Genomic DNA, 57,671 nt, shown 5'->3' on the forward strand with positions numbered 1-57,671 from the left:
CATCGCTCGAAAGCCCCGCGGGTGATTCGACTGACCATTCCCAAGCGCTGGCTGGCAGCGCAGCTTTCCATGTCTCCCGAGACCTTGTCGCGTCTGCTGGCCAAGCTCCGCGACAGTGGCGCCATCAATATCGATCAGCAGCGGCTCACCGTGCTGGATGAGCAGAAGCTGCGCGAATTCATGATGACCGACGGCTGAGCTCATCTTATCGACCGGACTGCCGTTGCTACTCCCTGGAGGCCGAAATGTCCCGATCCGCGAGCAACCCCCGCACCCTGATCTACTCCTGCTCCGGCTGCTCCGACGTGGCCCAATTGGCCAACGATGTGGCGCTGCGCCTGGACCACGCTGGCGTGGCCGAGATGTCCTGTATCGCCGGTGTCGGTGGCGGGGTGCCAGGCCTTACGCGCATCGCACGCTCCGGGCGGCCCATCGTCGCCATCGACGGCTGCCAGATGCACTGTGCCAGCCACTGCCTGGCCAATGCCGGCGTCACTCCGACCGAGCATGTCAAGCTATACGAGCGCGGACTACGCAAGCGGCGTGGCCAGCGCTACGCGGAGGAAACCGTGGCCGAAGTGGCGTCCGAAGTAGGGGAGTTAATTGCCCGCTTGCCGATGGGTACTGAGGTCCGCGAATGAATAAGCTCGTCGACGGCTTCGGCCGCACTATCCGCTACCTGCGACTCTCGGTCACTGATCGTTGCGACTTCCGCTGCGTCTACTGCATGGCCGAGGAGATGACCTTCCTGCCGCGTGCCCAGACACTGACCCTGGAAGAGATGACCACTCTGTGCGGTGCCTTCATCGATCTGGGCGTGGAGAAGATCCGCCTCACCGGCGGCGAGCCGCTGGTCAGGCGTGGTATCGAGACCCTGGTGTCCAAGGTTGGCGCGATGGAGGGGCTTGCCGACTTCGCCATGACCACCAACGGTGCCGGCCTGAGCAGGTACGCGCATGCCCTGCGCGAAGGGGGGCTAAAGCGCCTCAATATCAGCCTGGACACCCTCGATCCGAACCGCTTTCGCGCGCTCACCCGCAGCGGTGACCTGATGAAGGTCATTGACGGCATTCGTGCCGCCCGTGAGGCCGGCTTCGAACGCCTCAAGCTCAACGCGGTGATCCTCAAGGGGCGTAACGACGACGAGATCCTCGACCTGGTCGAATTCGCGCGCCAGGAACGAGTCGACATCAGTTTCATCGAGGAGATGCCCTTGGGCGAGGCCATCGGCCATGATCGCGCCGCGACCTTCTGCTCGAGCGATACGGTGCGTGGCATCATCGAGTCGCGCCATACCCTGGTGCCTACCACCGAGACCACCCTCGGCCCTTCACGCTACTTTCGCATGGCCGATAGCGACTCGCGGGTCGGTTTTATCTCGCCGCACAGCCACAACTTCTGCGACGCCTGCAACCGGGTTCGGGTCACCGCCGAGGGGCGCCTGCTGCTCTGCCTCGGCAACGAGCATTCGGTGGACCTGCGCGCCGTGCTGCGCCGCCATCCCGGCGATGGCGAGCGCCTCAAGGAGACCATCGTCGCCGCCATGGCGAAGAAGCCCGAGCGTCACCACTTCACCACCGATGGTGACGTTCAGGTAGTACGCTTCATGAGCATGACGGGGGGATAGCCGATCTGCTGCTTTCAGGAGACGAGAGCGCCTGAAGGCCGGCGGGCTAAAAGCCGGAAGCAAAAAAGCCGATACCCTTTCGAGTATCGGCTTTTTCGAAGATGGTAGCGGGGACCGGATTTGAACCGATGACCTTCGGGTTATGAGGCTGATGAGAGGGTGTGGTGTTACCGTGTGTCAATTGCCGTAATTTGTCTCAAGTGCCCGTATTCATAGGGGTCTAGATGGTTTTGGTAGGTGGCTATAGGGGCGATTGGGATCAATTTCGAGTCACAGTTTCTGTCACAAAAATTAAGTTGAAATTACTGGCAAAAATGACTGTAAGGCTGCAAAGGGCGATGTGCTACGGCCCATCTGCCAGTCTATTTGTGTGTTTGGCCACCTTGGCCTTGGTGAGCTGAGTGTCGGCCAACTTCGCGGCTTCCTCGCGTACATCTGTGGCCGGCATGATCGGGCGGCATCCTCCCGTGCGATCTCGGGATCTGACAGGGGGCCGCTCCCGGTTCAGGCTGTGCTCTACTTCATCGATTAGCGACCGGAAGCCCGCACCGAGGTCATCCAGTTCGTGGATCGGCTCCACCAGATACTTGATTGAGCGAGCCAACCGATCGAGTTTCCACACCACCAGGGTGTCGCCGTCGCGCGGGGTACGCAGGCAAGCCCGCAGCTTGGGGCACTCTCGTATAGGGCGACAATTACTCTGGCCGGCGGGCGAGAACTATTGTGGCATGTTGCCCTAAGCTGACCGCTTTTCCCGATCCACCTGGGAGCCGCTACGGCGGTCACCAGCCAACAGATCCTGCGCTATATGCCCCAACGTCAACAAGGCCACACCCAGGAGGCTGCCGCCACCACGGCACTGGCGAACCCGACCCTATCACTTCGCCGATATGTTGAAGACCACGATCGTCCCCCCACCTTGCCACCGCACGAGCCTGCGGATACTTACCCAGCAGCGCCGAGTTAAGGGTTGGCTAGCTGCGCGCGGCCCGGACCAGGAGGTGATGTTCGCACAAACCCATGGTCCCGAGCTGCGAGCCATCTCAGACTTCACCGAACTCAAGGGGATCGTCACTAGCGTGGCAGTGGAGCCGCTTGATCACTGCCTATACCACCTCTGCCTGGCCAAGAGCGGCTTGGGTGATGTACGGGTGGTGCTCGGGGGTGAGAGCCTCGTATTCTGCGCCATCGTGACCGACCATTTCGAGCCAGTGTGATCGCCAATTCCGATGCATGACGACGACCCACAGTAACCCGAGCCGCGGCCATGAAAACGCCAGTGTCGGGTCGCCGCATGGCCACTTAAAGCGGCGCCTGCAGCAGCGGCTGGCGCTGTTCGGCTTCGAGGACTTCGTCGCCCTCGGCTACTACCATGCGTTCTTCGACAAGGTAGCCAACGCGATCAACTGCCGTTAAGTGGCCCGCATCACAGTGCCCACCTGAGGGACCCGTTGGAGACCCGCGCTTGGGCCCAGAGCTGGCACCTGCCACAAACTCTGGCCGCCCTGTGCTAGCGCGAACTGTCCGAGCGTGGGAGACGCCGGCTGGCCTGTCGCCTCAAGAAGGCCCGGTTTCCGGTGGTCAAACGCTGGTGACCTTTGAGTTCGGGGCGATCGCGGCCGAGCAGCGACGGCAGCTGAGCGTCCTGGCCGGCGACACGCAGTGGGTCTACCAGGCCCGCAACCTGCTGCTTTTCGGGCCCCCGGCGTTGGAAGGGCCACATGGCGGCCGGGCTTGGCAATTCAATGGTCGACCAGGGCTACCGGGTGCGTTACGACACTGCCACGGGCCTGGTCCAGGAGCTCCAGGCCGGCAAGCAGGGCCTCCGCCTGCGCGACGCACTCATCAAGCTCAACAAGTACACCGTGCTCGCGACCGATGACATCGGCTAACTACAACTCAGCGAGGCCGAGGCGTCGCATACTCCCGCTTGGTATCGGTGACACGCTCCTCGAAGACCTGCTCACAGCCGGCCTACTCAAGGGCGTCACGCTACTGCTGAGGGTTCTGATCCTGATGCTGACTCGGGTATAGCCGATGATCATGTAAGGTCTTCTTGCTGTGTATTGAGATAGTCAGATGGCGGTTGAACATCAGAGAGCACGTCCGCGGCCGCGGTCAGGCCGGCGATCGTGAAACCAGTCGAGCCAGTCAACTTCGTACGCTACCGGTCCCGTCTCACCATCAACGACAGGCACGGCTGCGCCACGTAGATAGCGCATGAAGTCATCCTGAAACCGTGCCGGGATGTCTCGAATCCGCACATACGGGGTTCCTGTTGATGTGTGGTGCACGTTGACGGTCGGCACACCTGCTTCGCGCGGCGCTTGATGCAGCGTGCGTCGACCATCACCCAACGTCTTTTGCATTTCCCAAAGCTCATGCGCAATAGCGAGCATGGCACGAGACGCCATAGGGTCCGCAGCTTCCAGCCGCAAGCCGTGCTCTTGCAGCAAAGAGGCATGATCATTGAGATCATCAACCAGGATCTGGATGTCATGGTCGGAGAAGACAACCATTAGATACTCCGAAGTTATGGGCTATTGAGCGTTATGAGAATTCGCCGCATTCGATTTTCCCCAATGCCTCGCGTATCGACTGCCGCCCTCTAGACGTGCCGACCAGATCCACGGGCCGCGAGCCAGATAACGCCGGCACCTCGCAGTGCAGCCACTCGCGAGCGATGTCGGCGTCCTCGAACACGTTGACGACGTAATCCAGCACAGCTTCAGCATCGAGCACCTCAGCGACGGGATGGCCACGCTCGGTCACTTGCTTGATCGCTTCGACCTTGAATTCTTCGGTGTATCGTTGGCGGCTCATGGGACCTCCTGGGTGCCTTCAGTATAAGACATGGAGCTGACTACGAAGCCCGGGGCGATTCAGCTCCGTGGAATCCATAGAAACTGCACCGTGGAATCCATAGAAAAGCAGCCTCTACACTTCTCGCCCCACCGACGGCGCGTCCTGCCAGGATCGCAGCTCTTCCAGCTCGGGCGCGTCAGGATCGCACTCTGCCAGCAACTGCTCGAGCTTGGGATGTTTCGCGGCCTTGGCCAACCCTTCGCGCTCGAGGGAAGCATTCAGCGTTACCCGGCTGACTCCGAAGTGCTTGGCCACCTCGGTCTTGGTGATCTCAGGGTCGGCCAGCATCGCCGCCGCCTTGCGCACGTCTGCGGCCGACATGACCGGGCGGCGCCCCCCCTTGCGACCGCGAGCTCTGGCTGATGCCAGGCCGGCCAGGGTCCGTTCCCGGATCAGGCTGTGCTCGAACTCCGCCAGGGCGCCGAAGATGTGGAACACCAGCTTGCCGCCGGCGCTGGTGGTGTCGATCGCCTCGGTCAGGGACCGGAAGCCCACACCGCGCTCGTTGAGCTCGTGGATCAACTCCACCAGGTCCTTGAGCGAGCGAGCCAGCCGATCGAGCTTCCACACCACCAGGGTGTCGCCGTCACGCAGGGTCCGCAGGCAGGCCTGCAGCTCGGGGCGCTCTCGCTTGGTGCCAGTGACACGCTCCTCGAAAATCTGCTCGCAGCCAGCCGCCTCGAGGGCATCACGCTGCAGCTGGGGGGTCTGGTCCTGGGTACTGACGCGGGCATAGCCGATGATCATGCGCTACCTCCCGGCGTGGTCATGTCATCCTCAAGGTCCAACACCTCCCAGTCCTCGATGCCCACCGGCTCGAACGGCTCCTGGTACCCCTGCACCGAGCCCTTCAGCCGATCGTGCGGGCTGTCGGGGATAACCCGCTCGGTACCAAGCCTCAGCTCTCCGTCTTCTCGTGTCATCGTGCCACCCCATAAGAAAGTAAACCCCCGTTTATTTTACATCATGGCCATGAATTATACTCGGAGCAATAATTGACCATAATTTCCTCTCGTCCCCACCGAGACACCAGAGGCTGAGCCACATGCGGACCGTGCCGATCGACACCCTCGAGGAGGGTCAGATAGTGCGCCTACCGGCTGACATGGCTTGTGAAGGTGTGGAGAAGTTGGCCATTTCTCGGGAGGGAGACGTGGTCACCCTGCGTCCTGTGCGCCCTCCTGGAAGACCTACCTGGAGCTGCCGAAGGCAGAGGATGAGTATCTTAAAGAGCGCCCCGTCGTCATAACGGTCTATGATGGGCGACATGGCTAGCTCGAACACTCCCAGTCCTATTCCGCTGATCACATTCCTCGATATTGAGGCATCAGGCCTTCAGCGGCCAGACAGCTACCCCATCGAGGTTGGCTGGGCTGATACGCTGGGCAACAGTGATGCTTTTCTGGTTTGCCCGATCGATACCTGGTCTCACTGGGACGGACATGCCGCAGCCGTGCATGGCATCCCGCGTTCCCAATTGCTCGAAGAAGGCATTACTGTGGTTGATGCCGCCTGTCGGCTGAATAGCATGCTGGGCGTCGAGAAAGTATTCTGCGATGCATTGGCTTTTGACGGCTTCTGGCTCAAGCGGCTCTTCGAGGCCGCAGAAGTGGAGCCGTCGTTCCAGTTGGCTGATGTTTATCAGCTGTACGGTGAGCTAGGTGCTCAACGGGCAGAGCAGATGATAGGTGTTCTGCGGAATACACAAGCCCAGCACCGGGCACGGGAAGATGCCGAGCGGTACGCGGCGGCATATTGTGCGGTGGTCACTGGACATCAGCCGGCCATGTAAACAAATCATCCGTTTTGGGAGGGCTAATGGCGGACTGTCTGATACCGAACGACTGGCCTGAGTTGCGCTTTATCTGTTGGTCCCGTCGCTGCGATGTGCCGATTGAAGAATGGGAAGCTTGGGCTATCTATCGGCGCAACTGGCGCTATGTGTATCAGGACCAGCTGACACTGGAAGAAACGGCTCTTATTGAACGGCTTAAGAAGAAATACGGCGACTGGTAGTCGCTCACAAAACCCTCGTTTACTTTACATCATGGCGTCACAATAGTAACCGCGGCAAGGTTGGGTATGGGCTGCCGGTCGTACCGATACTCTGTGCTGTTATCTGCGGTCACTGAAAGCCGGCTGGTAGGGATGAAAACAATGGATGTGGGAGCAGAGTGATAGCTATGACGAACAAAAACAAGGCTACCACGGGGCTACAGGTGGCCGTGACGATCCTGGAGAAGTGGGGTGCCACCGTTGAGCAGGGTACAGCCATCCTGCACGTCTCTCCCGACACTTAGGCTTATGCTAAGCAACGAGATCCCGAATGGCAGATCAGTCTCGATGACGATCAGCTTGGACGCATCAGCTACGTGCTGAACATACATGCGGCGCTAAGAATACTCTTTGAAAACTCCGATAACCTGTATGGCTTCATGGGTATGACCAATTACAACGAAGGCTTCAATGGCCGGTCACCGCTAGAAGTCATCGCCTGCGGCAGCATTGGCACACTGCGCGCGACGTGGCTGCGCGTGAATATGGAGCGCCCTGTGATCGTGGGTGATGAAGGCAGGTTCAATCTTTGACTGCCCTCGCAATACTGGTGAGCTGACGACAGATCGGGCCAGGTGACGCTGACAGAGCCTCGCAGCGGCAACCTGCTAGCGCCCCCTTGATACCGCAGATCAATCGCTAATTGCTTGAATTTATGGGATTATAGCTGGAACAATAATTCACCATAATGGATCAAGTGGAGATTTCATGCTCAAGCCTGCCTATCAGGTCCAACACCAGCTTAGGGTCTGCCTGCATGTCATCGATGGGTCGCTTCCCCCCAAGCCCTCTTGTTTCTTTGTGTAACCTGCGATCCGCCACTGTTCGATCACCCTCGAGCAAGTCGATAGCCCCCGCCAGACTGCAATTGCGATATCTCCTCCTGGTTCGTCAGTACTCAGCATCGCCCAATCCTCCTCTTGCGCAGTTGGCTCCGGTGGAGCCTCGTGCTTGATGACGCTCCCTTGTAGCCGTTAATGCGGCGTAACGCGTCGAGTCGTCATTGCAACCTCCTGCGAAAAACGTTGGTTTTCTTTACATGGTGATCCAAGCAGTAGTCTCTGCCAAGGATTGTCCCCTCCCACACAGACCCACAGTGGTAGCATGTCAGCAACGTGAACATGCAGGGAGCTAGAAGATGAACGCCAACGACGAGGAGCTGCGCCGACTGGAAGCATTGGTATCTCAGTACGACGAACACCAAGCACTACGCGGCGAGCTAGTCTTCGGTGCCATCAATGACGATGGACGCCTCGATGTCGCCACGCCGTTCTTCGAAGACGCGGACTATGAAGCGCTCAAGGCTAGCGGCCTGCGTGACGCGCTGATCGGCCTGTTGGATGACATGATGGTTGAGCGCTCGGCCCACGGCGCCGAGCAGGCCCATGACGGCATCCTGCGTATGGGGAGCGGTAAGGTAGTGCTGGAGTGGCTGCCTGAAGGCGCTTCTCGCGATGCGGCCGATGCGCGCCGGGATGACTGGGACCTGATCCCATGGCTGATCGAGCGGTTGGGCCTTGTGCAGTACGAGGCTATCAAGCGGAAGAAGGCCCAAGCCGCTGAGAAGCACGAAGGTGATACGTCGCAATGGAAGCGCGAGATTTGGCTGAGCCCCGACAAGAACAGGGCCATCAAGACGGCTCTGGCTGAAGAAGGTCAGCGCCTTGGGTTTCAGGTGCTACCGGCTGGTAGCCGAGGAGAATGGCTCTACGACCTGGTGTGGCGTCGCCTGGATGCCAACCGAAACCTTGTCGGAATGCCGTTGGCGGTAGAGATCGAGATGTCCGACAACCGTCTCTGGGGCATCCGCTACGACTTCAACAAGCTCCTCCAGGCTCAGGCTGACCACAAGCTGATGGTATTCCAGGTACAGACCCAGGAAGAGGTCGAGACTGTCTTCGAGCGTCTGAAAGAGTCCATTTATGTATACCCGCATGGGTCGCCTTGCCGATACCTCCTATGCGGATGGAGCACACAGCAGAATGCCTTCCACTTTGAGGAGCGCAGTGTTCAGTTAACACCAGCACAAAATTAAACGCACGTTTTCTTTACATAGAAATATTTACTGAATATCTTGACATTAAATCGCCCCTCATGGGTCTCCTGGAGGGGCGGTCAGCATGCGTAAAGAAAACGACCCTTTTATTATGGCAGCTAACGGCCAGAAGAAGACCTTAAGAATAAACTGATATATCTAATTGAACACAGCGACCTGCGGGCCTGTTTTCACAGGTCCTATGGAATGATGGGTTATAGCCTTAATGAGATCATTACCCTTAACTAGCCATACGATATGGGTGTACGGTGGCCACTCACTACTCTCTTCTTGGGAGAGCAGGAGCTGGACGCGTTGGAGCAGGCTCTATGGACGACAGGCACAGACAAGAGCTGATTCATTACAGCGATAGAGGTAGTTAATGCCAGTCGATCACCTTCATCGAGCTCTTGTCAGATGAGGACATCAAAGCCTAGGCTGGGTGAGTGACGAGTCTTACGACAACGCCTTGGACGCAACGATCATCAGCCTATCAAAGGACTAAGTTATCCATCATTTCAGGTCATGACAAGGATCGGACGCAGTTGAATATGCCACCTTAGAATGGGTTGACTGGTTCAATAAACGTAATCTTATGGAACCGATTGAAAACATTCCCCCATCTGGGCGAGACATGACGAAAGAAATGGCGTACAATCAACAACAGTAGAAGTCCGGAGGGGGTGCTTGACTCATAAAATGGTATCCGGAATATCTTGAGCGGTTCAACACACCATATTTTTCGCCTATGATCTCGACTTTTTACCTTCCGCGCAGACTCTCGAGTAATGACAATACATACACTGAAGCAGAGCTGCTAGCCGCTTCGGATTATGTTGTTGTCCTGGCCGAACCTGGTGGCGGGAAAACTGAACTCATGGGGAGCCTTGCTCAAAAGTTGGGTACAACAGCCGTTACAGCGAGCAAATTCGGATATGTGGGAGCAAATGCTGAAAATAGTCCTCTAGTGATTGACGCGTTCGATGAGTTAGCAAAAGTTGACGCCTCCGGAATTTATAAACTTCTGGGCCAAGCTAAAGTGGCCAACCCAACCCACGTCTACTTGTCGAGCCGGTCCAGTGAGTGGGATAGCGCTGCTACAAACGCATTCAACGACTTTCTCGGACGTGCACCTCTGGTGGTTAGACTATGCGAGTTTGATAAGGCAGAACAGCGGGCCATCTTTGATCATCATGTGCAAGGAGAGGACTTCGCAGCGTTCCAGGCCGAAGTCGCGCGATTTGATTTAGAAAGGCTTCTCCCAAACCCTCAGTTTCTGAAACTTTTCACTGATGCTTATATCGAGAGCGAAAGACGCTTCAAAGACAAACATTCAATTTTCACACAAGCGGTCGAGCGTCTGGCGAAAGAGACAAATCCCAAATTAGCTAAAAGCAATCCGACACTTTCGACCACTCAAAAAGTTGACCTATCGTCCGAAGTTTTCGCCAAGCTCTTATTGTCGGGTGCTGAAGGCGTCGGCGTGAGCGAAGCCTCTGAAGACCGGATGTATCCTTTGCTGGCATCGCTGTTTAGTGGCGGCACAGCGGTTGATGGTATCCTAGCAACTCGACTTTTCAAACCCGGTGATAGTGCGGACCAACATCGCCCGGTTCACAAGATCGTCGCCGAATACTGCGCAGCGGGCTATCTCACAAAGCGAATAGCTGACCCAGCGGACCCTCTGACGCTACCCAAGTGTCTATCTGTCATCGCCCCGAACTCGACAGTGCGAGATGAACTCCGGGGGCTGCTTGGTTGGATGGCATCTCTAGGCAACAAGCCTATCGAGAAAGCCGCAATCGAACTGGACCCTTACGCAGTGCTTGCGAACGGCGACCCTTCCCAGCTTGAACATTCCTCAAAGCGCCTGCTTGTAAACCGTCTGAAGGAAATTGAGGATAAAGACCCCTACTTCCGAAGGGGGGATTTCTGGCGTAGATTCAGTGTTGCAGGCTTCTTCACTCAAGACGTCGTGGATGAGATCAAACCTCTCCTCGCAAACGCCAATGATGGACACTTACGGGATTTGATCCTAGAACTCTTGGCAGGGTCGCCAGCAATCGAGCAGTTGAGAGATGAGTTGCGCCAACTGACTTTGAATCCGGACGAAAGCGAGAGTACTCGCTTGTTAGCGTATAGGTGTCTGCTCGATATAGCGGGCCATGACCATCACGGGGACTTAAAAGTTCTGATCTCTGAGGCCAGCCATACTTCGCTCAAGGTTGCTGCCGATGCCATCGAAGCGCTAGGCCCAGAAACATTTGAGCGGGCATATCTTGCAGACTTTTTCCAGGTCTGTTCAAACCTCTATCCCGGCCACGAGGAACGCCGTGAGCATATAATAGGTGCGCGTTACTTTGTGAAGCTTTTCATCGCCGGTCTAGACTTGGCGACTATCGAGTGGCTCTTAGATGAACTGACCAAAGATCTAGCCTGCAGATGCGGCAAGAGGCCTTACGAGTGTGATTGCCGAAACGGTATCAGCAAGATCGTCGGGGCAATGCTGGATCGGTACTTCGAATTGGCAACTCCTCCCTTTAATCCACAATTCGTTTGGCAATGGGTCCGAAACCTAAACTTCCATGAGCGCAATAACGCAGACCAAAGCAAGGCGGTCCAAGTTCTTCAAGAAGACGACGACCTGCGCCAAGGAATTATCGCTCATGTATTCGGGAAGCTGACTGACCGTAACAAGATTTTTGAGACTAAGATAAAAAATTTCGACTGGCACTCTCATTCCGGCCTTTCTTTTCAGACTGATGACTACAAATTCATAGTCGACCTTGCGTTCGAGACTGACAATCCGAACTTATGGGCGAGTTTTATAGCTACTCATAAGCTTCATCGAAACAAGGAAAAACTCGGCCCTGACAGTTTGCGGCGGCATATGCGTGTGCAAGCATCCGAGAAACCGTCATTCATGCGAGAGTGGGTAAAGTCCAACAGGGCTGCAGCACAATTCGGGCGAGAAAACCGAATGTCGCGTTTAAGACATACCCGCAGGATGAATCGCCGCCGCAGGCAACAAGAAGAAATCCACGCAACAAACATCAAGTATGTCCAAGAAAACCGGGGCCTTGTCGAAGGGGGACGCCATTGGAAATGCTTAGTTCGCTTCGCAGAATTAGTGCTCAATAATCCAGACAATATCGAGCGCGAGTTTGGTGATATCAACCTTGTTCGAAATGCCCTCAGAAACTGTCTGGACTTCATTGATGAATACGTCCCCGATCTAAAGCGGCTTGCTGAACTCCAGTGTGCATCACAGGGTCTACACTCCGAAACGATCCTTTATGCAGCTTGCTTAGTTATCATGAGTATCAAAGGAAACCTAGAAGGCGTTGACCTCCGCCTTCTCAGAGCACTGCGAACCAACATCCACATGGGATACAGTGCAGTTTCCGCAGAAGCTCGTGATGCATTGAAGGCCGAAGTCGACCGTCTTATTTTTCCCGATATCGCGAGTGCAGAGAATTTTCTCCGGCAATACGTTGAGCCACAACTGGCACAGTCGGGCTGTATTTATCCTGAGGTTTGGTTACTGCGCGGCGAAGAGGTCTTCAGCGCTTCGCGCGCCGTGCTATCGATTGAATGGCTTAGGAGTTTTCGTGGGTTGGCTCTTGGGCCACTAGATACGCTTTTCGAGATTGCTGCTCAGTATGGTAATCGTGATGACTTGAAAGGAATAATCGCGGAGTATTGCGAAGAGTTCATGTCCGACTGGCCCAACCCTACTGACAGCGAAGACATCGAACAAAAGCGCGCATTCTGGTTCGTACGCGCGTGGTACTTTCTGGACGACGCACCTGAAACATACTGGCACTGGCTCAAAACCGATAAAGACACAGTGCTTCTACTTCACGAGCGGTCTGGGCGGATGAACCTTAGCGATCACCCCTATTGGCCCAAGCTCACATCAAGAGAGGTAGAAGCAATTTTGGACGCCTTTTTCGACAAATGGCCGAAGGTGGACTTGCCGAGCCACTGGGGGACGGAAAGCCCAAGGGAAGAGAATGCATACCGCTTCTTGACCGAAGTAATTTGGTTAATCAACTCAGATGATCCTGATGTTGCGGTTCCTGTCCTCGACCGGCTTCTTGCTAATCCGCGTTTCTCAGACCTTCACACGGACTTGAAGAGCATACATGCTAGTCAAGTTAGGAATAAAGCACTGAGGAATTTCGAGCCGCCGACGCCTCAGGAAATCGTAAACCGGCTTGACCGCGATGCAGTGGTCACTGTGGAAGGTCTGCGTCAACTCGTGATCCAAGAGCTTCAAGACTTTCAGAAAGCCATAGATGGTGGAGAGTTCAACTCCGCAGATAGCTTTTATGAGAAAGGGGAACGGCTAGGTGAAGTACGGTCTACTGAGATTATTGCTGAGCGCCTCAATCTGAGGCTTGAGCCCCAAGGCATCTCAGTGACGCCGGAACATCAGCTAAAGAGCGCAAAGCGGAGTGACTTCACGGCGACCAAGATGATTGGCGGCAAAAGGCGACTGCTTGTTATAGAAGTCAAAGGGCAGTGGCATGACGATCTATACACAGCCGCTTCCGCTCAGCTGCATGAACGCTACTCCATCCACCCAGACGCCGAGCAACAAGGCATTTTCCTCGCAATCTGGTTTGGCAGAGATGAAAAAGTTACGGGGCGTAAAAAACACGGTATCGGAAGCGCTCAGGAACTAAAAAGCAACATCGAAAAAAAGTTACCGCCAGAACTCACAGGGCTAATAGATGTGTTCGTTCTGGATGTGTCCAAGCCCCAATAGAACGCTTTATCTCGAGTGGTATAGCTACCCAGCGAGCCTCTTCGCCCACGCTGCTTGGATCACAGACAACTGTTTGCCACGGAGCTGGGCTTGAGCGATGGAGATTGCCCGCTCTATAGCCCGCCTGTCCGACTCCCGGCTCTGAATAGAGCGTGGACAACCTCTTTAGCACCCACACCAGAAATGCCTGTGCAAAACGAGCGGCGACACAATAGTAGGAACAAAAAGTCGAGCCAGATGTTTGCGCAGGGTCCAAGCTGTGTGAAAACTTTCGGGGAGTTCCATGGCGGTCAAATATTGATCAAAGATCGTGCTCTCTCACTAACTCTGGAGCAGTTGCATGGCGGAAACCTTTTCAGATTTCGCGTACGATCACCATCTTCAGTAAAGGGCACACGAGTTTTCACACAGCTTGTGTCGTCAACTGCCCCAGCCATTTCATCAACATAAACTAAAGTTCCCCATCCGGCCAGAAGCGGACAGTCGCACAGCGCTTATACACTTCTTGGAATAGGACCTCAGCTTAGGAACAACAGTGAGTAAATTATTGGCCTGATTCTCTTGTTAGCGCCCCCTTGGCTCCGAGCGCTGCAATAAGGCCTCTAAATGCTTCGACTGCACGCCTATGGAAGGCTGTATTGTAGTCGTTCTCATACTCTCTTCCTGGTAAACGAAAAAAATGCATCCGGTTTCTTGCTTCCCATAGCCAATCGAGTTCCTCTTGTAAGCACTCTTCTATAATGCCATTCTCTTTTAAGTACGCCGTCCTTCCTTTGTATCCTTTACCACAAACACCATGGAGGTAATTTTTAGTTAAACTTTCACAGAGGGAACCTAAAAGAAATGCGTAAAGTTTAGTAAGCATTTGTTGAGGGATACCCCAAAGGTCCGTCCGTAAATTTAACCATAAAACGGCATCAGAAAGAATTAGAGTATATGCTAGATTGCTCTTAAGGGCCGAGTCTTTAACGAAGGATATACGTCCTCTCTGCATATCAGCAGGCCGAATAAAACCACGGGGGAAGCGAACTTTAGCATTAGGCACTTCGGCTCGCGCCCTATTTCGTACAGCACAGTAGTTATGTATTTCTTGTAAAAGCTCGCTAGCCTTATCTACTGCTGCCCGCAGATCCTCATCGCTTTTTATAGGCATATTTCACTCACCTTTTTGCAACATAAACTTATTAATAACAGAATAACCTAATATCAAGTTCAGCGAATTCCTGATGTAGGGCATCGTCACTTTTCGGCCAGAAGCTGACATTGAGATATTCCTGATGTATAACGCTCTCATTTGCGGCTGTTTTGAAGCGCAGCGGAAAACACTCCGACAACATGCGCTTGCTAGGCATTTCCCATCGTTTCTTTAAACTTTTCCTCCATATCACCCAATAGTTTCTTTTCATTTTCAAAGAACCACTCCAGAGTCATGAACTCCAAGCCAAGCCTACCTGAAAAATGCTCAGAAACGATCGCTTTGAATGATTCATCACAACCAGTGAGCGGCCTGCTGAAGATAAATGCCTCATTCTCGAATTCAGAGATTTCTAGTTCATAACCAATATCAGAGGCCATCTCTTTGAGTACAATACTGCTGATCATAACCACAACGTAAACCTCTCCAGCGATGAACCTATAAAGATTGACAGGATCTTTAATCGATAACACAAAGGGATAATAATTATCCCATCGCTGCTCAGTTTTCGCTTGATTGAGCATATACACAATAGGGGCCTCAATGCCTTCGAATACTTCATCGAAGTCCTTTTCATACTCAGTATTTAGCGCAATATAATGCAGCCCTTCTTCAGGGCTTAACTTTGCGTATGGTCGGTCTTTAGACAGGTCAAGGGCATGATTAAAAGCCTCTCCATGATGACGCTCTTCACCATGCAGCTCAACACGCTGCATACCCTCAACCCCACCAACATTCCCAACATCCTCATCAAGGTACTTTTGTAACTTCCTTATGGACTCTAGCTGACGCTCAACTCTCTTATTTTTATTCTCGCTGCTTTTTACTTCAATGACTACGGGGTCGGAAGCCCCAAGAAGGCATAAGTCACCATGTCGTATTACATTTGTGAGGTCGCATAAAATGGCTGGAACATTATTCTTGATCGCATCCATGAGGAGACTCAACTCTTGTTCAAGGCCATCTTTCCCATGGATATTTCCCGATTTCTGTTTTATTTCAGCCGAATCGGCTTCGTATAGAAACCTTTTAAGATTCCACTTACTTATAAACTTAAAGACCAAACCATCCCCGAAACACCGCCAAAGATAGAGAAGGTACTTATTGCCGGCTACAGACTCCTTTCTTCTCTTTATCAATCCCTTTAAGGCTTTAGACTCCCTTTTTCCTAACCTTTTATTTCTTAAATCACGCCTTAAAGTCACAAGTTCATCTTTTCTTCTATTTAACCTATTTTCATCCCTAACAATCTGTTTAATCAAATAGGATTGAAACTCCAGTAGAGGCTGAAGATCTGAAGACTCAGGGTCTATGTTATCTAGCTTGTTTTTTATTGTTAGAATGCGTCTTCTGTAGTATTTGATAAGTATTAAATCTGAGTCCATTATGATTGCCTAACAGTTGTATTATGTAGCATGCTTGATATTCCACTTGAACGAACGCGCACTCAATAATGTTATGATGTGCGCTCACCAGCCTCCTATCTTCTTGATATTCCAAGGAATTAAGTATAGCTAGGCAGAATAGAACCGATCATCTTGCATGCCACATATCCCCAATGAACGTGCTCGCTCCCTTATTCCGGAATGTCGCCTTTGGGTCGAAAGCTGACCTGGCGGTGACATCACAAATTGAATACCAAGAGAATAATGCCTTGTGCTGATACTCGCGGCCATGATGAAGCCCCAGTTAGCTTAATATTCTAATGTTTAATGAGCTTAGCACCTTTGTGTCAGCTGTGCCCGCGTGGCACCTGCAGGAACCGTGAGCCCTTGGCAAGGCCAGCTGCATGCCCGATACTGTATGTGAATACAGTATTAGCGAGACCTACATGGCGCATAACACATTGATCCCGGCACATCGCGAGCCGCCGTCGCTGCCGCTACCCTTTCCGCTGCCGCTGACCCGCGCAGGCCTGTCGGGCTTCCCCAGCCCGGCTCAGGACTACGAGGGCCGCACCCTGGACCTCAATGAGCGGCTGGTGAAGCGGTCGGCCTCGACCTTTTTCATGACAGTGACTGGCGACAGCATGGAGGCGCTGGGCATCCAGGAGGGGGACCTACTGGTAGTGGACAGCTCAATAGATCCACGGCCCGGTCATATCCTTGTGGCCACGGTAGAGGGGGAGCTGGTGGTCAAGCGCTATGAGCTTCTGGGTAACCGGCCTTACTTCACCTCCGGTAATCCCCGCTACCGTCCCATCCCCGCCGCTGACCTGGAGTGCCAGGCATGGGGCGTGGTCCGTGCGGTGATCCACGAGTACCCCGTGTAGCTAGGGAGCCTTCGAGTGATCGGACTGATCGACTGCAACAATTTTTACGTGAGCTGCGAGCGGGCGTTCCGGCCGGATCTCGACGGTGTGCCGGTCGGTGTCCTTTCCAATAACGATGGCTGTGTGATTGCCCGTTCCAACGAGCTCAAGGCCCTGGGCGTGGAGATGGGCACGCCCGCCTTTGAGTTGAAGCAGCTACTGCGTCAGCGCCGCATCGTGCTGCTGTCATCCAACTACGAGCTCTATGGCGACATGTCGTCACGGGTGCAGCGGGTGCTGGAGGAGTTCTCGGCCGGAGTGGAGCCTTATTCCATCGATGAGATGTTTGTGCGCTTCGATGGTTTTGCCCCGGAGCAGATGCATGTCCATGCCCAGGAGCTTTTCACCAAGGTGCGTCGCTTCACGCATATTCCGGTCAGCGTGGGGATCGCACCGACGCGCACCCTGGCCAAGTTGGCCAATCGGATGGCTAAAAAGCTGCCCCTCTACGGCGGCGTCTGCGTGATGAGGCCGGGTACCGAAGAGTGTGAGGCGTTGCTGAAGCAGGTTGCCCTTGGCGACGTATGGGGCGTGGGGAGACGGCTGGTCGAACGGCTCGCACTGCTCGGCATGCGCAGCGCCTGGGATCTAGCTCAGGCGGATGCCAAGCAGATTCGTCGGCGCTTCTCGGTGACCCTGGAGCGCACCTGCCTGGAACTGAAGGGCATCCCCTGCATCGAGATGAACGACCCAGGCCAGTCCCGACAGCGAATCATGACCTCGCGCTCGTTCGGGCGCCTGACCGATAACCGCCAGCAGATTCATCAGGCCATTCGTCAATTCGCCCAGCGCAGTGCCGAGAAGCTGCGCTCGCAGGAAAGTCTGACGCGCGCCGTATACGTCTTCCTGAAGACCAATCGGCACCGGCCTGACCTACCGCAGTACTCGCCGAGTGCCATCGTCGAGCTGCCAGCACCCAGCGATGACAGCCGCGCCATCCTGCATGCGGCGAGCCAGGCCCTCGACGCCATCTACAGGCCTCGCTATCGCTTCATGAAAGCGGGCGTGATGCTCGTCGACCTGATCGATGCCAACCGTGAGCAGCTCTCCCTGCTGGATACCCCCCAGAGCCAGGCTGCAAGTGCGCGTAGTGAGCAGTTGATGTCCGCGCTCGATCATCTGAACCAGAGGATGGGCAAAGGCACCGTCACCTTCGGACGAGCAGAGGCCGGTGCTGCCTGGCATCTGCGTTGCGCCAACCGCACGCCACGCTGGACCACGCGATGGGATGAGCTGCCAGTCGTTCGACCAGGACGCTAGCGTCGGCAATCGCCTACATACATTGCCGAATTATCGTACATCTACGCAGTGACCCAGGCCCTAAGCTCTTGATAGACGAGGGAGGGCAACATGCGACACTGTGCGTTCACGCTATGCGGCACCGAGGTTGAGCTGAGCATGGCACGCGACCCGGCTAACCACGAGTGGCTCGCCATCACGCGCTGGCACCCAGAGGAATTCCCGCAGCCACTCATTTACATCATGCCGCCCCAGGCAGCGGGCACAGATGAAGAAATCGCGTGGGAGGCAGCCAAGGACTGGGCTAGCCGGAACCTTTCACGTGATTGGATAGCCGTCGTCAGCACCGAGCAGGACCTCCAGCGGCTGGCCGCCGCACACAGTCAGATGTTGCATTGAGAGGCTGCGGGTAAGCTGGGCCCTGCGCTACCCCGCGGGCTCGATGAGCTCGGCGTCGTCATTGGTCGGGCGGTTGACGCGAGGGCTGACCGGCCAGTGCGTGATCAACTGCGCATCCAAGTGGCGCACCACATTGCGGATGGTCTCGCGATCCGTCAGGTGCGGGTCGAGCCACGGCTCGAAGCTCTCGGCATCCAGAGCCAACGGCATACGTGAGTGAACCTCCCCGGCGACTCCGCGTGCAGACTCGGTGATGATGGCACACCCCGGCGTGCCATCGGCCCGCTTGGCCCAGATCCCCGCCAGCCAGAGCGGCTCGCGATCCACACGGCACAGAAAATGCGGCTGCTTCTTGCCATCAATTGGAATCCATTCAAACCAGCCATCAACGGGCACCAGGCAGCGATGATGGGCGAAGGCGCCCTTGAAATAGTGGGAGGTGGCGACTTTCTCGACCGTCGCATTGATCGGCTGCGGCGCCTTCTCGCCGGCCCAGTGGGGGCGATAGCCCCACCACAGCGCATCCATCGCCAACGGCGCTTCGTCCTCGGCACGGCGCACTGCCGTGATGAAGGTGCCCGGTGGGACGTTGTAGCGCGGTGCCAGCGTCTCTGCGGGCTCGGCTAGCGGCAGCTTCAGCGAAGCGGACAGCCTGGGGTAATCACTGTAGAGAGCGAAGCGTCCACACATGGCGTACCTCGTAAGCCTGACAATTGACCCGCTGACGCAGCAACGTTCATCGACGGTCCCCGCCATTCACTGGCCTCGATAGAGACTGGAGGTAATGGCGTGGTCCGTGCGGCATACGAGGCTGGCCGTCTAGCCATGCGCAACCTCGGCGATCTCTTGCTGTGCTGCTGCAAGTACGCGGTCTGGTTGGCTCGCCACTAGATCTTGGGGACGCTTGCCGCCGAGATGGCTATTGACGGAAGAGAACCAGTACGCCAGCCCCCAACCATCCTTGCGATCCCCGAACAACTCAAGGATTGGGCGCATTCCCTTCACCGGACGGTAGCCCTTGGCGGTATCCAGCGCGTAAGCCGGGTACAACACCACGTTGCCGCGGGTGATAGTGAAGATTCGGTGATCGCGCGTCCATTTGCTGGCCTGCACGCTGGGATTGCTTGATGTCAGTCCTGCGAGCTCACCAATCTCTTGTGCTGTGAGCCAGCGGGTACTCTCCAGGGCAGCTTTTCTGGCGTTTCTTATCATTTTCGCTTGCAGGGGGTCGGTGTTGTCGAGCGGCATCATCTCAGCGTAGGCCTCGATCATTTTGTTTAGGCTCCCGCGAGGCCGCTGCACGGTACAAGGTCAGCAAGACGGCTCTCTACGCCGCCTTGAAGGCCAGCCGGCCTGATACCCCAAGCACAGTACCACCAACGCCTAACACTTCGTGTGAGCGCCTTCTGGAATGCCACCAACTACCGAGAATTCCTCAGTAGTTGCCGGTCACTCGCAGGCCATGGGGCTCATTTGACCTCCCGGGGCCTTCAGTATAAAGCCTGGAGGTGTCATCAACACACGGTGCGGTTCGCATCCGAGTTTAAGAGGCATCCACTAAAGCTGCTGAGTGGCGTTATAGAATCCATAGAAAATGCACCGTGGAATCCATAGAAAAGCAGCCTCTATACTTCTCGCCCCACATCCGGCGCGTCCTGCCAGGATCGCAGCTCTTCCAGCTCGGGCGCGTCAGGATTGCACTCTGCTAGCAACTGCTCGAGCTTTGGGTGGTTCGCGGCCTTGGCCAACCCTTCGCGCTCGAGGGAAGCATTCAGCGTCACCCGGCTGACCCCGAAGTGCTTGGCCACCTCGGTCTTGGTGATCTCAGGGTCGGCCAACATCGCCGCCGACTTGCGCACGTCTGCGACCGACATGACCGGGCGGCGACCTCCCTTGCGACCGCGGGCTCTGGCTGATGCCAGGCCGGCCAGGGTCCGTTCCCGGATCAGGCTGTGCTCAAACTCCGCCAGGGCGCCGAAGATGTGGAACACCAGCTTGCCGTCGGCGCTGGTGGTGTCGATCGCCTCGGTCAGGGACCGGAAGCCCACACCGCGCTCGTTGAGCTCGTGGATCAACTCCACCAGATCCTTGAGCGAGCGAGCCAGCCGATCAAGCTTCCACACCACCAGGGTGTCGCCGTCGCGTAGGGTGCGCAGGCAGGCCTGCAGCTCGGGACGCTCTCGCTTGGTGCCAGTGACACGCTCCTCGAAAATCTGCTCGCAGTCAGCCGCCTCGAGGGCATCACACTGCAGTTGGGGGCTCTGGTCTTGAGTACTGACGCGGGCATAGCCGATGATCATGCGCCACCTCCTGGCGTGGTCATGTCATCCTCAAGGTCCAACACCTCCCAGTCCTCGATGCCCAGCGGCTCGAACGGCTCCTGGTACCCCTGCACTGAGCCCTTCAGCCGCTCGTGCGGGCTGTCGGGGATAGCCCGCTCGGTACCAAGCCTCAGCTCTCCGTCTTCTCGTGTCATCGTGCCACCCTATAAGAAAATAAACCCTCGTTTACTTTACATCATGGCGTCACAATAGTGACCGTGGCAAGGTTGGGTATGGGCTGCCGGTCGTACCGATACTCTGTGCTGTTATCTGCGGTCACTGGAAGCCGGCTGGCAGGGATGAAAACAATGGATGTGGGAGCAGAGTGATAGCTATGACGAACAAGGACAAGGCTACCACGGGGCTACAGGTGGCCGTGACGATCCTGGAGAAGTGGGGTGCCACCGTTGAGCAGGGTACAGCCATCCTGCGCGTCTCTCCCGACACTTACGCTTATGCTAAGCAACGAGATCCCGAATGGCAGATCAGTCTCGATGACGATCAGCTTGGACGTATCAGCTACGTGCTGAACATTCATGCGGCGCTAAGAATACTCTTTGAAAACTCCGATAACCTGTATGGCTTCATGGGTATGACCAATTACAACGAAGGCTTCAATGGCCGGTCACCGCTGGAAGTCATCGCCTGCGGCAGCATTAGCACACTGCGCGAGACGTGGCTGCGCGTGAATATGGAGCGCCCTGTGGTCGTGGGTGATGAAGGCAGGTTCAATTTTTGACTGCCCTTGCAATACTGGTGAGCTGACGACAGATCAGGCCAGGTGACGCTGACAGAGCCTCGTAGCAGCAACCTGTTAGCGACCCTTGATACCGCAGATTAATCGCTAATTGCTTGAATTTATGGAATTATGGCTGGAAAAATAATTCACCATAATGGATCAAGTGGAGAATCCATGCTCTAGCCTGCCTATCCGGTCCAACGCCAGCTTAAGGTTCACCTGCATGACATCGATGGGGCGCTTCCCCCCAAGCCCTCTGCCTCTTTGTGTAACCAGTGGTACGGGTCCCGTGAACACACCTTTCGTTGAGCCCTGACTTCGATGACGGTAGGTGTCCACTGAATCGTCCCGGGTTTCGTAGACACCTCCAAGCCTTATATGGACTTCCCCCGGTGCAGTAGACACTCCTGGTCTAGGGCCATCAGAAGTGACACAACTGTGATCGTCAGGTATAGAGCGACAATCAAGATGAGAGTCACGCGACAATCAAGATGAGAAAGCCGAGGCTTTGTGTCGTCGAGGTCGTAAGGGCCTAGCCCGAACGACCTCGACGAGCGAAGGACGGCGGAATCCCCAAGGGGATCCCACCGGGTGATCGCGGCTAACTCGGCTTAGAGTGGTCTTCTCGCCAAAGAGGATCACCCCGTGCCGGGACGACATATCACCGATCACCAAGTGAGGCTTTACATGACTTTTCGCCGTAGTGATAGTCCCACCGCCGCCGCTGCCAAGGCCGCGTTCAGCACCGCCACTGCCTACCGCCTCGAGAATGACCCGCGGCTGCCGTCGCAAACGGCGGCACCACGCACCCGACGCAGACCAGATCCGCTGGCCGGCCTCTTCGAGGAGGAGGTGGTTCCCCTACTGGAGGCGGCCCCCGGGCTTCGCCCGATTGCCGTGTTCGAGGAGTTGCGACGCCGCCATCCTGAACTCAAGGAGGGCATCCGCCGGACCCTGGAGCGCCGGGTGCGTGCCTGGCGGGCGGTACATGGGCCGGAGCAGGAGGTCATCTTCCGCCAGACCCACGAACCTGGGCGCCTGGGGCCTGTCCGACTTCACCGACATGGCCGACCTGCAGGTCACTGTGGCCGAGGGGGCATTGGATCATCGGCTGTACCACTTCCGGATGGTGTACGGCGGCTTCCAGCACGCCCATGTGGTGCTGGGCGGCGAGAGCTTCGTTGCGCTGGCGGAGGGGCTGCAGAACGCCTTGTGGGCACTCGGCGGCGCCCCGCGCGAACACCGCACCGACAGCCTGTCAGCGGCCTTCCGCAATCTCGAGCAGGCGGCACAGGATGACCTCACCCAGCGCTACGAGGCGCTGTGCCAGGACTACGGCATGACAGCGACCCGCAACAACACCGGCGTGGCCCACGAGAACGGCAGTATCGATAGTGCCCATGGCCACCTCAAGCGCGCGATCCACGATGCCTTGCTGCTGCGCGGCTCACGCCACTTCGATGACCTGACCGCCTACCGGGCCTTCATCGATGAACTGGTCAGTCGGCGCAACGCTCGCCATCAGCCCCGCATCGACGACGAGCGGGCGATGCTGCAGCCGCTGCCCCGGCAGCGTAGCCAGGACTACGAGGAGATCCGGGTGCGGGTGACGTCCTCCGGCGGCTTCACGCTGCGCAAGGTGTTCTACTCGGTGCCTTCCCGACTGATTGGCCATCAGCTGCGGGTGCGCCTTTATGACGACCGCCTGGAGGTGTTCATCGGCGGCAGCGTGCTGATGACCCTGCCCCGCGGGCGCGCCCAGCGCGGCGGTCGGCATGGCCATGTGGTCAACTACCATCACGTCATTCATGCCCTGCGGCTCAAACCGATGGCGTTGTTGAACCTGGTCTACCGCGACCAGCTGTTTCCGCGCGAGGCGTATCGACGCACGTTCGACGCCTCGCTTGCCGGCGGGGAGGCCCGCTTGGCCTGCCGCTGCATGGTCGGCCTGCTGGCGTTGGCCCACGAGCGGGGCTGTAAGGCGGCACTCGCGCAGCATCTGGAGACGCTGCTCGAGGCCGGCAAGTTGCCGCACCTCGACACGCTGCGTGAGCGCTTCGGTCCTGCCCAAAGCGAGTTGCTCCACGTCGAGGTGCAACTGGGATCGTTGGTGGATTATAACGTGCTGATGGATCGTCCAGCGGCGGGAGGTGTGGCATGAGTGCATCCTCAATGACCGACGCCGCGCGGTTCACCCTGATGCTCAACGACCTGCGCCTGCCCACCATCAAGGCCGTGTGGTCGCGCTTCGCCGACCAAGCCGATCAGGAGGGCTGGGCGGCGGCGAGGCTGCTAGCGACGCTGGCCGAACACTAACTCGCCGAACGTGCTCGGCGCCGGCTCGAGCGCCACTTGACGGATGCCCGGCTGCCGCCGGGCAAGACGCTCGACAGCTTCGACTTCACGGCGGTACCGATGGTCTCTCAGGCCCAGGTGATGGCCTTGACCAGCGGTGATCGCTGGCTCGATGAAGGCGCCAACCTGATCCTGTTCGGGCCTCCCGGCGGGGGCAAGAGCCATTTGGCGGCGGCCATCGGCCTGGAGCTGGTGGAAGCGGGCTACCGGGTGCTCTAAACACGCACCACCGACCTGGTACAGCGGCTCCAGGTGGCCCGTCGGGAGCTCACCCTCTAGGCCGCCATCGCCAAGCTCGACAAGTATCACCTGCTGATCCTCGACGACATCGCCTACGTCACCAAGGACCAGGCCGAGACCAGTGTCTTGTTCGAGCTGATCAGCGCACGTTATGAGCAGCGCTCGCTACTGATCACCGCCAACCAGCCGTTCGGCGAGTGGGGCAAGATCTTCACCGATCCCGCCATGACGTTGGCCGCCGTCGACCGCCTGGTTCACCTCGCCACTCTCTTCAAGCTCAACGTCGACAGTTATCGTCGACGCACGGCGATGGACAACAAGCGCTCACTTGGGCGACCGGCGACGCGCGCGACACTCAAGACGAGTCACGCCGTGTCGCCCAGCGACACAGACATGAATGACGCAACGTGTGCACTAAGCAAGGAGGGGTAGCAGCGAAGGGGCCGCGACATCCCGCTTCTCATCCTGATTGTCGCTGGCTTTTTTATCCAGATTGACGCGCTACAGCTGATGGCCGTTTGGCGCCGACATCCCATAGATAAAGTGCTAATGCACTCGGATCAGGGTACGCAGTTTGGAGTGACGATTGGCATCGTTTCTGCCTTGCCCACAACCTCGACCCCAGTATGATTCGACGGGGTAACTGTTGGGATAACGCCGTGGCTGAATCTTTCATCAGCAGCCTGAAGAAAGAGCGGATCCGGAAACGGATCTGCAAAACCCGTGACCTCGCCAGGGCCGATGTGTTCGACTACATCGAAGTGTTTTACAACCGGATCCGACGTCATACCCAGTTGGGTGGCGTCAGTCCAGAGGCCTTTGAAATGGCCTCCGTTTGAGGCTGAGGGGTGTCACGAGTGTTGGGCGAAGTCCAAACATGGAAAGATCAGGTGCAGGACAAACACAAGGTAAATATGCTTACAGCTAATGCGGATGAGACCCTAACATTAGGCTCTTGGTAAATGAATAATTCAATTAAGAAATAATAAAATCAAGCTTATTTTTAGGGAGGCATTATTAATGCTCGGCATAAAGAGTTTTCCTTTATATAATATTTACGAAGGCGCTAGCACTATCCATATATCTTTTTTAATATCTCCCCGTAATGTTCTTTCCATTTCATGTGCGAATATACTAAATTATTGCAATTTACATTATGAACATTGTCGACATTCTTGACTACGAGGGGGCTAATACCGATCGGATTACTCAGCCCTGCATTGGTTGTTCTATAAAGGTAGGCCAAAACACTATCTTCACTGCTATAACAATTATATAAATCTCCATCTACTGCTTGCAGTGCTTCCCACCACCCTTTTTGGTCATTTTTTCCAACTGCTCCCCCGAGCAAGATAACATCATTTATGTACTTTTTTTTCTTAGTGCTTAGCGCTTCCAAGGTATAGTAGATTACTCGGCAACCTAAGGAATGACCTACTAGGTTATATTTCTGTCCTTCAGTCCGAGATATTGCTTCTGCCACCTGCACTCCAGTTTGAGCGGCTCGCATCATTGCAGAATGCCATGGATTTGCAGCCAAATCTCGAATCATTAGCATCCATGCCATAGGTGAAAGTTTGGAGGCTGAAGCTTTGCCGCCAGACGACGCAATGCGAATAAGCATTTCCCTGGCACTTCTCTTACCGACACCGTATGCAAATGCTTTACCCAATTTAATATTAGTTTTTGACGCCCAGTTTACACCGTAAATTTTATGATTAGAATCATAATTTAATTGTCTGATGATCCAATCATGAAAATTCAGTTCATTTTCTTGAGTGAACCCATTAATGAAAATTGTACGATTATCAGTTTCGTTATCAAGAAGCTTTCTTATCTTAAAGCTCTTGTCATCAGCATAGTACTGGTTAGCTAGCACACCACCCATCACCCCTCCAAGGGCAAGACCTGATGCACTAATAATGGTAGTCCCCGCTGCAACAGAGCCACCAATTGCTGCCAATGATGCGGAAGTAAGTGAGGCCCCATACAAACCAGAAATAGCTGTTCCTTTGGCTGTTGCTCCTAGTAACCCCATCTTTCCTAGTGAAGCAGCTATCGGTGCTGCACCTGTTCCACCTGATAGAGCGACTCCTGCAACACCAGCCACACCTGCTACACCAAAACCAGCATATTTTCCATACCTTGACAAATTTTTTACGTCCCGCTTAAATATATCATCGTAATCGCTGACCTCTCCAATTTTCATTTTTAAGCGCTCAAAGCTCGCAATTGTTCCATCGTGCTCTGCGCAAAGTTCATTGTTCCAAGTTTGCGTGAATTTTCCCTGCCCCCAGATTTCCATTTGTTCTAACACTTCATCTTTTGGCCTTCCCTTAGTCATGTTTTTGCAGTACCGGCACTCCAATGTATGATTTTCACATTTTGAACATACATACAAATTTCGACTTAGTCGGCTTGCTTCTTTTAGTGTGTGGTGTGATTTTTCAAAACACCATGAGCAGTATGAGTTTTTTATACTCATTATATCTTCCCTGTGCCTAACTTCGACTTATTAAAGTCTCCGTATGATTCGATTTTATACGACCCAGATGGTTAGCTTATAACTAAACCGCACTGGATATTATTTCCCAAGTATCATTATAAGTTTTTTGTAACATTTTCTTGGATGTCCATTTTCAGTCTTCTGCACCCTTCCCTTGATCGAAAGCACTGGCCGCCATGTGAGCAGCCACGCTACCGCCGAGGGAACCTGACGTGAGCTGACGTCTCCCTTGCGCGGAGGCCTGAAGTGACGCCGATTTGAGGCATCAGGCGTATTCATACTTTCACACTACAGACTAATCAATCTTTTTTCGACTTGCGAATGTCGGTCTTGATGCGAGTCAAAGAAGTGCTGTACCGATCAAGGGCTGAGGGGGCTAAAGCCGGTGCATATCCGGCCCCACGTCATGATGAGCCTGTCTGTACTGGCTCAGGCGAAGGCCAGATCGGCGGCAGGCATTGCCTCGTTTTAATCGAACGTCCTGTGCTGAGGTGCCCGATTTGCCCTAGCGATCGTCAATCATGGTCAATCGACACGACGGCGCTCTTTGTGGTGAGCCCCTAAGCCAGTTCGCGGGGTTACAAATAGATCGCCTTTCATTTCAACGATGCCGATGACGAGGGCCTGGAAACCTTGCTAGATCACCATCTGACAAGCCCACACCGCTGCGCCATGTCATTCATTTCCCGCCAGACCCAGCCACGGACAATCAGGCCTTATGACATATTTGAATCGTCCCGGTTTTCGTAGACACCACCAGGTCTTACATGGACTTCCCCCGGTGCAATAGACACTTCTAGTCTATGGCCATCAGAAGTGACCCACCTGTGATCGTCAGCTGAGCGACTTCTGCTTCAGCCGGTAGCTGGCTTCGATGGCCTTCTGCCCGATACCGAAGCTCAGGTGGGTCTGCCCACCTCCGGAGAGCCGATAGACACCAGATTCTCGCGTTAGCCGAAGAAGGCGAAGTCCAGCAGGTCGTTGATCTGGCACTTGACGATGGCGGTCTGGTTTCGATAACGGACCCTCCAACTGCTTGTCGTGCGGGAACCCAGTCTGGCGCCGGTATAGGTCGATGCGCTTCACCTCGCGGATCGAGCGCTTGTGCTCGACCAGCGTGTCAGCGAAGCCCTGACAAAAGACCTCGTTGGCCTAGATCTGAGCCAGCAGTACGGTGAGACCGCCGTCGATGTATCCCAAGAACAGGCTGAGACAGCGCCCTGCAGTCAGCTAAATTTGTCCCCTGGGGCAGCTACTGATGGCCGCTAAAGCGGCCATGCTGAGCGGCATTTTCGCGAGCGGTGATCTGGGGCCGGCGGAGCCTCATCGTCGCGATCTCGGCTCCGAGCCTGGACAGTGCGTATTCCGGCGAACGGGACCGGTCATTCCGGCGATTGTGACCGATCTGCTCACTGCTCTCGCGCCGCCTCAGGCTCTGTAAGCTGACCTGTCACGATGTGGCTATTGCGGCTGCGTGCGGCAAGGGATTGATGGCTCTTAAATTCGGGCTTGTCGCGCTCAAGGTTTACACGGCACAGCCGATACCCTACATGGATGGTTAAGGTAACCTGCAAGGAGTTCCATGCCAGATATTCCCCTGTCAAAGATCAAGTCACCATCCGGTGCCCTTGGGGAAATTGAGCGCACAAGCATCGCGCTGGCAAACCAGTCGGCGCTTTCTTCATGGTTGGATCCGGAGCTTGTCAGTGTACTGCTGTGCTCTCACCCGGTGTCAGTGAAAAAGGTGTCTCGTCACTATGAGGTAGTGAGTGGTTTTAGGGCATTTCATGCCGCCAGAGAGCTTCTGGACAGTGATGAAAGCATCGTGGTAGGGGTGATGGAATCCGAAGAGCCTGATCTAGTGAAATGGGCGCTTTTCGAACTGATTACGCATAGCCTGTTACATCTCCCGGCCTCACCAGAGGCGAGAGAAATTGTTTACAGGCAGCTAAAAAAACTTGTCTCCGCGCTTAGAAATAAGCATGGGGTCAAGGTGACAAAAGATTTATCTGCCAAAAGTTTGAAAACCATGATGGGATTGGAAGAGGTGCGTATCACGCGCGCTAGAAAGCGAAAGTCTGAACTCCAAAGAATGCTGGAGCGTTCGTAGTATGGCCAAAGACTATGATCTGGAGCTGTTGTCAGAACTCTCTGGCGTGGCACCATTAAAGATTAAAAGTCTGTTGGGGCTATTGATGGCGCCTGACGATAATCCACAGCTTCTCCTGGTCTTGACAAACCTCCGGTGTGCACTAAAAGCCGTTGAGAGATTTCCTAGTGTTCGTGAAGATCTGGAAGGGCGAGATATTAATGAGGGAGAGGGAAGCCTGTTTGGATATCTGGATGTTATTTCCAGGTTGGCCGATGCCCTTTCTGTCGTCGAGACGCCTAAATGCCCTGATGCATGGCTTGAGAGCTCAGGTAATCCACGTGGCATTATCAATGCACACCCAGAATGGGCCATGTTGATCTTTCCACATGATGCAAAATGCCACGAAGCGCTATCTTTCTGGCAGCATGCTGGTGTTGTTATTGCATGCTCATTTCTTCAAAGAGCTCGTCATCGGGAGCGTATTGGCTCTGAGATCACTGCGGCTTGCCGTGACATACGTTCGATCGCTAATGGCAAATATTCCCATGAGCTTCTAAATGAGATTAATGAAAATGATACGCTTGATACTTATCATCTCAATTATCTGATCAAGGACGACGAGATTGTCAAGCAACTCTCGGGTGTTGAGCTGCTAGTGCGTAAGGTGCTTCGCCACAAAGGGAAGACGAGAGAGGGGGGAGGGAGTGGCGGTAGCAAGGGAAAAGTAGTTGAGATAAAGCTTGTAGAAGCCGATGATGGTGATGAAGAAAATGAGGGGCCAGAGCAGTCAGTTCAGCTATTGGAGTCGATAGATGACGAGCATACCCAGAGTCGACAGCGTGCAGTAGGTTTACACCCAAAGGAAGACCAGGCGTTACGAGCCGTATCTTTTTCGGAAAGTAAGTCATCACCCACGTTGGGTTTTGATCCTTATGATCTAGTCAGGCGCCAAGAGCTTCAAGTCAAGCACATAAGCTCGACCAACCAGCGACTTCCCTATCGTTATTCGAGTCTTAGTCGTATTGAGTTAGCAGTGGCCGCCAGAGAGGCTGTGCACCTTTTCTCCGGGCATGGGCGGTTTGAAGAGCGTGATGATATTGGCGTCTATGCAGGTTTGCTATTGATGCTGATGATATGGCTGGGTCGCCCTGTTGATCAAATTCTGGAAATGAGAGTTTATCCTGATATCGATGCTCTCCCCGAAAGTAAAAAGAATGTGATTGCCTTTCTTGCGAAGGAGCAAGCATTCGTTTTACCAATTCCGTCTCCAGAGTCGCGCAACAGTCTTCAAGAAGATGCTAAAAGATTGCTTTATGAAGCGGGGGAGAGTGTGCATGCCCACGTGGATGATGCTGTTATTGTAGCGAGCCCGGTGCGAATACATAAATTTCTATCTCGCATAGTGATGGAGCGTAAAAAGCGCACAAAATATCGCATTATTTTCCCTGAAGACCTCCGTCAATCAATAGAAGTAGAAATGCGGTCGGCTGTCTCAAGAGTTAATCGCAGCCATCGTATGCGCTTGACGCCTTTGAGAATCAGCCAGGCACTATTCGATGAGGTAGTGCGGTGCTCTAGTGACTGGGTGGATGCCTACCTGCTGACCGGGCACCAGTTTACGATCACGGAAGTGGCTGCCCATTACTACAGTGTTCCTGCTGGTTACCTGGTGAATCTATACCATGAGGCTGTCTTGTCACTGCGGAATGATATTTATCAACACCTTAATGTCGACGAGCGAAACTATTACAATTTCAATCAGCTGATAAATAATGATGGAGACCATGGCAGCAAGCTGAACATTAAGCCCATGCTTTTGGTGCGCCTTGTCAGGCATTTAAAGCATGATCTTAGATCATCGTCTCGTCTTCCTTTGGATGAGGAGACCTGGAGGGAAGTTCACAATTCCCTTGTGGCATACATAGCATTTTGGCTGCTTTTTGCAACCGGCTTCCGAGCTGTTAATGATCTGGTTTTTCGCTGGCGGGAAATCGACTTCGACACAGGATTCTTAGTGATTTCTGACAAAGATGATGAATCCATGAGCCAAGCAAGAGTGGTCTGGCTATTGCCAGAGCTGCGAGAACAAATCCGCTACTATGCCAGTCACCTTGCGGTTCTACAATCCAGGGTATTTTACCGTGAATCACTTCATGACCAGATCGAAGAGGTGCTGAGCGAACCACATTCAAACGTTCCCCTTATGTTTTTTATCAGTGAAAGCTGGCAAATGGTTAAGCTCTCGCCAGAGAATCTTCGACGTCAGGTCCCGATTTTTACGCTGCCGATTAACAGCAGCCGGCACTACCTACGCAGTGCCCTGCGTAGTGAAGGTATCCGTGCAGAGGTGGTCAATGCTTTTATGGGGCACGCCCAACAAGGTCAGGAGCCCTTCGGGGCCAGCTCGACGTTGACGCCTGTCGAGATGTTTCGCGAACTGGCACCTACGCTCAGCAAGATGCGACAGGAGGCTGGCTGGACCGCGCAATTGGGGCTTGCTGATGGCTGAGTTCCTCAAGGAAGTGTGGAGTGGCTGGAAACTGATCGATGTCCCTGAGGGTGCGGGCGGAGCCGAGGCGCGGCATCGGCAGCATCTGGTGGCCCGACGCCGGCATCAGAAAGCGGTCCTGGAGCTGATGTGGGAAACCCACCCCGAGCTGGTTCGTGGTGAACGTGGTGTCAGAGTATCGCCGGAGATCACCCGGCAGTGGGAGACAACCCTGCAAGGGGCAGCAAGCGGGTCGGTGGTGGAAGTCCGCCACAAGATAAATTTCCTTTCGCTAGGCTTGATGCGAGGGCAGCGTGAGCTGGGGTGGGAGGTGGTGGTGCCGGCACCACTGCGCCTGGTCAGTCCGCCGACAAGCCCTTTTACACCTTCCTCTTTTGAGGGGCTCAGCATTTATCGTGACGGATGCCGCCAAATCGACGCCATGCTCCTGCATCCAGCCTTTCAAATTCTCCTTGCCAATGGCAATGGTCGCGCTGGTCACCGCAGGCTTGAGCCTGAAATGCTCAGCTGGGGCCTGTTCTTGTATCTTGTCATCACCCGCGATGGCTTGCTGGGCAGTAAGCAATTGTACTCACTGCCGCTCGCCACCTCGACGCTTGCTGCGCATGAGGCCTCAGCTTGGCTAGTGCAATATGAGGCGGTGCCGGATGACTTGCCCGGCAAAGTGCCTCCCCGAAGTCGCTGGATGCTGGGTGTGCAGGCTTTGGCGGTGCTGATGCGTCATATTGATGCCTTTGGCCACCCTGGCGACAAACTGGATGGTTATCAGCAGGCCAAGGACTACACGAAGAAGGCTTGGCGTCAATTCACTCGGGCGATGGACGCCGAGCACATGACACTATCGGCTTGCCAGGAGAATGCGGCGACCGCCTTTCGCCTGCATGTTCCCGAGTATCTTGTGAGGAGCTCCATGGGCAAGCACATGGGCACCTCACTGACCGAAGCGCGTTGGCGGCAACTGTTGATCGGCGGATACGTCGAGCATGCGTCACCGGTGCAAGGGCTAGAACATCAGAGTGAGGCGGCTGAGGCGGAGATAGGGCCTGCTAAGCCGACGATGCTACAGGGAGTTCGCGACCAGCCGTTGTATGAAGGGCGCACGCTGCTGAAGTCCCTGCATGTTGCATTCTATAAGCAGCGTGATCAGAAGCGCCTGCGTTTTGGGGAGATATCCTACAGGCTTGAGGAGGCCATCACCGCTGCTCGGCGAATGGCGCCAATAGTCGAATGTCTCTGCCGCTGGATACTTTTTCTTCACCGTAAAAAGCGTAAGCAGTCGACGCTCTACAAGTATCTCGGTGTAACCATGCCATTATTGCAGGCCATGGGGGATACGAGCGTCGACCAGGATCGCCTGCCGGTTTTGCTCGAGGCTTACCAGTACGTAATCGAGCAGGCGAAGACCGAGGAGAACCGTGGTTACCGCTGGTCGGTGTTACGTTCCTTTCACTCATTTCTGGTAGCTGAGCTCGGGCTGGCAAATGTGACCATGGAGTTCATTGATGGTGGCGCCACCATCCCACATCATGCGGATGCCAACTGCGTATCGGAGGAAGAGTACCAACAGATAGCCGGCCACCTAGCCCAGCATAAGAGTGCCTTGGGAAAGATTCGCTACTGGATTTTCGTGCTCGGCTTCCGGGCAGGCTTGCGGATTGGTGAGGCGCTGTCCATCCAGCTTGATGACCTGTTGTTTTCTTACCAAGTGGAAGAAAGTGATGTCATCCTGTTGATCCGTAACAATGTTTATGTAGACACCAAGAGCTATGACTCACGCAGGCAACTCCCACTACACCATCTTCTGACGCATGAGGAGCTGAAGGGATTCAAGGGTTTCGTCATCAATCGGCAGGCAGTGGCCAGGCATGGGCGTGTCATGCTCTTTGGGGAGGGGGGCGACTCGGTTGCACCCTTGCGTGATGAGAGAGTCCAGGGTGAGATCCATGAGGCAATGCGCCGGATCACGGGTGATCCAAGTCTACGCTACCATCATTTACGCCACTCGCTGGCCAATTATTTGTTGCTGTCCTTCCATGGCGTCGAGGTGCCATGGTCGGCGCCATCACACCATGCCATTCTGTGGCAGGAGGTGACGGGTGGGGCGTCTCGCTCTGGCCTCTACTTTATCGCTCAGGTAATGGGGCATGCATCACCCGACGTGACCCTTCGCAGCTACCTGCATTTTACCTGTCTACTGATTGACCACTATTGCCACCAGCGCACGACTGCGGTGGCGCATGATAATCGACGCCATGCGGTCTCACAGTTGGAAGCGCTGGGTGACGTGGTTGACGTCAAGCCTGCGACGCTGCGCAAGTGGAAGCAGCGCTATGGGGAACGACCGCCCGTCTGGCTTGGTAGAGCCTATCCCGAGTGCCGGTTGACTGATCTTGCCCAGCAGGAGGCGCAATCGTTTCCGATACTTCAGTCTGCAGATCCACCTGGCCAGCAAGGGCTTGCTCAGTTGTCGTTGGAGCAGGTCGAGGCAGCTCTTGAGTCCCTTCACTTTCGTGATGTTGCCCAGGTCGATCGAATCTTCGACCTGCGTGAAGGTGAGGCCCAAGCACTGGCAGACTGCGCGTACCGAGTGCTGACAGAAAGCACTCGACCTAGCAAGATTTCTGTACCAAGGCATCACCGAGTCAAGCTGGAGGAGGTGCTCTCTAGCGATGAGCAGAGGCCCCCGCGGCTTAAGATGCCGCACTCCCTGGCGGATCGCCAAGTTGCATATGCAATGTATCGCACCGTGTGGTCGGAGTGGTTCAGCCTCCAGCAGATTAAGCTTCGCGAGCACCTCCGCTTCTTATATCGCTTTCATCGTGCCACTGACGGCCATATCTGGATCCAGGATGTCGATGATGGCCTTGCCTTCGTGAGCTGGGTATTGAGCCTGGACCCACGTATTAGGGCAGTTATTGAGGTGACTCCCAGTGCGCGCTCGCCCATATCATCCAAGCAGCAGGCTCGTGAGTGGAAGCAGCGGCTACCATCTCATCAACACAAAGTGGAGTGGCGGGTAAAGCCGGCTGGAAGCCGGTATGCTGATCGGCTGGGTACGGGTAACGTGAAGCTCTATGTTTTCAACAAAAACAGGAGCATGCGTAGCAGCTATCCTGTGCGCTATGTGTTGGTGGTCTCGTGCATCGTGATGGCAGCAGTTGCCAAACGTGAAGTAGTAAATGATAGCCAGGCATTGCCCGAGGCACCTCCCCCAAGCGGGTCAGCAGATGGCCATCACCCAATCTTTACAAGCTTCGCCGCTCTATAGCGACACAGCCCGTCGCACACCTCCTTCACCATGGATGGCACCCAGAAAGGCCTAATGAGATAAGGAAGCCGCATATTCTCGCGGGCCGTCCCCGATTCAGCTGAGCTCAGAGAAATTCAACTAATGAATCAGCACAAATACTGATCTGCATTCTGTGAGCAAGTCGAGCAGAGTGGTAACCTAAGCTAACAAGGTGACTCCACAAGGCAACAAATGGACTTAGCGATTTAGTATGTCTGATATGGCTGCCAAAGCATCTGGCGCATCCGCTCGTTCTCCCTCCGAGCTTGGATCAGCTCAGGAGACTGATATGCAGGCGCGTTACGCCCCGGGTGCGCGGGTGGTGATCCGCGATTGCGAGTGGATCGTCCGCCGGGCCGACCCCAGCGATGACGGCGGCTATGTGCTCACCGTGGACGGCCTGTCGGAGCTGGTCAGCGGCAAAAGCGCGCGCTTTCTCACCCGGTTGGAAGAGGACGCGGACGCCATCCGAGTGCTCGACCCCGCCGAAACACGCTTCGAGCAGGACCTGACCCCTCGCTTCGAGAAGAGCCGTCTGTTCATCGAGACCCAACGGCGCCAGATCACCCCTGCGGATGCGCGCATCCACCTGGGCCACAAGGCCGCAATGGACCCGGTACCCTATCAGCTCGACCCGGCCCTGCAGGCGCTGAAGCAGAACCGCCAGCGCATCCTAATCGCCGACGCCGTGGGCCTGGGTAAGACCCTGGAAGCCGGCATCCTGATGACCGAGCTGATGCGCCGCGGTCGCGGCAAGCGCATCCTGGTGCTCACCCTCAAGAGCATGATGACCCAGTTCCAGAAGGAGCTGTGGAACCGCTTTACCATCCCGCTCACAAGGCTCGACTCCGCCGGCCTGCAGCGGGTGCGCAACCATATCCCGGGCAACCACAACCCCTTCTACTACTACGACAAGTCGATCATCTCCATCGACACCCTGAAGCAGGACAACGAGTACCGCCGCCACCTGGAGCAGGCCTACTGGGACATCATCGTCATCGACGAGGCCCACAACGTGGCCGAGCGGGGTACCAGTTCCCAGCGTGCCCGGCTCGCCCAGCTGCTGGCGGGGCGCTCCGATACCCTGATCATGCTCTCCGCCACGCCCCACGACGGCAAGGCGCGCTCCTTTGCCAGCTTGATGAACATGCTCGACCCCACGGCGATCTCCGACCCCGACGACTACGCCCGGGAGGACTTCCGCGACAAGGGCCTGGTGATCCGCCGCTTCAAGAAGGACATCCGCGACCAGGTGCAGCAGGAATTCAAGGAGCGCGTGGTCAAGGATATCTACCTGGATGCCTCGCCCCAGGAGGAGGCCGCCTATCAGGCCCTGCTGGAGGTGCCCTTTACCTACCGCGGCGAGCACTCGCCCGAGCGCAACGGCCAGCTGGTGCGCATCGGCCTGCAGAAGGCGATCTTCAGCTCCCCGGCGGCGGCGGAGGTCTCGGTAGCCCAGCGCATCCGCAAGCTCGCCGGCAGCGAGGCGAGCCCCCGCCAGCCCAGCGACGACGAGCGGGTCGAGATCCAGGCCCTGGAGAGCCTGCGCCTGGCGCTGAGCAACCTGGACGCCCCGAGCTTCGGCAAGTACCAGCAGCTGCTCGCGCTGCTCAGGAGCAACGATTTCGGCTGGAAGAAGAGCGACACCCAGGACCGCCTGGTGATCTTCTCCGAGCGCATCGAAACCCTGAACTGGCTGCAGGTGCGGATGCAGGAGGACCTTAAGCTCAAGGGGGAGGCCATCCAGATCCTCCACGGCGGCATGAGCGATATCGATCAGCAGGCCATCGTCGAGGCCTTCGGCAAGCCGGAGACCCCGCTGCGCGTGCTGCTCTGCTCCGACGTGGCAAGCGAGGGCATCAACCTCCACTACCTCTCGCATCGGCTGGTGCACTTCGACCTGCCCTGGTCGCTGATGGTCTTCCAGCAGCGCAACGGCCGGGTGGACCGCTACGGCCAGAGCGAAACGCCGATCATCACCTACCTGATCAACCGCAGCGACAACCCGAAGGTGCGCGGCGACCAGCGCATCCTCGAGATCCTCAAGGAGAAGGACGAGCAGGCCTACCGCAACATCGGCGACCCGGCCACCTTCATGAAGGTGCACGACCCGGAGGCCGAGGAGACCCTGACCATGGAGGCCATGGCTGAGGGCGCCGATGCCGCCGCCTTCGACGCCCGCTACCAGCCCGACGATAGCAACGAGGGCGAGGACCTGCTGGCGCTGTTCCTCAACCCTGAGGCTGCGGGCTCGCCCCAGCCGGGCGGGAGCGGCGAAGGGCAGGGCGACTCGCCCACCGTGGAGCGCTACAGCCTCTTCCCCGGCGAGTTCGAGTTCGCCCGCCAGGCCTTGGAGGCGCTCAACCGCGAGCGGCGTCAGGTGGAGTTCAGTGCCAACCCCGAGCGGGCCACCATCACCCTGACGCCGCCGGACGACCTCGACTACCGCTTCCGCTTCCTGCCCCCGGAGATCCGCCCGGAGCACGGCAGCCTGGTGCTCACCGCCGACAAGCAGCGCTTCGCCGAGGAGATCCGCCGCAGCCGCCAGGACGAGAATGCCTGGCCCAAGCTGCACTATCTCTGGCCCCAGCACCCCGCCATCCAGTGGCTGGAGGAGAAGCTCCTCGCCCAGGTGGCCCGCCACAGTGCCCCGGTGCTGGCCCTGCCCGACTCCCCCGCGATCAACGAGCTCCTGCCCGCCGGCGAGGCGGTGTTCCTGGTCAGCGGCCTGATCCCCAACCGCAAGGCCCACCCGGTGATCTGGGAGTGGTTCGCCCTCCGCTGCCGCCTGGGGCAGGCGGGCACCCGGGAGCCGGGCGAGGTACTGGAGGTGCAGGACGCCGAGACCTGGCTGCCGCGCCTGGGGCTCGACGGCAAGCTGCCCAACCGCGCCCGGCCGCTGGCGCTGGAACCCTTCGAGGCTCTGCGCCGGCCGGTGATCGCGGCCGCCCGGGAACAGATGGCCCGGCGCCAGGCCGAGTTCAGCGCCGAAACCCGGCCGGAGCTCGAGCGGCAGCTGGCCGAGCTCAAGGCCCTGCAGGAGCGCCAGGTCAGCCAGCTGGAGCTTCAGCTGGCCGGCTCTCGCCAGGCCGAGCACTTCAAGGCCAGCCGCCGGGAGCAGCGCCTGGGCCGCATCGAGGCGGTGTTCGACGACTACCGCACCTGGGTGGAGGACACCCTCACCATCGAGCCGGTCCCCTTTATCCAGATCATCGCCGTGCTGACCCGCGACACTGATTAAAAGAGCCCGACTGCAAGCGCCGGTCGAAAGCGCCGATTGAAAGAACCCAACCGCGGGTGCCGCAGGGCAAAGGAGCAAGAGAACATGGCCGTTCAGGACACCGCCGCCACCTTCATTGGCCTGACCAACGACAACGAATTCTTCAGCGCCCACTACCTGGCCGAAGTATTCGAGGGCGACCTGGCCGAGACCCTCAAGGCCTGGGAGGCCGAGGGCGAGCCGCCCCATCGCGCCCTGCGCAATCTCCACCAGGGCTACTTCGCCCTGCGCCACCGCCTCAAGAGCGAGCGCAGCGCCGTGGAACGCATTCGCCAGCAGCGCGACTTCTTCCGCGAGCTGATGGGCGTGCTCGGCATCCCCTGGCAGCCCCACAACCGCGAGGTGGCCGCCAATACCGAGCTGCCCGTGCTCGCCGCCCTGGGCGACCGGCTCTGGGTGCTCGGCGCCCTGGACCCGGAAAACGAGGGCGAGGACCCGCTCTCGCTCACCCTGGACGCCCGGCAGTTCTTCGGCGAGGGCCCCCACTTCGACGCCCTGGCGGGGCAGAGCTGGTACCAGATTCTCGACCAGGCGGTGTTGCGCCAGGCCGCGCCCTACAACGAGAACCCGCCGCGCTGGGTGCTGCTGCTCTCCGACCGCCAGGGCATCCTCGTCGACCGCTACAAGTGGTCCCAGAACCGCATGCTGCGCTTCGACTGGGAGGAGATCCTCGGCCGCCGCGACGACCGCACCCTCAAGGCCACCGCCGTGCTGCTGCACCGCGAGAGCCTGGCCCCGGACGATGGCCAGAGCCGCCTGGACAGCCTGGACGAGAACAGCCACAAACACGCCTTCGCCGTCTCCGACGACCTCAAGTACGCCCTGCGACAGGCCATCGAGCTCTTGGGCAATGAGGCCGCCGAGCAGCTGATCGAGCAGGCCCGCAGCCGCAAGGAGGGGATCTATAGCGGCCAGAACGCCCTGGATCCGGAGCAGCTCTCCCGGGAGTGCCTGCGCACCATGTATCGCATCCTCTTCCTGTTCTACATCGAGGCGCGCCCGGAGCTGGGCTATCTGCCCGTGGGCGACGACACCTGGCGCCAGGGCTACAGCCTGGAGAGCCTGCGCGACCTGGAGATGGTGCGCCTGACCACCGACGAGAGCCGGCAGGGTCGCTACTTCCACGACAGCCTGCAGCGCATGTTCACGCTGATCTACGAGGGCTACCGGGCCAGCCGCCAGGGCGACCAGCTCCACCAGAGCACCGCCAACGCCTTCACCCTGCAGGGCCTGGACAGCCACCTCTTCGACCCGGCCAGGACCCCGCTGCTCAACCGCGTGGTGTTCAGCAACGCTACCCTGCAGCAGGTGATCCAGAGCATGTCGCTGACCCGCCCGGCCAAGGGCAAGAAGCGTCGCGGCCGGGTCAGCTACACCCAGCTCGGCATCAACCAGCTGGGCGCCGTCTACGAGGCGCTGCTCAGCTACCGCGGCTTCTTCGCCACCGAGGAGCTCTATGAGGTCGCCCCGAAGGGCAAGAACATCAACCCGGACGAGCTCGATACCGGCTACTTCGTCACCCGGGCGCAGCTAGAGGAGTTCCACGACGACGAGCGCGTCTACGATCACGTGGACGGCAGGAAGACCCTGCGCGTGCACCCCAGGGGCAAGTTCATCTACCGCATGGCCGGGCGCGACCGGGAGAAATCCGCCAGCTACTACACCCCTGAGGTGCTCACCAAGAGCCTGGTGAAGTACACCCTGAAGGAGCGGCTCACCGACGAGCTCAGCGCCCATGAGATCCTGAATCTGACGGTGTGCGAGCCCGCCATGGGCAGTGCGGCGTTCCTGAACGAAGCCGTCAACCAGCTCGCCCAGGCGTACCTGGCCCGCAAGGAGCAGGAGCTCGGCCAGCGCATCCCCCACGAGGATTACCAGCAGGAACTCCAGAGGGTGAAGATGCATATCGCCGACCACAACGTCTTCGGCGTGGACCTCAACCCCATTGCCGTGGAGTTGGCCGAGGTCTCGCTGTGGCTCAACGCTCTCTCCGGCGGCCACAGCGTGCCCTGGTTCGGCTACCAGCTCTTTACCGGCAACAGCCTGATCGGCGCCCGCCGCGAGGTCTACCCGGTGCGTGCCCTGAAGAAGCAGGCCAAGGAGGGCTACTGGTATAACCAGTCCCCACGCCGACTCCCGCCGGAGACCCTGCTGACGCCGGAGGGGGAGGGCGCCCGAAGGGAAGGGGAGATCTACCACTTCCTGCTCCCCGACCCCGGCATGGTGGGCTATAGCGACAAGGTGGCCAAGCAGCTGCGCCCCGAGGCATTCCAGACGATCAAGGCGTGGAAGAAGGCCTTCTGCGCCCCGTTGGACGATGACGAGATCCGCACCCTGCAGAGTCTTTCTGATGCCGTGGACCGCCTGTGGCGCGAGCACACCCGGATGCTGGCCCAGGACCGCCAGCGCACCCAGGACACCTACGCCCTGTGGGGCCAGGAGGGCGGCGAGGAGCGCCACATCAGCACCCAGGCCAAGGACGACATCCGCACCAGCGGCATCTTCAATACCCACGCCCGTATCGCCTCGCCCTACCGGCGCCTCAAGCTCGCCATGGACTACTGGTGCGCACTCTGGTTCTGGCCCCTGGAGAGGGTGGACGAGCTGCCCGACCGCCAGAAGTGGCTGTTCGACCTCAACACCATCCTCAACAGCGCAGGCACCTTCGCCTTTGCCCCGGAGCAGGAGAGCCTGCTGGGCGGGGGCGACCCGGCGGAAGACAGCGCTGGCGAGGACCTGCTCGCTAAGCCGGTGGAGGACCTCTTCGCCGCCGACGAGCCCCAGCAGAGCCTGCGCGAGGAGACTCGCGCTGCCCGCGAGGTGAGCAACCAGCGCGGCGAGCTCAACCTGGAGAAGCTCTTCAATACCCCCTTCTTCGCCACCCTCAGGTTGGCCAACGACTTGGGCGAGCACTACCGCTTCTTCCACTGGGAGCTGGCCTTCGCCGATCTCTTCGCCAGCCGCGGCGGCTTCGATATCGTTTTAGGTAATCCACCGTGGTCTGCCTTGAACTTTAACCTAGAAAGAACTATAGGCGACTTTTCCCCCGAGCTTGTTTTGAAAGATCTGGACGGGGAAGATAAGCGGATGTTGGAAGAGGAGATGCTGAGAAAAGATCATGTGTGCCACTCAGTAATGAAGGAGATGGAGAGCACTTCTGGGGCCAGGGCTATTTTGGGGAGTTTGTCTCAGTACCCCTACTCGTCTTCAATGAAATGCGATTTGTACAAAGGGTTTGCGGAGTTGCAGTTTAGAGTGCTGTCCTCTTCTGGTGTTTCTGGCCTTCTCCACCAGAACAGCATCTTTGAGGAAGAGAGAGGTGGTCAAATGAGAAAGAAAATCTATGACCATCTTGCTTATCATTTTTCTTTTGTTAACCAAGAGAAGCTTTTCCCTATCGGTAATACTCGTTCTTATAGCATTAATGTGGTTTTAGCTAAAAGCAGAGGGTTTTGCGGTAAGGCAGTGTTTGGCCTTTACCACCCTATTACCATTGATCAATGTTTTTCTAATAGCGAGAATTCTGAGATTGGGAAAAAAGATGTGCATGGAAGGTGGAACAGGCAAGGTTCTGCGGCTAGAGTGATTGATATAGATAATAGATACCTTGGCTTCGTAAGTGATTTCTTTGAAAAAGGAGAGGAAGGGCAGGACTGGAAGTCAGTAAGACTGGTCGCCTTCCGGTCTAAAAAAGAGGTTGAAGCTCTTGTTAAGCTTGGCGGGCTTTCCAGAAGTAGTTTATCCTTTGATTCTGGTGAGAGAAGTTTTGATAAGAAAAACTGTGCTGAGAGAACCTGTTTTACCAATCTAGATAGCTTTGTTCTTCAGAGTGCTCATATTGGTTTGGCAAATGCTTTCTCTCAGACTCCCAGCAGAATTTGCAACACTCATCGTGCTTACAAACCCGTAAGCCTTGTTGAGATTAATGAGAAATATTTGCCAAGAACTAATTTCGTTTTGCGTGGAAGTGTTGCTGATCTACAGTCATCAAAAATTGTAGCCAGGCGTAGAGTCGATAAGGAAGGAGAAAGGACTATTTTGTCAGGCTGGGCGCCGGACATAGCACAGCAGGAAGGGGTTGTTAATTTTTCTCTTGATAATGACTGTGAGAATCTTTTTTGGTCCGCATTGTTAAGTTCGCTTCCATATGACTACTTTCATAGGGTGATCGGGAAGCCTGATTTTAGATTAAATGCTCTTAAGAAACTTCCAGCCTTGCAGATGGGCAGTGCGGAGAAAGTTTGTGTATTGGCTCGTGCTGCATGCTTGTTTTCTATTATAGAGATATATGAAGATCTTTGGGGGGTAATATGGACGCCTGAGTTTAACTTGTTGAGCTGGGCTTCTGAAAATAAAGTTTTGCCCCGGGATTTCTTCGCCAACCTCACTCCCGAGTGGCAGCGCCATAACGCCCTGCGTAGCGATTACGCCCGCCGCCAGGCGCTGGTGGAGATCGACGTCCTCGTCGCCCAGGCCCTGGGCCTCACCCTGGAAGAGCTGCTCACCATCTACCGGGTGCAGTTCCCGGTGATGCGCCAGTACGAAGCCGACACCTGGTACGACCAGAATGGCCGCATCGTCTTCACCCCCAGCAAGGGCCTCGTCGGTGTCGGCCTGCCCCGCAAGGCCAAGCCCGTCGAGCTGAGAGAGGGCACCCACTACTCCATCGAATCCCCCGAGCGCACTGACTACGGGATCGCCCTCGGCTGGGAGGACATCAAGGAGATGCAGGAAGGCGTCGTCCGCAAGACCTATGAAGACGACACCCTCCCCGAAGGCCCCTGGGAAACCACCGTGGAGTACCAGGCCCCGTTCTTCCGCCCGGATCGGGAGGAGGATTATCGGGTGGCGTGGGAGGTTTTTAGCCAGCAGGAAAAGGGGCAGTAACCAATGAGGTCATCGGCAACAGATAATCAGGTCATTCAGTCGCTTACATCCTTGGCTGCGTTATTTCCCGGTCGCTACTTTCGGGTGCCGGATTATCAGCGTGGGTATGCCTGGGAGGCCTCTCAGGTTAAGGCGCTCCTGGATGATCTCGAGGTTCTGGAATCATCGAAAAGCAGCGGGCTTCACTATACCGGTACTCTGGTGCTAGTTCCCAGCTCGGACCACGCGGACGAGTATCCTGTATTCGATATCGTCGATGGTCAGCAACGCCTCACTACACTGACAATGTTGATGAATGCTTTGGTGGCTATTGTTGAAGAACGCGCAGGGTTGGCTTGCGGCGAATCTGATCTTCATCAGTTGTATCTTGATCGAGGTTCGAGGTTGAAGGGTTACCAGCCGGCTCTGATGCTTAACAAGGACATTGAGGAATTTTTTAGGGCGTTGTTAAAGGGAGAGACTGAGAAAGAGACTATCGAGTATCTATCTCAGAAACGGCTATTGGAAGCCTATAACCAGATTGTCGATTGGACTCGACGCAAAGCATCCTGCGAGGATGAGGCCCGCGATTGGCTTGATATTGTCACTACGCGTTTGGGCATGATTGCCTATCAGCCCCAAAATGCTGAAGAAGCTGGCATGATGTTCGAGGTGATCAATAACCGCGGAAAGCCATTGACTGAGCTGGAGAAGGTCAAAAATTATCTGATCTACTATGCGATCAAAAAACAATACCGAGGCTTGCAGGATACGATCAACGCGCAGTGGGGGCGAGTTCTCAGAAACCTTGCTCTCGCACATCACATGTCGGATATTGATAATCAACAGCTTTTGCGGTCGGCTGTTATCGTTTATTTTGGTTTCAGAAAACATGAGAGCAATGCGGCCTATAATAAACTTAAATCTGTTTTTTCGCTGAAAAATGGTGGTAGTGCTGGTGCAACGAAACTGGATGAATTTGTCGTTTTTCTGTCGGACTGTTCTCGTTACTACGAGTTGCTGTTCAATCAAAATTCGCAGCATAGGTCTGCTTTCTTTGGCGGGAAAACTGCGCTCGCCGATGTCGTTGATCTAATTAGGGTTCAAACAGCACACTCAGGGGTGCTGCCTTTGTTTCTTTGTAGCATGTGGATGTTCGATAAAAAGAAAATTACCGCCGTTCATTTGCTTGATCTGCTTGAAGCGATCGAGCGGGTCAATTTTCGTGTCTATATGCTTCCGGTTGGAGGGGCCCGTTCAGACAGCGGCCACGGGCAGCTTTTCAATATTGCGCATACCTTTTATGACCGGGTGGCAAATACCACCAATTTTGATGCCATTGATGATGCGGTCAAGTCATGTAATGAATCGTTAATCGGTTTTGTGAAATCCTATGGTCACAAAACTCTGGAGGCTTTCAAAGACTCCTTCAGGTTGAAAGAGAGTGATCAGAATATGGATTTCGCATCCTGGCGTGGTTTGCGTTACTTTCTCGCAAATTATGAGCAAACGCTGGATCCGACTCGCACCAGCAGTATCGATTTACAGCTTAAGGCAAACAAGGCTAGCCGGCATAACGACTATGCTCAGATTGAGCACATCTACGCAAGACACTGTAGCTTTACTGGTCCTGATTCGATACAAGCCAGCCATCAAAAGCGCAGGCTAGGCAACCTGATGTTGCTGGAGTGGGGGGTAAACGCCAGCTTCAGTAACAAGCCTATTGAAGAAAAACTGAAACATCTTAAAGAAAATGACATTGCTGCCAAAAGAGCGGTCTTGGCCCAAACCGCCGCAGTGATTAATGATTTCAATAAGGTCTTTGGCGAAGCATCAAAGCCGGTTAGTTCGGATGTGCAGGATGCACAACGTTTTAACAAATATGTCTTGCTGATAGATCGAATTGAAGACCGCTTGATCAGCTTTGCGGGGAAACGTTGGTCGTTTGAGCCTGAAATGGAAGATAGCTCGGGGATTGAAAGTGACTAATTTGGATTTTTCTCCTACTGGAAATGGTCGAAAAGGGATTTTATCCGGGCTCAGTGGTGATGACATCCACAAGTTCGCAACCGAGCTGCCCCACGATCAGAACGGTTGCATTGTCTTCATCCCCAGCAAGGGCCTCGTCGGCGTCGGCCTGTCCCGCAAGGCCAAACCAGCCGAGTTGAAGAAGGTCACCCACTACTCCATCGAATCCCCCGAGCGTACCGACACTTCACAAAACTACGGCATCGCCCTCGGCTGGGAGGACATGAAGGAAATCCAGGAAGGTGTCGTCCGCAAGACCTATGAAGACGACACCCTCCCCGACAGCCCCTGGGAAACCACCGTGGAATACAAGGCCCCGTTCTTCCGCCCGGATCGGGAGGAGGATTATCGGGTGGCATGGGGGACTTTTGAGAAGGAGAGTGCATGATGTCTGATGCTCTGCATGTGCCCGCCAACCCTCGAACATCACATACGGCTCCCGAGATGACGGAGTGCCCGGTTTGTGATGTTGCGCTGAACAAGAAGAACTTGAGCAAGCATGTCAGGAAGGTGCATGGGGAGGGTAGTTCTTCAAGATCTGCCGGTAGCGCTGCACGGGGTGGGGCTGCACCGAGCCTGGCGGATTCCTACGAAGAACAGAGAAAGAAAGAGTTTGTTGATGCGCAAAGGAAACCACAAGTTGGCAAGGTTAACGCTACCAGTTGGAGGCCCGCTGACTACGAATCAGAAGGGCCGAGAAAGGTAAAAGTCAACAAGAAATACTACAAGTGCTGGCAGTGTGGGAAGCTCTTGACTAAGGCCTCTACTGCGAACCACCTTTTGAAAAAGCATGGCATTCGCCCGAAAGATCCGGATTCGGCACATTTCTGGTATTATGACGAGGTGATAAAGGTACAGTATCGCGAAAAGCCAGCTGTATCACCCTTAGCTAAAAAGCCGAGAAAGAAGCCGGAGGTCGACTGGCGAAAAGAAGTCGACAGACTTTCAATGTTTAACCAGCCGAATCGCAAGACTAAGACTGTGACATGCCCTGTCTGTTCCGCAACTCTAAAAGCCACAAACGTCAAGAAGCACTTCAACAAGGTGCACATGGAGTTGCTTCAGGTTCATGGGAGGCTCAAGCAAGAAAGCGCTTCTGTCGACTCAAGCGTGAGTGCTAAAAAGAAAAACATTGAGATAAAGCCAGAGTATGAATACTCGGAGGATGTATTCGACAGAGCGAAGGTCTATCAAGGTGGGGCTTATGGCCTTGGTAAGAGCAGAAAACACTGACATTTGTAATCGGTCATGAGGAATTTGGCACGAGCCAAATGCCGTGGTCAAGATGGTTGCGGTCAAGGAAGGCAGCCAAGCGCTGCCATAAAAAAGCAAGAAAGGAACTGAAATGAAGCTGATCAAGACCATCGCAGCGCTCGCGCTCCTGGCCATCATGACTGGCTGTGCCTCCGTCAACATGGCGCCTCAGCAGGAGTCGGCCGCCGCCAAGGAGTTTACCTACCCGGACGGTGGGAAGGCGGGGGTCTATGTGTTCCGCAAGGACACTCCCTTTGGTGCCGCCCTGAAGAAGGACATCTGGATCAATGGCGAATGCATCGGTGAAAGCGCCCGCGGTATCATCTTCTACCACCAGTTGGAAGGCGGCCAGGAGCATGAGATTGCGACTGAATCGGAGTTCTCGCACAACACCATGACCCTGTTCGCCGAGGCTGGAAACAACTATTTCGTCGAGCAGTACATCCGCATGGGTGCTTTTGTTGGCGGTGCCAACATGCGTCAACACGACGAAGAGAGTGGCATGCGGGAAGTAAGCAAGCTCGACCTGGCGGCAAATGGCAAATGCAGCCGTGAGCTGTAGATGTGCAAAGGGCGCCGCCATTGTACGGCGCCCATCGATGGCGGAGGACGACATGAAGGAGTATAAGGTCTACCACTACCCCGAGAGCCGGCACGAAGCCGTCAAGCAGGGCTGGTCTCGGCCAGGCTTCTTCCGTCCCACCTGGGCCATGATCAAGGAGATGTGGAGCCTTGGTGGCAGCGTGCTGGTCGCCGTGATCGTGCTCGCCATGTTTCCTGTCGACTCCGCCATCGGTGCCCTGGCCACCCTAATCTCATTCACAATCTATCTCGCCTGTGGCGTCAACAACTGCTGGCGCGAAAAGAACCTCAAGAACCGTGGCTATGATCATGTGGATATCGTCTCGGCATCGAATTCCGAGGGAGCCGTGGCACTGTACTTAAAAAATCTGATTAATTTAATTTGTACACTGATGGTTGTGAAAAATATCAAGGTCGTTTCTCTGAGGAATGCTAGATGTCATTTTTTGGTGATTTGAGAAGAACCACAAAAGCGACTGTTGGAACCGTCAGTAAGGGAGTAGAGCTGCTGACTTTTGCAGCTGAAGAGCTGAATAAAGGCGCCGGTGTTTTAGTCCTTAAGTCTGAGTGCTATCGGCTCGAGACTGAGCTGCGTAGCTTGAAAAATCATAAGGCACCTTCGCCTGAGCTTGGTGAAGTTAGAAGACAGCTGGTCGAAGCATACCAGCGGGCCCTCCCTGAGGTTAGTGACTTTGATCGTCGGAGCATTTCATCAAAGCTCGAAGCTTTACTTGCTGAGGACGGCTGGGCTGAAATTGCATGTGTTGTTGCTAGAATAAAATCCCAAAGGCGATCTCTAGAGAATTCGGGAAACTGGTCGCCAGCATCGAAGATTCGTGCACTTAATGCGCTGAGATCAGATTATTTATTGACTGCTTGCTTAGCTGAAAAAATGTCTGATAAAGCTTTGGCTGAGGATTCAAGAAAGAGAATTGGTGAGATTAACACTGATGTTGTTGAAATTGAGAAATTGAGATATGAAGTGATATTGGAAGAGTTCTCATCCGGTCGCCAAAAGAGTGTCATAAGAAAATATGACGGTACTTTCCACGGAGTTTCGGAGTATTGGTACGAAAATGGTGGGCTATGGAAGAGGATGTGCTATCAGAACGGCAGACCAGATGGTCGTTGTGCACTGTTTAGAGAAGATGGAACTACATTGATAGAGATTGATGTTGATCAGTCAGCCTCGAGGATGGCTCAAAAAGTTTATTTGGGCGACGGAAGAAAGATAGTTGAAGGTTTTTTGTCTCGTGGAAGTGGTGAAATTTCAGTCTGGCTCTGGAATGGTGTTTTTTTAGGGGTTGCTAGATATTCTGATGGCCGAATTTGTAGGATTGCTTTTATTCTTGGCCTCTTGGTAAGACCCAAAGTTTGGGTCTCCTTCTTTCGAGCTTATAAAGATAAGGGTGTGCGTGAAAGATTTGATGAAATGTCAAGCGCGATAAATGAGTACGCTATTTTTTCTGATGAATTTTCTAGATAAACCATGAGATTCGGAGATTTTTATGAATCCTGCAGCTGCACTTGAAAGTTTCCTGAGAGGCCAAGAGGCGCAGGGAGTGACCTTCCTGTTTTTCTGGCTGATTATCATTGCTTTTGTAGGCGCAATTCTCTGCTACAAGACGGATCGTATGCGAGGGTTCACTCATTATGCGCCCAACCTGCTGACGTCATTAGGTATATTAGGTACCTTTATCGGTATCGTTATCGGTTTGATGCATTTCGATCCCTCGGATATCGATAGCAGCATCGCGCTACTGCTTGAAGGCCTGCAGACTGCATTCATGACCAGCCTTCTCGGGATGGCAGCAGCAATAGCCTACAAGGTGGTAACGACCAGTTTTCCCTTTGTTCAACCAAAGTCTGTCGAAGGTGTTGGCCCTGACGAAGTCGGCCCTGAGGATATTCATGCTTCTCTTCAGGCCCAGTCTGAAAGCCTTGAGAAGCTTCGCCATGCCATCGCAGGCGATGAGGATAGCTCCTTGGTATCTCAATTGAAACTGCTTCGTACCGATAACCGTGATCTTGGAGATAAGCTGGGCTTGATTGAGGAGACAGGTAAGAAACAGCTAGATGTAATGGTTGAGCTTCATAGGAATTCCGACCAGCAGTCTGAGCGCTTTGAACGCTTTACTCAGGACCTTGAACAGCAGCTTAAAGATTTTGCCGAAATGCTCTCACGCTCTGCTACAGAGACCGTGATCAACGCACTGAAGGAAGTCATTGTTGATTTCAATAAAAATCTAACTGAGCAGTTTGGCGAAAATTTCAAGGCCCTGGATGCTTCTGTGCAGAAGCTTGTGGAGTGGCAGGAAAATTACCGCGGTCAGTTAGAAGATATGAAAGCGCAGTACGAATATGGTGTAAAAGCCATCACTCAGACAGAGCAGTCTGTTGCCCATATCAGCGAGAAAGCGGGTGCCATCCCCGATACCATGGAAGGTTTGAAGACTCTGCTGGAGACTACTCGCCACCAGCTCAATGAGTTAACCAATCACTTGGAAGCATTCAAGGGAATGCGAGATGCAGCCGTCGAAGCCGTTCCGACCATTCGTGAACAGGTGGAGCATACGGTGCGCGATGTATCTGGTGCTGCTCAGAGTGCAAGCGATCACTACAAGAAGCTTCTAGATGACTCGGATAGCTATATTAAATCACATGACACTATGCTTCAGGAGTTCCTCGGAAAATTTCAGAGTACCACGCAAGAAGGTGTTGAGAAGCTTCGAGAGGACTTGTCGAGCAGCGCTATGGATGCAGCTGAAAAGATTCGAGACGGTGCTGCCAAAGCAACTGAGGTTCTTATTCAGGGCTCTGAGTCTGTCAATCAGAACTTTGATAATGTTGCTCGAAATCTTAACAAGTCATCAGATACTCTTGCCTCAACCTCCGAGCAAATTACTGAGCAGTTGGAGGAGGCCCTTAAGGATGTAAATAGCCATGTACGCAATATGGGCAATGTTCTGTCCAAGGAAAGTCAGGCGCTTAGCCAGACGCTGGCCGATGCCGGTAAGCAGACAGAACAGCATATTCGTGCGGTTCAGACTCAGGTGAATGAGAGCATTGACCAGATGCAGCAGCGCCTGGCGCGTTCTGTGGATGAAATGACCGGTATGCAGACACGCCAGATGAACGAGGCTTTCCAGCAGATGGATGGTGTGATGCGTCAGGCCGTACAACGCACTGGTGATAGCGTCAATTCTCAGCTCAAGGCCATTGATGATAGCATGCAGCAGGAGCTGCAGCGTGTGATGACCGAGATGGGGCAAGCGCTAAGCCAGATTTCAAGCCGTTTCACCAACGACTACAGGCAGCTTACTCAGCAAATGCAGCAAGTTGTTCAATCGGCTAACAGTGGGCAGTACAACTGATGAGTCAATTAAGGCAACTTTTTGGGAAAGGTAGTAGCGGAGGCAGTGGTGATGAACACCACTGGCTTTCCGTATCTGATCTGATGGCTGGGTTGATGATGGTGTTTCTTTTCATCTCCATCGCCTTGATGCGTCACGCTCTTCTGGAGCGTGATCGGATCAAGGAGGTCGCCGTGGCTTATCAAGAGAATCAGGTTGCTATCTATGAGGCCTTGGTAGAAGAGTTTCAAGATGATCTTGATACGTGGGATGCCAATGTCGATGATGAAACACTAGCCTTTACGTTTCAGTCGCCTGACGTGCTTTTTGCTACAGGCTCTGTGGCGCTGCGCCCAAGGTTTCAGGATATCCTGGAGGATTTTTTTCCACGTTATCTCTCTATACTTTTTAATTTTTCAGACTCTCTCAACGAAGTCAGAATAGAGGGGCACACTAGCAGTATATGGGCTGCCGGCTCAACTGATGCTGAAGCTTATTTCAATAATATGGAGCTTTCGCAGGGCAGGACGCGCTCTGTTCTCGACTACCTTTACAATCTTCATGAGGTAAGCGATCAGCAGGAGTGGATCAAGTCGAATGTAGCCGCAGTCGGCTTCTCATCATCTCGCCTTATCCTGGATGAGGAGGGGAACGAGGACCCCGATCGCTCAAGACGCGTCACCTTCAGAGTTATTACCAATGCCGAAACTCAAATTCGGCAGATTCTGGATGGTAGCTAATGAAGTTGAACATTGATTTCAGTGAACTCTTTGCTGCTGCCAATAGAATGGGGCCGCCAGTTGAGGACGACTTTGTCCTTGATCTTGAGCGTGAGCCTTGGGAGGATCAGCTTGGCGCTGAAGGTATTGAGCTGGGAGGCATCGACGAGCTTGATACTGAAGATGGCCTGCTATCTTATCGTGGAAGGCAGGTTCTACTTTACATTCAAGATCACGGTTCCCAAGTTCAGGAAGCCTTGATCAATCCCGAAAAGGGGAAAAAGTACCATGTTGCTGAGTGCAGAACCATTCGCGACATGAGGAACAAGGGCCGCTTTGAGCGGTATGTAGTAACTAACGATATCACGGGTAAGTTTCATATCACGGGCTATGATTATATTTCTCGTCAGCCCGTCGAGGGAAATGCCGAACTAAAGGTCTGCAAGAATTGCCTGAAATATTTGAATTACAAAGGTTATGGAAAGCCGGGTGATTATTCGGCTTTCTTGGCTTTTGATCTTGACGAATTTTTTCAGAGCTATAGTTCCTTCTTCTCTCACCATCCTCGACGCAAGATGGGTGAGGAGGAAGGTTACACCCATGACTGGGCTGAGATCTCACGGTCATATCGTCAGAACCAAAATTACGTTTGTGAGAAGTGTGGTGTATTACTTAATAGCCATCCTCGGCTTCTCCATGTGCATCATGTTAATGGTGTAAAGAGCGATAATCAGCTGGGTAACCTGAAGGCGCTTTGTGCGGCCTGTCACAGCAAGGAGGCTTTCCATCAGGGGATGTATGTATCCCATTCTGATCGACAGACTATTTCGCGATTACGTCATGAACAGCACTTTAATAATCCCGACAGCTGGCAACAAGTGATGGACCTGGCGGACTCAGGGTTGAGGGGTTTTATCGAGCAGTCCCGCACCGACCAGATTCCAATCCCTGAGGTTGGGCTTGACCTTGACGATGATCAAGGGGAGATCAAAGGTATGCTTGAGCTTGCATGGTCAAGAAACAAGGTTGGTATTGCTATAGATGAAGAGGACCGGGTATTTGCAAGGTCACGGGGCTGGAAGGTCTTTAGTGTGCATGAAGCCCTTGAGAATTTTCATGAAATAAGATCTGCCTTGTGATGGTGATTCACAGATGGATAAAGATGCGCTATCAATGAATCCGCTCAGCTGATGGTGCGGGTTACTGCTATTGGGGCCTTACGCAGGGAGGCAGATGCGGCTGTTTTTAATCCAGTGCGCTGGATGACCTATAGACTGCATGTAATAGTTACGACCATGAGAGCGATAGTACGCTGTAGGCAAGGATTTTATTTTCTTTTGAGGACCTTTTCGTTAGGTTGGTCTTGTCGCAACCGATTTGGAGATTTAACTCTATGATCCCTGGCCTGCTAGCCAGTGAAGTTGCCGCGGCGCTGCGCGAATTCATTGTCACCGGTTATGAAACCGAAACGGCCCCGTTCAAGGACGAGTTCCGCCGCCTCGTGGAGGAGCAGCAGGATGGAGAGGCCTTCCTCAAGGGGCCCTATGTGTCGGTGGGGCTGCCGTTTCTTACCGGCGGCGCCGGGCGGGACTTCTTTCCCGGCTTCGAGACTGAGCACCCGCCCTATGCCCACCAGGAGCAGGCGTGGCGACGGCTGGTCTCCAGCGAGGCGGCGGCTAATGCCCTGGTGGCCACCGGCACCGGCTCGGGCAAGACGGAGTGTTTCCTCTATCCGGTGCTGGACCACTGCCAGCGTGCGGCGGCGCCGGGCATCAAGGCGATCGTTATCTACCCCATGAACGCCCTGGCCACGGATCAGGCAAAGCGATTCGCCGAAGTGATTCACGGCCAGCCGGCGCTCAAGGGGCTGCGCGTCGGTCTCTTCGTGGGCGGAGATGCCCGGGGCTCCCAGACCATGGGGCCGCAGCAGTTGATCACCGACAAGGAGGTGCTGCGCCAGAACCCGCCGGATGTGCTGCTCACCAACTACAAGATGCTCGACTACCTGCTGATGCGCCCCAAGGATCAGCCGCTGTGGGCCTACAACGGACCGGAGACCCTTCGCTACCTGGTGGTAGATGAGCTGCACACCTTCGATGGCGCCCAGGGTACCGATCTCTCGCTGCTGATCCGTCGCCTGCGCGCCCGCTTCGAGATGACGCCTGGTCAGCTGATCTGCGTTGGCACCTCCGCCACCCTGGGGGGCGAGGAGAGCGTCGAGGGGCTTCTGCACTACGCTTCGGATATTTTCTCCAGCCCCTTCGGCCGCGAGGCGGTGATCAGCGAGCAGCGCCAGGGCGACTCAGATTTCCTCGACAATATCGCCTTTCTCTCGCCCAACCCCGAGGTCGGCCCGGAGGCGCTTCGAGACGCGCTGCGCGAGGGGCTCTCGGCATACTTGCACAAGGCCTATGAGCTCTACTTCAGCAAGGCACCGGAAGGCGACCTGATGGATGATGCCTGCCGGATCGCCCTGGGCCGGGAGCTCAAGCAGCACGGCCAGCTGGCCAACCTGTTGCGCCAGATCAAGCTGAGCCCGGGCACACCCACCTTCCGCGAGCTGGCTGAGCGCCTGGCGGGGCTTGTTCCCGCCCGCTTCCAGCGCCAGCCGGAGCTCGCCCTGATCGCGCTGCTCTCGCTGATGGCCCATGCCCGCGATGCGGTTGGCCGCCCCTTCGTGCAGCTGCGCCTGCAGCTCTGGTCCCGGGAGCTGCGCCGTATCGTGGGCACCCTGCGCGAGCCTGGGGCGCCCACAGGCTCTCCGGAGATTCCAGAAGAGAATGCCGACGCCAACCGCCCGCCGCCGCTGCTCTCCTTCGGTGACGACAAGCCGCCCAAGGACCAGCGTCGGGTACGCCTGCCCCTGGTGCAGTGCCGCGAGTGCCACGGTACCGCCTGGCTGACCCGCATGGAGATGAGCCACCCAACCGACCAGGTGGTGGAGACGGAGCTTCAGTCGATCTACTCCGCCTTCTTCGGTCAGCAGCCGGAAACCGCGCTGCTGCTGCCCTGGCAGCGGGGCGAGGCGCAGTCGCCGGCGGGCATGCGTCTGGAGCACTTCAAGGTGTGCCGGGAGTGCGGCACTACCGCGCAGGTGGATAGCACGGCCGAATGTCGGGGGTGCCAGGCCGGTGCCGATGCGCTGGTGCGGGTTAGCAAGCCCCAGCAGCTCAAGGAGGTGAAGCGGGGCAGTGTCAACAAGGTGATCCACGAGCACGACTGCCCCTGGTGTTCGGCGCGTTCCGCCCTGGTGGTGTTCGGTGCCCGGGCGGCAAGCCTCAGCGCGGTGGCCATCCATCGGCTCTTCAGCAGCCGCGACAACGACGACCGCAAGCTGCTCACCTTCAGCGACTCGGTCCAGGATGCCACCCACCGTGCCGGTTTCTTCGCCGCCCGCACCTGGCAGAACAACGTGCGCATGGCGCTGACCCAGCTGCTGGAGGGCAGCAATGAACCGATTCCGCTGCTTGAACTGCCGGCGCGCTTCGAGGCCTGGTGGATGGCCTCGGCCGAGGGGGAGCGAGAGAGAGGCGGGCAGGGGCGTCTGGCACTGTCAGACTACCTGCGTGAATTCATGCCGCCGGACAAGCGCTACCGGGGCGACTTCGAGTTCTTCGAGCAGTCCGGCGAGGTGAAGGAGCCGGCACCGCTGCTCAGGCTGATCCGCGAGCGGATGCTGTGGCAGGCCCTGGAGGATCTGGGCTGGCGCTCCCAGGTGGGGCGCTCGCTCAATCGGCTGGGGATAGCGGCGCTCGCCTGGCCCCTTGAGCCGGTACGCCAGGCCGCCGCCGCCTGGGCCGAGACGGTAGACAACACCCTGGGGTACCGAATCGAGGCTCGGCCGGCCGAGGGCTTCATGCTGGGGATGATGCAGCACCTGGTCGCTCAGGGGGCGCTGGGGCTGGAGGACCTGGCCGGCTATCGCCAGAAGTTCGGCAAGGCCTACCTGCTGAGCTTTCTGAGCTATGTGCCGCCCATCGGCCCGGGGTCACCGCGGCCGCGCTACCCGGCCACCGCCAAGGGGGAGGGCTACGAGGTGCTCTGCCAGGCCAGTGCGGCGCAATCCTGGTACGAGCGCTGGCTGGCCTGCCTGAACCCGGAGACCCTGGTGGATCGCAAGCAGCTGGAGCAGGTGCTGGCGGCGGCGCTCTCGGCGCTGCGCGACAGCGGCCTGCTGAACGAGGAGGCCAACGAGCGCGGCGTGCGGCTCTGGTCCCTGCGGCCGGAGGCGCTGACCATCACCACGGCGGTGCAGGGGGTGGAGTGCCCGGGCTACCGCCCCATGCATGTGCCGGCAGCCCACGCCGAGGCCTGGCTGGGGCTGCCCCTGCTCAGCGCCGCCCGCCCGGAGCTGGCCTACGAGACCCCGGTGCCGGTGCGGGACTCCCTCTACGCCGGGCTCTACCGTGATGGCGAGATCCACCGGGTGATCGCCCACGAGCACACCGGGCTGCTGGCCGCCAGCGAGCGTATTCGCGTGGAGGACAGCTTTATCCATGGCAAGAAACCCTGGGAGTACAACCTGCTCTCGGCCACCCCGACCCTGGAGATGGGCATCGACATCGGCGACCTCTCCAGCGTGCTGCTCTGCTCGGTACCTCCGGCCCAGGCCAACTACCTGCAACGTGTAGGCCGGGGCGGGCGCCGCGACGGCAACGCCTTCGTGCTGACCGTGGCCAACGGCCGCCCCCACGACCTGGTCTTCTACGCCGACCCGGGGCGCATGCTGGATACCCCGGTGGAGCCGCCGGCGGTGTTCCTCAAGGCGCGCCACGTGCTGCGCCGCCAGCTGCTGGCCTACGCCATGGACTGCTGGACCCGCAGCGCCAGGGGTGAAAACCAGATTCCCCAGACCATGCAGCCGGTGCTGGATGCGGTGGAGAAGGCCCAGGAGGAGCGCTTTCCCTATACGCTGCTGGCCTTCATGAAGCAGAACATGCAGGAGATCTGGGACGGCTTCGCCGGCCACGTGGCCACCGAGCTCGGCGGCGACGACCTGGAGCTGCTGCGTCAGTATCTGTTCGGCGGGCCCCAGCACATCGATGACCGCCTGGAACTCTACCTGCTGGGCCGGCTCAAGCTGGTGGCCGACGAGCGCAGCCGCATGGCCACCACCATCAGGGAGCTGGACCGCCAGCTGGAGAAGCTGCGCCAGCGCCCCCAGGATGAGCATACCCAGGCGGAGATCGCCGAGCTGGGGCGGGAGGTGGCGGGCTACCGCAGCCTGCGTATCAGGCTCAACAAACGCGAGACGCTCAACTTCTTCACCGATGAAGGGCTCTTGCCCAATTACGCCTTCCCGGAGGAGGGGGCGACCCTTCACTCGGTGATCTTCCGCACCGAGCGGAGTGGAGAGAGCGGCGGCGGCGCGAGTGCCGAGGCGGGCGGTGCCCAGGGCGATATCAAGCGCGAGCTGGTCAAGCGGGAGTACGAGTACCAGCGCCCGGCCCAGGCGGCACTCACCGAGCTGGCGCCGGAGGCGGTCTTCTACGCCGGCAACCGCAAGGTGAGGGTCTCCCGGGTGGAGACCGCCAAGGGGCGCAACATCCAGCAGTGGCGCTTCTGCCCTCGCTGCCACTACTCGGCCCCGGCCGATGACCCCACCGCCGGTTTCAACGACCGCACCTGCCCGCGCTGCCACACCAACCGCTGGGGCGACGAGAGCGCGCGCACCAGCATGCTCAAGATGACCCAGGTCTACGCCTTCACCAATGCCCGGGACGCCCAGCTGGATGACCGCTCCGACGACCGCGAGCCGGTCTTCTTCAACAAGCAGATGCTGATCGACTTCGACCCGTCGGACATCACCATCACCTGGGTGCTGGACGACAAGGAGCGCCCCTTCGGCTTCGAGTTCATCCGCAGCGCCCGCTTCCTGGAGGTGAACTTCGGCCGCCGGGAGGGGGAGGAGATGGCCTTCGAGGTGGCCGGCGAGGAGCTCCAGCGCGCCGGCTTCCCGATCTGCCGGGAGTGCGGCTCGGTGCAGACCCGGGCGGCCGCCGCCGGCAAGCACGAGCCCGCCCACCTGAAGTCGTGCCGCTACGCCAAGGGGCCGAAGACGCTGCCCAATGGGAAAGAGGACAATGGCATCGAGAACTGCCTCTATCTCTATCGGCGGTTCGCCTCCGAGGCGCTGCGCATCCTGCTGCCCAGGCTCTCCAGCGGCGGCACCGAGGAGCAGGTGAACTCCTTCGTGGCGGCGCTGCAGCTGGGCCTGAAGCGGCGCTTCGGCGGCAAGGTGGACCATCTGCGAGTGGCCTACCAGAGCGAGCCCATCGGCGAGACCGACGAGCGGCGCCACTTCATCGTGCTCTACGATTCGGTGCCCGGCGGCACCGGCTACCTGCATGAGCTGCTCAGCAGGGCGGAGCATATGCAGGAGGTGTTCCGCCTGGCCTATGCGGTGATGCAGGCCTGTGAGTGCTACGACAACACCATGGATGGCTGCTACCGCTGCCTGCTGGAGTACCGCAACGCCTACGGCATGGAGAGCACCAGCAAGGCGCTGGCCCTGGAGATGCTCAAGGAGATCGTGGAGGGGGGGCACCAGTGGGTGCAGGATGAGCAGGGGCTGAGCGCGCTCTCCGGCAACCCCTGGATCGACAGCGAGCTGGAGGCGCGTTTCCCCGAGGCGCTGGCGCGCTTCTCCGGCCATGAATGCGTGGGCCAGCAGCGGGTGCGGGTGTCACAGGATGTGATCCGCGGCAAGCACGGCTACCGGCTGACCATCGGCGAGCTGGCCTACGAGATGGAGCCCCAGGTCGACCTGGGACGGGCCCAGGGGGTGCAGTTCGCCAGCCGACCGGACTTCGTGCTGTGGCCGGTACGCAGCGGCCTGGCACCTGTGGCGGTGTTCCTGGATGGCTACCGGTTCCATGCCGACAAGGCCAGCGATGACCTGCTAAAGCGCCAGGCACTCAGGCATGCAGGCTTCGTGGTGTGGAGCCTCAACTGGTACGACGTCAACCAGGTGATGGGCGACAAGGCCATGGATGTGCCGCTGCCGGCGGGCATGACCTCGCCGGAGCAGCACCATGC

General features: G+C 56.4%; 36 protein-coding genes and 6 pseudogenes (2 of these 42 running past the window's edge). 32 read left to right on the forward strand and 10 right to left on the reverse strand.

What is annotated here, in order from left to right:
* The 3 genes in view from BWR19_01635 to BWR19_01645 are tightly spaced (at most 47 nt apart) and all read left to right on the forward strand, a layout consistent with a single transcriptional unit that may run on beyond the window.
* Positions 1–198 carry the final stretch of a cyclic nucleotide-binding protein gene (locus tag BWR19_01635; GenBank protein APX91749.1) on the forward strand. 546 nt of this gene lie to the left of the window's left edge, so the window shows 198 of its 744 coding nt (coding positions 547–744); the start codon falls outside the window, past its left edge; its stop codon occupies positions 196–198.
* Between the two features lie 47 nt (positions 199–245).
* On the forward strand, positions 246–641 hold the full coding sequence (locus BWR19_01640) for a zinc-binding protein (protein APX91750.1): 396 nt from the start codon (positions 246–248) through the stop codon (positions 639–641).
* Entirely contained in the window at positions 638–1,627 is a 990-nt protein-coding gene (locus BWR19_01645; protein ID APX91751.1) for a cyclic pyranopterin phosphate synthase MoaA, read from the forward strand. The genes BWR19_01640 and BWR19_01645 overlap by 4 nt, the downstream gene beginning before the upstream one ends.
* Before the next feature lie 343 nt (positions 1,628–1,970).
* Here the strand turns inward: BWR19_01645 and BWR19_01650 are convergent, their stop codons facing one another.
* Positions 1,971–2,252, reverse strand: coding sequence for a hypothetical protein (locus tag BWR19_01650; protein ID APX91752.1), 282 nt, complete (start codon positions 2,250–2,252; stop codon positions 1,971–1,973).
* Positions 2,253–2,631: 379 nt separating this feature from the next.
* On the opposite strand from BWR19_01650, the gene BWR19_01655 reads away from it, so the two are divergent.
* From BWR19_01655 to BWR19_01670, 4 genes and pseudogenes are all read left to right on the forward strand, one after another.
* A complete protein-coding gene (locus BWR19_01655; GenBank protein ID APX91753.1) occupies positions 2,632–2,844 on the forward strand; it encodes a hypothetical protein in 213 nt (70 codons plus the stop codon).
* A gap of 16 nt (positions 2,845–2,860) precedes the next feature.
* Entirely contained in the window at positions 2,861–3,043 is a 183-nt protein-coding gene (locus tag BWR19_01660) for a hypothetical protein (GenBank protein APX91754.1), read from the forward strand.
* Between the two features lie 269 nt (positions 3,044–3,312).
* Positions 3,313–3,516: pseudogene (locus tag BWR19_01665) on the forward strand (hypothetical protein).
* A gap of 399 nt (positions 3,517–3,915) precedes the next feature.
* Positions 3,916–4,149, forward strand: a complete 234-nt coding sequence (locus tag BWR19_01670) for a hypothetical protein (protein APX91755.1) — start codon at positions 3,916–3,918, stop codon at positions 4,147–4,149.
* 28 nt (positions 4,150–4,177) lie between these two features.
* Here BWR19_01670 and BWR19_01675 read toward each other — a convergent pair whose 3' ends face one another.
* The 3 genes from BWR19_01675 to BWR19_01685 form a co-directional block, all read right to left on the reverse strand.
* The gene (locus tag BWR19_01675; protein APX91756.1) at positions 4,178–4,450 is read right to left on the reverse strand and encodes a hypothetical protein; all 273 of its coding nucleotides are present in this window, start codon (positions 4,448–4,450) and stop codon (positions 4,178–4,180) included.
* Between the two features lie 114 nt (positions 4,451–4,564).
* On the reverse strand, positions 4,565–5,239 hold the full coding sequence (locus BWR19_01680; GenBank protein APX91757.1) for a DNA invertase: 675 nt from the start codon (positions 5,237–5,239) through the stop codon (positions 4,565–4,567).
* Complete coding sequence (locus tag BWR19_01685; protein ID APX91758.1) at positions 5,236–5,415, reverse strand: hypothetical protein; 180 nt, start codon at positions 5,413–5,415, stop codon at positions 5,236–5,238. The genes BWR19_01680 and BWR19_01685 overlap by 4 nt, the downstream gene beginning before the upstream one ends.
* A 122-nt stretch (positions 5,416–5,537) precedes the next feature.
* Between BWR19_01685 and BWR19_01690 the strand changes: the two are divergent.
* The 6 genes and pseudogenes from BWR19_01690 (at position 5,538) to BWR19_01715 (ending at position 13,356) form a co-directional block, all read left to right on the forward strand.
* A pseudogene (locus BWR19_01690) lies at positions 5,538–5,767 on the forward strand (AbrB family transcriptional regulator).
* Positions 5,760–6,284 carry a hypothetical protein gene (locus tag BWR19_01695; protein APX94858.1) on the forward strand — a complete coding sequence of 175 codons (525 nt, stop codon included), beginning with the start codon at positions 5,760–5,762 and terminating at the stop codon, positions 6,282–6,284. The pseudogene BWR19_01690 and the gene BWR19_01695 overlap by 8 nt, the downstream one beginning before the upstream one ends.
* Before the next feature lie 26 nt (positions 6,285–6,310).
* Positions 6,311–6,508 carry a hypothetical protein gene (locus BWR19_01700; protein ID APX91759.1) on the forward strand — a complete coding sequence of 66 codons (198 nt, stop codon included), beginning with the start codon at positions 6,311–6,313 and terminating at the stop codon, positions 6,506–6,508.
* Positions 6,509–6,675: 167 nt separating this feature from the next.
* A pseudogene (locus BWR19_01705) lies at positions 6,676–7,080 on the forward strand (hypothetical protein).
* A gap of 605 nt (positions 7,081–7,685) precedes the next feature.
* Positions 7,686–8,582, forward strand: a complete 897-nt coding sequence (locus BWR19_01710; GenBank protein APX91760.1) for a hypothetical protein — start codon at positions 7,686–7,688, stop codon at positions 8,580–8,582.
* 748 nt (positions 8,583–9,330) lie between these two features.
* Entirely contained in the window at positions 9,331–13,356 is a 4,026-nt protein-coding gene (locus BWR19_01715) for a hypothetical protein (protein APX91761.1), read from the forward strand.
* 1,344 nt (positions 13,357–14,700) lie between these two features.
* Here the strand turns inward: BWR19_01715 and BWR19_01720 are convergent.
* A complete protein-coding gene (locus BWR19_01720) occupies positions 14,701–15,075 on the reverse strand; it encodes a hypothetical protein (GenBank protein ID APX91762.1) in 375 nt (124 codons plus the stop codon).
* Between the two features lie 1,307 nt (positions 15,076–16,382).
* On the opposite strand from BWR19_01720, the gene BWR19_01725 reads away from it, so the two are divergent.
* From BWR19_01725 to BWR19_01735, 3 genes are all read left to right on the forward strand, one after another.
* Positions 16,383–16,823: an SOS mutagenesis protein UmuD gene (locus tag BWR19_01725; GenBank protein APX94859.1), complete on the forward strand. Its 441-nt coding sequence runs from the start codon at positions 16,383–16,385 to the stop codon at positions 16,821–16,823.
* A gap of 15 nt (positions 16,824–16,838) precedes the next feature.
* Positions 16,839–18,122, forward strand: coding sequence for a DNA polymerase V subunit UmuC (locus tag BWR19_01730; protein APX91763.1), 1,284 nt, complete (start codon positions 16,839–16,841; stop codon positions 18,120–18,122).
* A 90-nt stretch (positions 18,123–18,212) separates the two neighbouring features.
* Positions 18,213–18,500: a hypothetical protein gene (locus tag BWR19_01735; GenBank protein ID APX91764.1), complete on the forward strand. Its 288-nt coding sequence runs from the start codon at positions 18,213–18,215 to the stop codon at positions 18,498–18,500.
* A gap of 27 nt (positions 18,501–18,527) precedes the next feature.
* Here the strand turns inward: BWR19_01735 and BWR19_01740 are convergent, their stop codons facing one another.
* The 4 genes from BWR19_01740 to BWR19_01755 all read right to left on the reverse strand — a co-directional run bounded on the left by BWR19_01740 (position 18,528) and on the right by BWR19_01755 (position 20,976).
* Positions 18,528–19,190 carry a DUF159 family protein gene (locus BWR19_01740; GenBank protein APX91765.1) on the reverse strand — a complete coding sequence of 221 codons (663 nt, stop codon included), beginning with the start codon at positions 19,188–19,190 and terminating at the stop codon, positions 18,528–18,530.
* 129 nt (positions 19,191–19,319) lie between these two features.
* The gene (locus tag BWR19_01745; GenBank protein ID APX91766.1) at positions 19,320–19,772 is read right to left on the reverse strand and encodes a hypothetical protein; all 453 of its coding nucleotides are present in this window, start codon (positions 19,770–19,772) and stop codon (positions 19,320–19,322) included.
* A 353-nt stretch (positions 19,773–20,125) separates the two neighbouring features.
* Positions 20,126–20,800: a DNA invertase gene (locus BWR19_01750; GenBank protein ID APX91767.1), complete on the reverse strand. Its 675-nt coding sequence runs from the start codon at positions 20,798–20,800 to the stop codon at positions 20,126–20,128.
* On the reverse strand, positions 20,797–20,976 hold the full coding sequence (locus BWR19_01755; protein APX91768.1) for a hypothetical protein: 180 nt from the start codon (positions 20,974–20,976) through the stop codon (positions 20,797–20,799). Before BWR19_01755 ends, BWR19_01750 begins: the two co-directional genes overlap by 4 nt.
* A gap of 179 nt (positions 20,977–21,155) precedes the next feature.
* On the opposite strand from BWR19_01755, the gene BWR19_01760 reads away from it, so the two are divergent.
* From BWR19_01760 to BWR19_01775, 4 genes and pseudogenes are all read left to right on the forward strand, one after another.
* Positions 21,156–21,560 (forward strand): hypothetical protein, encoded by a 405-nt coding sequence (locus tag BWR19_01760; protein APX91769.1) that lies wholly within the window; start codon positions 21,156–21,158, stop codon positions 21,558–21,560.
* Between the two features lie 687 nt (positions 21,561–22,247).
* A pseudogene (locus BWR19_01765) lies at positions 22,248–23,721 on the forward strand (hypothetical protein).
* A pseudogene (locus tag BWR19_01770) lies at positions 23,718–24,587 on the forward strand (AAA family ATPase). Before BWR19_01765 ends, BWR19_01770 begins: the two co-directional pseudogenes overlap by 4 nt.
* Positions 24,588–24,647: 60 nt before the next feature.
* Positions 24,648–24,994 (forward strand): annotated as a pseudogene (locus tag BWR19_01775) (transposase).
* Between the two features lie 233 nt (positions 24,995–25,227).
* Here BWR19_01775 and BWR19_01780 read toward each other — a convergent pair.
* On the reverse strand, positions 25,228–26,460 hold the full coding sequence (locus BWR19_01780; protein ID APX91770.1) for a hypothetical protein: 1,233 nt from the start codon (positions 26,458–26,460) through the stop codon (positions 25,228–25,230).
* A 3,809-nt stretch (positions 26,461–30,269) separates the two neighbouring features.
* Between BWR19_01780 and BWR19_01785 the strand changes: the two genes are divergently transcribed.
* The 12 genes from BWR19_01785 to BWR19_01840 form a co-directional block, all read left to right on the forward strand.
* The gene (locus BWR19_01785; protein ID APX91771.1) at positions 30,270–31,262 is read left to right on the forward strand and encodes a hypothetical protein; all 993 of its coding nucleotides are present in this window, start codon (positions 30,270–30,272) and stop codon (positions 31,260–31,262) included.
* Complete coding sequence (locus tag BWR19_01790; protein ID APX91772.1) at positions 31,255–34,530, forward strand: DNA breaking-rejoining enzyme, catalytic core; 3,276 nt, start codon at positions 31,255–31,257, stop codon at positions 34,528–34,530. The genes BWR19_01785 and BWR19_01790 overlap by 8 nt, the downstream gene beginning before the upstream one ends.
* Positions 34,531–34,840: 310 nt before the next feature.
* A complete protein-coding gene (locus BWR19_01795; protein ID APX91773.1) occupies positions 34,841–37,792 on the forward strand; it encodes a helicase in 2,952 nt (983 codons plus the stop codon).
* Positions 37,793–37,876: 84 nt separating this feature from the next.
* Complete coding sequence (locus tag BWR19_01800) at positions 37,877–42,718, forward strand: hypothetical protein (GenBank protein APX91774.1); 4,842 nt, start codon at positions 37,877–37,879, stop codon at positions 42,716–42,718.
* Between the two features lie 3 nt (positions 42,719–42,721).
* Positions 42,722–44,686: a hypothetical protein gene (locus tag BWR19_01805; protein ID APX91775.1), complete on the forward strand. Its 1,965-nt coding sequence runs from the start codon at positions 42,722–42,724 to the stop codon at positions 44,684–44,686.
* A 1-nt stretch (position 44,687) separates the two neighbouring features.
* Positions 44,688–45,113, forward strand: a complete 426-nt coding sequence (locus BWR19_01810) for a hypothetical protein (protein ID APX91776.1) — start codon at positions 44,688–44,690, stop codon at positions 45,111–45,113.
* Positions 45,114–46,070: 957 nt separating this feature from the next.
* Entirely contained in the window at positions 46,071–46,541 is a 471-nt protein-coding gene (locus BWR19_01815) for a hypothetical protein (GenBank protein ID APX91777.1), read from the forward strand.
* Positions 46,542–46,578: 37 nt separating this feature from the next.
* Positions 46,579–47,019, forward strand: a complete 441-nt coding sequence (locus BWR19_01820) for a hypothetical protein (GenBank protein ID APX91778.1) — start codon at positions 46,579–46,581, stop codon at positions 47,017–47,019.
* A gap of 1,050 nt (positions 47,020–48,069) precedes the next feature.
* Entirely contained in the window at positions 48,070–49,935 is a 1,866-nt protein-coding gene (locus BWR19_01825) for a hypothetical protein (GenBank protein APX91779.1), read from the forward strand.
* On the forward strand, positions 49,935–50,654 hold the full coding sequence (locus tag BWR19_01830; protein ID APX91780.1) for a cell envelope biogenesis protein OmpA: 720 nt from the start codon (positions 49,935–49,937) through the stop codon (positions 50,652–50,654). Before BWR19_01825 ends, BWR19_01830 begins: the two co-directional genes overlap by 1 nt.
* A complete protein-coding gene (locus BWR19_01835) occupies positions 50,654–51,772 on the forward strand; it encodes a hypothetical protein (protein ID APX91781.1) in 1,119 nt (372 codons plus the stop codon). The genes BWR19_01830 and BWR19_01835 overlap by 1 nt, the downstream gene beginning before the upstream one ends.
* Before the next feature lie 254 nt (positions 51,773–52,026).
* On the forward strand, positions 52,027–57,671 hold the 5' portion of the coding sequence (locus tag BWR19_01840) for a hypothetical protein (protein APX91782.1). The gene runs 868 nt beyond the window's last position; 5,645 of the gene's 6,513 nt are visible here — the first part of the coding sequence; the start codon lies at positions 52,027–52,029; the stop codon falls past the right edge of the window.

Source organism: Halomonas sp. 1513 (assembly GCA_001971685.1).
In the GTDB taxonomy this organism is placed as follows: Bacteria; Pseudomonadota; Gammaproteobacteria; order Pseudomonadales; family Halomonadaceae; genus Franzmannia.

What these genes read in the sequence shown, in the direction of transcription:
- BWR19_01710 (APX91760.1), top strand. Translation starts at nt 7,686, where the DNA reads ATGAACGCCAACGACGAGGAGCTGCGCCGACTGGAAGCATTGGTATCT.
- BWR19_01745 (APX91766.1), bottom strand. Translation starts at nt 19,772, where the DNA reads ATGATCGAGGCCTACGCTGAGATGATGCCGCTCGACAACACCGACCCC.
- BWR19_01835 (APX91781.1), top strand. Translation starts at nt 50,654, where the DNA reads ATGAAGTTGAACATTGATTTCAGTGAACTCTTTGCTGCTGCCAATAGA.
- BWR19_01735 (APX91764.1), top strand. Translation starts at nt 18,213, where the DNA reads ATGCGACACTGTGCGTTCACGCTATGCGGCACCGAGGTTGAGCTGAGC.
- BWR19_01645 (APX91751.1), top strand. Translation starts at nt 638, where the DNA reads ATGAATAAGCTCGTCGACGGCTTCGGCCGCACTATCCGCTACCTGCGA.
- BWR19_01820 (APX91778.1), top strand. Translation starts at nt 46,579, where the DNA reads ATGGCGGAGGACGACATGAAGGAGTATAAGGTCTACCACTACCCCGAG.
- BWR19_01695 (APX94858.1), top strand. Translation starts at nt 5,760, where the DNA reads ATGGCTAGCTCGAACACTCCCAGTCCTATTCCGCTGATCACATTCCTC.
- BWR19_01725 (APX94859.1), top strand. Translation starts at nt 16,383, where the DNA reads ATGGCGCATAACACATTGATCCCGGCACATCGCGAGCCGCCGTCGCTG.
- BWR19_01740 (APX91765.1), bottom strand. Translation starts at nt 19,190, where the DNA reads ATGTGTGGACGCTTCGCTCTCTACAGTGATTACCCCAGGCTGTCCGCT.
- BWR19_01795 (APX91773.1), top strand. Translation starts at nt 34,841, where the DNA reads ATGCAGGCGCGTTACGCCCCGGGTGCGCGGGTGGTGATCCGCGATTGC.
- BWR19_01830 (APX91780.1), top strand. Translation starts at nt 49,935, where the DNA reads ATGAGTCAATTAAGGCAACTTTTTGGGAAAGGTAGTAGCGGAGGCAGT.
- BWR19_01685 (APX91758.1), bottom strand. Translation starts at nt 5,415, where the DNA reads ATGACACGAGAAGACGGAGAGCTGAGGCTTGGTACCGAGCGGGTTATC.
- BWR19_01760 (APX91769.1), top strand. Translation starts at nt 21,156, where the DNA reads ATGACGAACAAGGACAAGGCTACCACGGGGCTACAGGTGGCCGTGACG.
- BWR19_01715 (APX91761.1), top strand. Translation starts at nt 9,331, where the DNA reads ATGATCTCGACTTTTTACCTTCCGCGCAGACTCTCGAGTAATGACAAT.
- BWR19_01655 (APX91753.1), top strand. Translation starts at nt 2,632, where the DNA reads ATGTTCGCACAAACCCATGGTCCCGAGCTGCGAGCCATCTCAGACTTC.
- BWR19_01785 (APX91771.1), top strand. Translation starts at nt 30,270, where the DNA reads ATGCGCTTGACGCCTTTGAGAATCAGCCAGGCACTATTCGATGAGGTA.
- BWR19_01815 (APX91777.1), top strand. Translation starts at nt 46,071, where the DNA reads ATGAAGCTGATCAAGACCATCGCAGCGCTCGCGCTCCTGGCCATCATG.
- BWR19_01825 (APX91779.1), top strand. Translation starts at nt 48,070, where the DNA reads ATGAATCCTGCAGCTGCACTTGAAAGTTTCCTGAGAGGCCAAGAGGCG.
- BWR19_01660 (APX91754.1), top strand. Translation starts at nt 2,861, where the DNA reads ATGACGACGACCCACAGTAACCCGAGCCGCGGCCATGAAAACGCCAGT.
- BWR19_01800 (APX91774.1), top strand. Translation starts at nt 37,877, where the DNA reads ATGGCCGTTCAGGACACCGCCGCCACCTTCATTGGCCTGACCAACGAC.
- BWR19_01700 (APX91759.1), top strand. Translation starts at nt 6,311, where the DNA reads ATGGCGGACTGTCTGATACCGAACGACTGGCCTGAGTTGCGCTTTATC.
- BWR19_01790 (APX91772.1), top strand. Translation starts at nt 31,255, where the DNA reads ATGGCTGAGTTCCTCAAGGAAGTGTGGAGTGGCTGGAAACTGATCGAT.
- BWR19_01680 (APX91757.1), bottom strand. Translation starts at nt 5,239, where the DNA reads ATGATCATCGGCTATGCCCGCGTCAGTACCCAGGACCAGACCCCCCAG.
- BWR19_01675 (APX91756.1), bottom strand. Translation starts at nt 4,450, where the DNA reads ATGAGCCGCCAACGATACACCGAAGAATTCAAGGTCGAAGCGATCAAG.
- BWR19_01780 (APX91770.1), bottom strand. Translation starts at nt 26,460, where the DNA reads ATGGAAATCTGGGGGCAGGGAAAATTCACGCAAACTTGGAACAATGAA.
- BWR19_01755 (APX91768.1), bottom strand. Translation starts at nt 20,976, where the DNA reads ATGACACGAGAAGACGGAGAGCTGAGGCTTGGTACCGAGCGGGCTATC.
- BWR19_01720 (APX91762.1), bottom strand. Translation starts at nt 15,075, where the DNA reads ATGCTCAATCAAGCGAAAACTGAGCAGCGATGGGATAATTATTATCCC.
- BWR19_01750 (APX91767.1), bottom strand. Translation starts at nt 20,800, where the DNA reads ATGATCATCGGCTATGCCCGCGTCAGTACTCAAGACCAGAGCCCCCAA.
- BWR19_01640 (APX91750.1), top strand. Translation starts at nt 246, where the DNA reads ATGTCCCGATCCGCGAGCAACCCCCGCACCCTGATCTACTCCTGCTCC.
- BWR19_01805 (APX91775.1), top strand. Translation starts at nt 42,722, where the DNA reads ATGAGGTCATCGGCAACAGATAATCAGGTCATTCAGTCGCTTACATCC.